This window comes from Kitasatospora sp. NPDC101235, from assembly GCF_044767505.1.
Lineage (GTDB): Bacteria > Actinomycetota > Actinomycetes > Streptomycetales > Streptomycetaceae > Kitasatospora.
On record NZ_JBIWNZ010000001.1, the window covers coordinates 412,864 to 468,302 of the forward strand.

The window sequence follows — 55,439 nt, forward strand, 5'->3', positions numbered from 1 at the left end:
TGTCGATCTGCCCGCAGGCGATCCGGTGCGGGCGGCCGTCCAGCGACAGTGACTTGGTCAGGCCGGTGACGGCGTGCTTGGTCGCGGTGTAGGCGATCGAGTTCGGGCGCGGGACGTGCGCGGAGATCGAGCCGTTGTTGATGATCCGGCCGCCCTGCGGGTCCTGCGCCTTCATCTGCCGGAACGCGGCCCGGGCGCAGAGGAAGGCGCCGGTCAGGTTGAGGTCGACCACGGCCCGCCAGTCCTCGACCGCCAGTTCCTCCACCGGGACGGCCGGGCCGAAGGTGCCGGCGTTGTTGAACAGCAGGTCCACCCGGCCGTGGTGCTCGGTGGCCGCGGCGAACAGCGCGTCCACCGAGGCCGGGGCGGTGACGTCGGTCGGCACCACGTCGGCCGGGGCGGCACAGAGCCGGGCGGTCTCCCGCAGCGGCCCGGACCGCCGGCCTGCCAGCACCGTCCGCCAGCCGGCCGCGGCCAGTTCGACCGCCACGGCCCGGCCGACGCCGCTCCCGGCTCCGGTGACGACGGCGATCCGCTGGTTCATGGCACCCTCCTCGATGACTGTTCCCGGCCGGCCCTGGGCGTACCTCGTGATCGTCGCGGATCGGCGGGCCGCCGTCACCGGTCAAAACGCCGAAATCCGGACGGCTCGGCGGGAGTCCGGCGGCCACCCCCGCCATCCGGCCCCCGCCGTTCGGGGGGAGCGGTGAAGGCCTTTACCCGATCGCGAACAAACATTGGATTTCCGGCGGTCACCTCGCAACCGGCCCACCCCGGCCCACGTCATAAGATCGCAGGAAGGCGCACCCCCGCGAGGGGCGGCGCGCCATCACTCCGGGGGGCGCTCCAGCGCTGTGCCCCGGGCCTGTCCGGCCCCACCGGGGGGCCGCCGCCCGGTCAGACGGACCGGGCGCGACATCGGTCGGAGAGTCCTCACCGTGCTTAGGCAGTCGTCCCGTTCCCGCGCCGTCCTGTCCGGCGCCGCCGTGCTCGCCCTGGCCGCCTCGCTCGCGGCCTGCGGGAGTTCCGGCGGTGGGAAGGGGGGCGGCGCCACGGCGAACGCCACCCCGGCCGGCAGCAGCAGCTCGGCGGGCAGCCCGAGCGCCACCGGCACCACCCCGGGCGCGACCGTCAGCGCGACCACGGCCGCCGCCGGAAAGGTGCTGATGCCCACCGGGCCCGCCGCCGGCCTCAACAAGGTCCGGGACACCAGTGCCGGCCCGATCATGATGACCAAGGTGACCGGCGCGAAGTCCGGCGTCACCGGCCAGGTCTGGGTCTGGCTGCCGCCCGAGTACAACGACCCCAAGTTCGCCAAGACCGGCTTCCCGGTGCTCACCCTCTTCGCCGGTGGCCAGAGCAACGGCTACAACACCTGGACCGACAACCAGCTGCCGATCCAGGAGGAGAACGAGCGGCTGGTCAAGGAGGGCAAGTCCCATCCGTTCATCATGATCATGCCCGTGCAGAACTTCAACAACGACGAGAAGAACGCGCTGGACTGCTCCGACATCCCGGGTCAGCCCAAGATGGCCACCTGGATGGCCGAGGACATCCCGGACTTCGTCCGCGCCAACTTCCGCACCGTGAAGGGCCGCGACGGCTGGGGCGTGATGGGAGCCTCCACCGGCGGCTTCTGCAGCGCCAAGCTCGCCCTCCAGTACCCGCAGGTCTACAAGGCCGCGGTGCCGATCGACGGCTACTTCATACCGGACTCGCTGCTGTGGAAGGGCCACGAGGCCGAGCGCGAGGCCAACAACCCGGACGTGCTGGTCGCCCAGGGCAAGGCCGACGTGAGCATGCTGGTCACCGCGGGCGGCGCCAACCCGTACGAGACCAAGGTGGTCAAGAACTGGGTGGCCAAGGCGGTGCCGCCGGTGAGCCTCGAGTACCACGAGCAGCCCGGCGGCAAGCACCTGACCTCGGACTTCAAGAAGATGATCCCGGACACCCTGGTGTGGCTCACCGCTCACCTGGCGGGGCCGGCGGCCGACTGAGGCCCCTGCTCCCACCCGCACCGCCGGTGCCAGGACGCGTTCGCGCTCCCGGCACCGGCGGTCCTGTTCTTCCGGCGCCGTTCCGGCGGGCCGCCGGTGATCGCCGCCCAGTTCGGGCGGGCCGCCGGTGGTCTCCGCCCAGTTCCGGCGCCCGTCCGCAGGCCCGTGACCTGCGCGTCAATCGGACATTGATTCGCTTCTGATGAGCTGCGAGCACCTTGGCTGGGGCGGTCCTCACCGGCCGCCGCCACCCGCCGTGCCCCAAGCCTTGAAGAGAGTCCCATGTCGATCCACCTGGTGCCCCCGTCCACCCTCACCGTGCCCGCGCAGGCCCGGCCCGGAGCCGACTCGCTGGGCGCGGACGCGTACGGTCGGGCCGCGGACGACGAGCCGGTCACCCCGCGGTTCGCCGGCCTGCGCCTGGTCCACGCCGCGATGCGCCGGGACCTCGCCCGGCTGCCCAACGCGCTGCGGCTGCTCCAGCCCGACGAGGACCACAAGGGCGAGGCGCTGCTGCGGCACTGGAACTTCATGACCGCGATGCTCACCTGCCACCACGAGCAGCAGGACACCCGGCTCTGGCCGATCGTGCGCCGCTTCGCGCCCGAGCTGCGGCTGCTGCTCAACTGGCTGGAGGACGACCACCACAACCTGGACCACTCCTTCACCCGGGTCACCACGCTGGTGCGGATCGCCAGCCGGGACACCGGCAGCGCCTGGCCGGTCGCGTACGCGATGGAGGACCTGGCGGCCCGGCTGGAGACCCACCTGCGGATCGAGGAGCGGCAGCTGCTGCCCCGGATGGAGCGGGTGATCGCCGAGGGCTCCCGGCTCGGCGGGCTGGGCGAGCTGCTGGACCTGCTGCGCCTGGCCGACGGCCCGGGCATGGCGGACGCGCTGGCCTGGCTGCTGGAGGGCGTGGAGCCCGCGCTGGTCGAGCGGCTGCTGGCCGAGTGCGACGACGACGTGGCCCGCAACTGGCCGCACTGGCACGCCACTTACCAGCGCTGCACCTCGCCGCTGTGGGGCCCGGCGGACGGTCCGGCCGCCGGCGCCGGAACGGGCCTCGGCTTCGGCGGCCTGGGGAGCATCGCCGACTGACTCCGGGGCGCTTTTGCGGGCCGTGGATCTACGCGCGTGGCATGAGCCTCCGATACGGGCCTCCGGCATATGCCGGATCGCCCGCCGGTTTCAGACGGACAGTCAACTGTTCACATCCCCTAAGGGATTCGACCCATCGCTCTCAGGGTCGGGCCGCCCCGGCCGCTCCGGGCCGTGCCAGGGGAGGCGTCACGCCGGCGGTTGATGACGGGCCGTGCCCGCCGTACTACCGTCGACGGCATGACCACAGAGCGCAGCACCCCCAACCCGCACCGCACCCGCCTCCGGACCCGCTTCCGGCGCGGCCCGGCGTTCCTCACCGCCGGCGCCGTCCTGATACTCGGCGCCGGACTGACCGCTTGTGAGGGCACCGTGGCACTCTGCCTGGACGACCACAAGTGCACCGTCACCGTCACGACCGACGGTGACGACGACTCCAAGACCGTCAAGGTCTTCGGCGGCGACAAATCGGTGAGCATGACCGTCGGCCACATCACCGACAACTCGGCCGAGGTGACCATCGGCGACACCAAGAAGACCGTCACCAAGAACTCCGAGACCTCCGTCGGCAGCGTCAGGGTCACCCTGCGCGAGACGGAGAAGAAGCGCCACTACGTCGAGGCGCACGTCGAGCGGGACTGACCGCCCCCGGCGGCCCCGGCAGTCCCGGCAGTGAGGACGCGCTCCCCGGCGCCTACTCCGTCAGGCGGTTGAGCCACTCCAGCGGGGCGACCCGGATCGCCGTGTGCGGCGATCCGTCCCACTCCGCCGGGAGCCCGACCGCCTCCAGCGCGGCGACCACCACCCGCCCGACCTCCACCGTCCGGCGCTCCGAGACCTCCGCCGCCTCCTCCCCGGCGCGGAACCCTCCGTAGCGCAGCATCAGCCCCCGCCCGGCGGCCGCCGCCTCGGTGTCCTGCTGGTGGAAGAAGACGAAGCCGACCGAATCCTCCCCGGCCTCGCCGCCGATCTCCGCGTAGCCGCAGCCCGCACAGCAGGTGAAGTCCATTGCCGCGACGATGCCCTGGTCCTCCAGCGCGTCGAAGGCGTCCGCCAGCCGGTCCACGTCGGTGGTCTCCGGCCAGGACGCCTGCTCGGCCAGCCGCTCGGTCCACAGCGGAGCGACGATCCGCTCCGCCTCCTCCTGTGTCAGTCCCTGGTCGTCGAGGACCTCGACCAGGGACTCGGCTATCTCGTCCGGCTCCTGGAAGCCGCACCGGATCAACTCGCGGGCCCGCTCCTGGGCTTCGCGCAGCACGTCGGGGGTGAGAACCGTCTCCTCGGTCATGCCCGAATCCTCGCACCCGCCACTGACAGCGAGAGTGACAGCCGTCAGCGGAGGCCAGCCCGCCCGGTGCTACCGTCCGCCGGTGACTTCTCTGCTGCAACCACCGCTGATCACCCGGCTGCTGGCCGCCGAGCGCATCCTGGTCGCCGGGGCCGGCGGCGGCTTCGACGTGTACGCCGGGTTGCCGATCGCCCTCGCCCTGCGGGCCGCGGGCAAGGAGGTGCACCTGGCCAACCTCTCCTTCACCCACCTCTACGGCCTGCCCCTCGAAGTCTGGGCGGAGCCCGACGTGGCCCGGATCGGACCGGACACCGCCGCCCCCGAGGGCTACTTCCCGGAGCGCACCCTGGCCCGCTGGCTGAACCGGCACGGGATGCCCGACACCGTGTGGGCCTTCCCGACGGTCGGCGTGCAGCCGCTGCGCGAGGCCTACCGCGCGCTGGTCGGCCGCCTGGGCGTGGACGCGATCCTGCTGGTGGACGGCGGCACCGACATCCTGATGCGCGGCGACGAGGCCGGGCTCGGCACCCCGGAGGAGGACATGGCGAGCCTGGCCGCGGTGGCCGGCCTGTCCGACGTGCCCGAGCGGCTGGTCGCCTGCCTCGGCTTCGGCATCGACGCCCACCACGGCGTCAACCACTCCCTGGTGCTGGAGAACCTCGCCGCGCTCGACCGGGCCGGAGGCTACCTCGGGGCCTTCTCCATCCCGCGCGACAGCCGGGAGGGGGTGCTGTACCTGGACGCCGTCGAGCACGCCCGGGCCGCCTTCCCGGAACACCCCAGCATCGTGAACGGCTCGGTGGCGGCGGCGCTGCGCGGCGAGTTCGGTGACGTCCGCTTCACCGAGCGGACCAAGGGCGAGCAGCTCTTCGTCAATCCGCTGATGACGCTCTACTTCGGCGTCACAGTCGATGCGCTGGTCGCCGAGCACCGGTACCTGGACCGGCTGGAGCAGACCGTGCTGACCCGCCAGATCGCCACCGTCGTCGCGGAGTTCCAGGACGAGCTGCCCCGTCAGCGGCCGCCCCGGCAGTTCCCGCACTGACCCGGGGCACGGCACCCGGGCCGGGCGGCGGCGGGTCCGGTCAGAACGCGGCGAGCCGGAACTCCAGGTTCCCGAACCGCACCTGGTCGCCCGGCCGGACCCGTACGCCGCCCGCTATCCGGCGCCCGTTCACGTGCGTGCCGTTGGTCGAGCCGAGGTCGTACAGCACCCAGCCGCCCTGCTCGTGCCGCAGTTCGGCGTGGTGCCGGGACACCGAGGCGTCGTGCAGCCGCAGCCCCGAGCCGGGGAGCCGGCCGATCGTCAACTGCCCGGCCCCGGCCTGCGGCAGGCTCAGCCCTGGCAGCCGCTCGGTGCGCCAGGCCCGGCCCAGCCGGTCGCCGAAGGCGGAGACCCGGCCGACCGTGCGCAGCATGAAGCGCTCGACCGGCCCGCCGGTCGGCAGCCCGGCCACCGCCGCGTCCAACTCGCCGCGGCTGGTGGCGTGCAGGACGATGTCCATCCGTCCGAGGAAGGTGTCGTGCGAGAGCCTCCCGCTGCCCGCGCCGTCCCGCAGCGCCCCGAGCGCCTGCTCCCGTTCGGCGTCGGAGGGCCGGACCGCGCCGGTCGGCCCGGCCGCGCCGGTGGGGAGCTCAGGAGGCGTCATGGCCAAATTGTCGGCGCGGCCGACTCCGGCTGTCCAGATCACGCCGTGCGCGGGGTTCGTACGTCACGGCAGTCCAGACGCCCTTACCGGCCGGGCGGTTCCGCGCGTTCCGGTCGTGCGGCCAGGCCCGCTCCGGGGTGCCGTCCGGCCGGTCCAGGGGGCCGCCCGGCCCGTGCCGGAGTGCGGTACGGGCCGTCAGACCTTGCGGGCGGCCGCCAGGATCTTCTCCGTGGTGTGCAGGAACCGGGAGGTGACCGCGCCCCGGTAGGCCTTGCCGAACATCTCCTTGGTGACCCACTTGCCGTCCTGGAGGTGGATCACGACGTACGCCGCCCCCGGACCGGCGCCGAGCACCTCGACGTCGCCCTTCGGCGAGCGGTGGGGGAAGGCCAGCCCGGCAGGCAGCGGCTCGGAGAGGAAGGCGACGACGAGCCGGACGTCCGGCGTCACCTCGACGCCCCGGAACGGTTCGGCGGCGAGCAGGTCGGCCACCTCGTCCACCGTGCGCAGCAGCACCGGCACCGGGTACCCGAGCGACTGCTCCAGGTGCTCCTCGATCCGCCGGGTCAGCGCCGCGCGGTCCGGCTCGTCGGTGGTGAAGAAGACGTTGCCGGTCTGGATGTAGGAGCGGACGTTCCCCAGCCCGAGCTCGGCGAAGAGCGCCCGCAGCCGCTCCATCCTCACCGTCCGGCCGCCGACGTTGATGGCCCGCAGGAAGGCGATGTACGTGGTCGTGGTGGTCACCCCGCCAGTGTGGCACCGGCCACCGACAGCGGTCCGGTGCTCCTCGTCCGCCCGTCCCGTGCGTCCTGCCCCGTCCGCCCCGTTCGCGTACGGCGGTTGTCGGTGCCGGGTGCCAGACTGGCGCCATGGCTACCTGGCAGGATTTCGAGCACGAGGCCCCCGATCTGGCGCCCCTGGTCCGGGCCCGGTTCGAGGCGAACAAGCACCACGTCCTGGCGACGCTGCGCAAGGACGGAGCGCCCCGGGTGAGCGGGACGGAGGTCGACTTCGTCGGCGCCGACCTCTGGATCGGGTCGATGTACGGCGCGGTCAAGGCACGTGACCTCCAGCGCGACGCCCGCTTCGCCCTGCACGCGCACCCGGGGGACGAGACCATGGCCGGCGGGGACTCGAAGGTCTCCGGCCGGGCGGTGGAGATCACCGACGAGACCGAACTCGACGCCTTCGCCGCCGATCTGCCCGAGCCGCCGCCCACCCCGTTCCACGCGTTCCGGCTGGAGCTCGACCAGGTGGTGCACACCGCCCTGGAGGGCGACCACCTGGTCGTCCACAACTGGCACCCGGGCCGGCCGGTGGAGAAGATCCGGCTCCACTGACCGGCCCGAGCGGCCCGCCGGCCCTACGGCAGAACGGACTTGAGGGCCTCGGGGGTGCGGGCCACGACGGCGTGCCCGTCGTCCGCGGTGATGATCGGGCGCTGGATCAGGATCGGGTGCTCGGCCATCGCCGCGATCCAGCGCTCCCGCTCACCCGCCTCCCGGGGCCAGTCCTTCATCCCCAGGTCCTTCGCGGCCTGCTCGTCGGTGCGGGTGATGTCCCACGGCTCCAGGCCCAGGCGCTCCAGCACCTTGCTCAGCTCGGCCGCGGTCGGCGGCTCCTCCAGGTAGCGCCGCACGGTGTACTCGACGCCGGCGTCGTCCAGCTCGCCGAGCGCGGTCCGGCACTTGCTGCACCGCGGGTTGATCCAGATCTCCATGCCGGCAACCCTATCGAGCCGTCCCCGCCCGCCCCGGGACCCGCCGCGCCCGATTCGGCCGGACCCGCCCCGCCCGGCAGCCGGCGCCGCCCCGGCACGCGATTCGATCCGCCCGGGAACTCCGCCGCGCCCACCGGTGGTTGACCGAGCAGGAAGCGTGATCTCGGGAGGGGAGTGCCGGATGGACGGCGCGGCGATCATCGAACAGCTGATGACCACGGAGGTCAGGACCGATCCGTACCCGCTGTACGCCAGGGCCCGCGAGCTGGGCCCGGTGGCCCCGGCCGGAGAGGGCATGTTCGTGGTGAGCGGCTACGCGGCGGTCAACAAGGTGCTGCGCACGCCCGCCTTCGGCGTCGCGACCGCCGAGATGATGGCCGGCCTGGCCCCCGAGTACGCGGTGCACTCCTCGCTGGCCCTGTTCGGCCGCTCGATCCTCCAGCGCAACGCCCCCGACCAGCCCCGGGTCCGCTCGCTGATCGCCTCGGTGTTCACCGCCCGCCGGGTCGCCGCGCTGCGCCCGGCCGTGGAGACGGCGGTCGCCCGGCTGCTGGACGGGATGGCCGAGCAGGGCGCCGACGGATCGCCGGTGGACTTCATGGACGCCTTCGCCTTCCGGCTGCCGGTCGGGGTGATCTGCGAGCTGCTCGGCGTCCCCGAGCAGGACCGCTACCGCTTCCGCGACCTCGCCTCGGACCTGACCGTCGCGCTGGAGATCATCCAGGACCTGGACGAGCTGACCGCCGCCGACGAGGCCGCCGACGAGCTGGCCCGGTACTTCACCGAGCTGGCCGCCGAGCGCCTGGCCCGTCCGCAGGACGACCTGGTCAGCGACCTGGCCCGGATCGCCGCCGCGGACGACGAGCGGCTCTCCGCCCAGGAGCTGCTGGCCAACCTGGTGCTGCTGCTGGTGGCCGGCTTCGAGACCACCACCAACCTGCTCGGCAACGGCCTGTCCCTGCTGTTCCGCCACCCCGAGGCGGCCGCCGGGCTGCGCAGCGGAGCGGTCACCCCGGCCGGGTTCACCGACGAGGTGCTGCGCTTCGACTCCCCGGTCCAGGCCACCGGGCGGGTCGCGCTGGAGGAGGGCCTGGCCATCGAGGGCCTGCCGATCCCGCCCGGCAACGCGGTGACCCTGCTGATCGGCTCGGCCAACCACGACCCGGCCCGGTACGAGCGCCCCGAGGTGTTCGACCCGACCCGCACCGACAGCCAGCCGCTCAGCTTCGGCGGCGGCACGCACTTCTGCCTGGGCTCCCAGCTGGCCCGGCTGGAGGCCGAGGTCGCGGTGCCCGCCCTGCTGGACCGCTTCCCCCGGCTCGCCCCCGGTGGCGTCCCCACCCGGCGCGACCACCTGGTGCTGCGTGGCTACGAGACCCTGCCGGTGACCGTCCGCTGACGCTCCGTTCCCGGGGCCGGGGACCGGCTCCTCCGGCCCCGTGGACCAGGACGTTCGGCTGTTCGTGACCGGGCCGTCCGTGCGGGAACATGGAGGGATGAAACCGGCCATTCCGGGTCGATCACCCGGAACGGCCGCCTGCCAGGAGGTCCCGCCGTGCCCACAGCACCCCATCCGTCGCGCCCCGCGGCGCTGGAGCCCAAGGTGCCGCGGTGGGTGCCCTGGCTCCCGGTGCTCCTGCTGGTGCTGGACCTGGTCGCCGAGGCCGTCGTCCCGCACGCCGTCGCCGCCGGCTTCCTGCTGACCGCGCTGCCCGTGGTGGCCGCGTTCAGCTACGGCCCGGTGCTGACCGCCGTCACCACGGCCGGCTCCCTGGCGCTCCAGTTCGCCCTGGCGCTGCGCGCGGGCCACGTGGACGAGCAGCACCACGTCTGGGTCTACATCGCCACCCTGCTCTCCGGCGTCATGGGCACCGCGCTGTCCTGGCAGCGCACCCGGCAGAACCGCAACCTGCTCCAGGCCCGTACGGTCGCCGAGACCCTGCAGCGCACCGTGCTGCGCCCGGTGCCCGAGCGGGTCGGCGGGCTGCGGGTGGCCGGCCTCTACCGCCCGGCCCGGGCCGACGTCCTGGTCGGCGGCGACCTGTACGAGGTGTGCGACACCCGCTTCGGCGTGCGGGTGCTGCTCGGCGACGTCCGGGGCAAGGGCCTGGGCGCGGTCCGCACCGTCGCCGACGTCCTCGGCGCGTTCCGGGCGGCCGCGCACGACACCCCCGGGCTGGTCGAACTCGCCGACCAGCTGGACCGCGCGGTGCTGCGCGACGCCGCCGACCGCGGCGACGACGAGCTGTTCGTCACCGCCGTCCTGCTCCAGTACCGGACCGGCTCGGACTGCGTGGAGATCGTCAACCGCGGCCACACCACCCCGCTGCTCCTCGGCGGCGGCGGCATAGCCCCGGTGTCCTGCGCCGACGAGCTCCCGCTCGGCCTCGGCCACCTCGGCCCCGCCGACGAGCGCAGCAAGGCGACCGCCGTCGCGCTGCCCCCGGGCCACACCGTCCTGCTCTACACCGACGGCGTCAGCGAGGCCCGCGACACCACCGGCGCCTTCTACCCGCTGGCCCCCCGGCTCGCCGGCCTCGGGACCACCGTCCCCGACCGGGTGGTCTCCTTCCTGGCCCAGGACGTCCACCGGTACGCCGGCCTGCTCGCCGACGACCTCGCCGTCCTCGCCCTCACGCCGGACGCCCCGTAGCCCCGCCCCACTCCGTAGAGGAACTGCCAGTCGTACACGGCGGGGTAGCCCACCATCACCGGCCGGTACCGCTGCCCGCCCGGCCCGCTCCGCGCCCGCTCCACCCAGCGGCCGAACTCCCGCATCGCCGCCCCGGGATCGGTCCCGCCGGCCTCCAGCGCCGCCCGGTCCAGTCCCGACACCGCCAGCGCCTGCGGGTCGTACTCCGCGCTGATCGGCCGCAGCTCCCGGTAGAACGCCGCCGCACCCGCGCCCGCCCGCCGGAACCCCTCCCCGTCGTGCCACCCGGCCACCACCGCGGTCGGCGTGACCTTCACCTTGTGTGCCATGCACCCATCCGACCCGGCCCGGCAACCGCTCTTCCCCGGGTCACCCGCCACCCGGACGGCCCCGTCGGAATGCCGTCGGGTGCGGAAGTGCGCAGGCTGCTGGCAACGACACCGGGCCCGGCCGGGCCCCGAGGGCGTGGTGCGGGAGGACGAGATCGACGGAACACGGACGTCGGGCACCGACGGGGGAGCCGGAGCGCGGCTGCTCGCGCGCTGCGCCCTGGCGGCGGCGGTGGGGGGCGTGGGGGTGCTGTTGTTCGCGCTGGGGGAGGGCGGGCTGCTGGTGCTCGCGTCGGGGCTGCTCGGACTGGTCGTCTCGGCCGTCGGCGTCTGGTGGTTCCTGGCCTACCGGGGCGCGGTCCGGGTGTTCGGGCTGCTCGTCGCGATCGCGGCGCCGGCCGCGGTGCTGGTGCTCTTCGCCCGCCACAGGCTGTGGCTGACGGCCCTGGCCCTCGTCCTGGTCTGGGGCGCCGCGTTGGCGCTCGCCCGCGCTGCGCTGCGCCGGGGCCGCCCGGAGCCGCCGATGCGGGCGACTGCCGTGCCCCGGCGGCAGCGGCCGGTCCTGATCATGAACCCGAAGTCCGGTGGCGGGAAGGTCGGCCGCTTCGGGCTGGTCGAGCGGGCGGAGGAGCTCGGCGCCCGGGTCGTCCTGCTCGACCCGTCCGTCCCCACCGATGTCGCCGAGCTGGCACGCACAGCGGTGGCCGAGGGCGCGGACCTGCTCGGCGTGGCGGGCGGCGACGGCACCCAGGCGCTGGTCGCGGCCGTCGCCGCCGAGCACGACCTGCCGTTCCTGGTGGTTTCCGCCGGCACCCGCAACCACTTCGCCGCGGACCTCGGCCTCGACCGCGCCGACCCCTCCCGCTGCCTGGACGCGCTGACCGACGGCGAGGAACTGCGGGTCGACCTCGGCGAGGTCGCGGGCCGGGCCTTCGTCAACACCGTCTCCTTCGGGGTGTACGCCGACGTCGTGCAGCGCCCCGAGTACCGCGACGCCAAGGCCGGCACCGCGCTGAACCTGCTTCCGGACCTGCTGGTCGGCGAGAGCGCGCGGCGCGTCGACGCCCGGGTCGACGCCACCGCGCTCACCGCTCAGCAGGCGCTGCTGGTCAGCAACAACCCGTACGGCTCGGCCGACGACCTCGGCATGGCCGGCCGCCGCCCCCGGCTCGACGGCGGCCGGCTCGGCGTGCTGGGTGTCCGGATGGAGGGTGCGGCGCAGGCTGCGGACCTGGCCGTGCGCGGCGCGCAGTCCACTGGGGTGACGGCGCTGACCGCGCGGCGGGTGGAGGTGAGCGCGGACGAGGACGAGATCCCGGTGGCGGTCGACGGCGAGGCGCTGCGGATACCGGTACCGGTGGTGTGCACGCTGCGCCCGCGGGCCCTGCGGGTCCTGGTGCCGCGAGACCGCCCCGGCGTTCCCGCCCCTGCGCCGCCGGTGACCTGGCGCCGGCTGGCCGCCCTCGCGTTCGGCCGCACCGACCGGACCGGCCGGACCGCCGGCCGCAGCTCCGACCCGACCGCCGAGGGGCCGACCCGTGACTGACCCGCACCACGACGTCGCCCCGCCCGTCCCGCCGGCCCCGCCCTCGGCCGTCGAAGCCGTGCTCACCGACCTGCGGGCGATCGACGGGGCCGTCTACGCGGCCGTCGCCGCCACCCCCACCCCGGCCCTGGACTCCGCGCTGCGCCGGCTCTCCCGGGCCGCCGACCGCTCGAAGATCTCGCTGTCCGTCGCCGTGCTCCTCGCCCTGCAGCCCGGCCGCCCCCGGCGGGCGGCGGTGGCCGGGGCCGGTGCGGTGGCGCTGGCCTCGGTGGCGGCGAACCTGGTCGGCAAGCAGCTGGTCCACCGGCCCCGGCCCGACCGGGTGGAGGCCAGGGTGGTCGTCGGCCGGCAGGTGCCGATGCCGGAATCGGCCTCCTTCCCCTCCGGGCACACGGCCTCGGCGACGGCCTTCGCCACCGCGGTCGGCGTGCTGCTGCCGCCGCTGGCGGTGCCGCTCGGCGCGCTGGCGGTGGCGGTCGGCTACTCCCGGGTCCACACCGGGGTGCACTACCCGGGCGACGTCGCGGCCGGCGCGCTGCTCGGCTTCGCGGCCGCGGTGGCCTCCCTGGCCGTCGTCCGGACCGTGCCGCCGGGCCTCCTGGAGTGAGCGGGCCGCGCACCGGCCCGTCCGGGATCGCCCGGTACCCCGCGCGCGGCGGCTCCCCACAACCCGGCAGGGACCGGCGCCACCCGGCACCGGTCCCTGCCCGTTCCCGCAGGCAGCGGGGTTTCTAGAGGTCGTAGTAGAGCTCGAACTCGTGCGGGTGGGGGCGGAGGGCGATCGGGGCGATCTCGTTGGTGCGCTTGTAGTCGATCCAGGTCTCGATGAGGTCCGAGGTGAAGACGTTGCCGGCGAGGAGGTACTCGTGGTCGGCTTCCAGGGCCTCCAGGACGGCGGGGAGGGAGGAGGGCACCTGGGGGACGTTGGCGTGTTCCTCGGGGGCCAGCTCGTAGAGGTCCTTGTCGACCGGCTCCAGCGGCTCGATCTTGTTGCGGATGCCGTCGAGGCCGGCCATCAGCATGGCCGAGAAGGCCAGGTAGGGGTTGGAGGCCGGGTCGGGGGCGCGGAACTCGATGCGCTTGGCCTTGGCGTTGGAGCCGGTGATCGGGATGCGGATCGCGGCGGAGCGGTTGCGCTGCGAGTAGACCAGGTTGACCGGCGCCTCGAAGCCCGGCACCAGGCGGTGGTAGGAGTTCACCGAGGGGTTGGTGAAGGCCAGCAGCGAGGGGGCGTGCCGCAGCAGGCCGCCGATGTAGTAGCGGGCGGTGTCGGAGAGCCCGGCGTAGCCCTGCTCGTCGTAGAAGAGCGGCGTGCCCTCGCTCCACAGGGACTGGTGGACGTGCATGCCCGAGCCGTTGTCGCCGAAGATCGGCTTGGGCATGAAGGTGGCGGTCTTGCCGTTGCGCCAGGCGACGTTCTTGATGATGTACTTGAACAGCATCAGGTCGTCGGCGGCGTGCAGCAGGGTGTTGAACTTGTAGTTGATCTCGGCCTGGCCGGCGGTGCCGACCTCGTGGTGCTGGCGCTCGACCTCCAGCCCGGCCTTGGCGAGCTCCAGCGACATCTCGGCGCGCAGGTCGGCGAAGTGGTCGACCGGCGGGACGGGGAAGTACCCGCCCTTGTACTTGACCTTGTAGCCGCGCACGTCGCCCTCGGCGGCGCCGGTGTTCCAGGCGCCGGCCTCCGAGTCGATGTGGTAGAAGGACGCGTTGGCGCTGGTCTCGAAGCGGACCGAGTCGAAGACGTAGAACTCGGCCTCGGGCCCGAAGAACGCGGTGTCGGCGATGCCGGAGGAGGCCAGGTAGGCCTCGGCCTTCCTGGCGACGTTGCGCGGGTCGCGGCTGTACGCCTCGCCGGTGACCGGGTCCTGGATGAAGAAGTTGATGTTGAGGTGCTTCTCGGCCCGGAACGGGTCGAGGCGGGCCGTGGCAAGGTCCGGCACGAGGGCCATGTCGGACTCGTGGATGGCCTGGAAGCCGCGGATCGACGAGCCGTCGAACATCAGGATCTCGGACGGATCGAAGGTCGCCGCAGGTACGGAGAAGTGCTGCAAGACGCCCGGCAGGTCGCAGAAACGGACGTCGACGAACTTCACGTCGTTGTCCTGGATGAACTGCTTCACTTCGGCGGCGTTGTTGAACATCCATCCTCCTCGGCGTGCGAATTGGGCTCACCATAGGAATGGGTCGTTTCCAGTCGGTGACCCGCTCGTTTCCTAGATGTTAACCACGACCGCCGGACGGGTGGCAAAGACGTACTGGACGGTACAAATCGCCCCGCCGAGCTGGGCGCCCTCCCGCAAGTGGTCTGGACCACTTGGAAAGCCCCCGGAACGACGATTCACCCGGCCGGGGGCGATGCCCCGGCCGGAGGGGAGCCGGTGGCAGTGCACGCCGTCGGCCCGGTTAGTGTGGATTCGTGGACACCAGAGAAGCGTTGGGATCGTGGATCGACGGCCCCCGGGCGGCCGCCGAGAAGATGGGCGCCGACTTCGGCCACCGCGGCGAGCGCCTCGGGCTGCCCAAGGACGGCCCCGGCTCGATCGCCGGCCCCGGCCGCCGGATCGGCGCCCTGTTCGTGGACGGCTGGCTCGTCGCCCTGATCTCGTACGGGCTGATCGCCCGCGGCGACCAGGCCGAGGCCAACCTGTGGACCAGCCCGCTGTACTTCGTCGTCGCGGCCCTGCTGCTGTCCACCACCGGTACGACGGTCGGCAAGCGGCTGTTCGGCCTCCGGGTGGTCCGCCTGGACGGCCGCCGCGCGACCATCCCGCAGGTCCTGCTGCGCACCCTGCTGCTCTGCCTGGTGGTGCCGCCGCTGGTCTGGGACCGCGACACCCGCGGTCTGCACGACAAGGCGGTCGGTACCGTCGAGGTCCGGATCTAGCGCCGGTCCCGAGACGCCGAACGGCCCCGCCGCGGAGCTTCCGCGGCGGGGCCGTTCTCGTGTCGTCAGGGGAGGGGGATCAGCGGGCCTGGCCGCCCTTGGGCATCCGGGCGCCCTTCGGCATCGGGCCCTTGGGGATCGGCGCCTTGGAGAGCAGGTCGCCCAGCGCGCGCAGGCGGTCGTTGGTCTCGGTGACCTGGGCGGCGGTGATGGCGCGGGGCAGGCGCATCAGGTGGATCTGGAGCTTCTTCAGCGGGATCTCGCCCTCGCCGTTGCCCACCACGATGTCGTGCACCGGCACGTCGCCGACCACGCGGGCCATCTTCTTCTTCTCGGAGGCCAGCAGCTGGCGAACCCGGTTCGGGTTGCCCTCGCCGATCAGCGCGATGCCGGCCCGGCCCACGGCACGGTAGACCGCGTCCTGGTTACGGGTGACCGCGACCGGGGTGGTGTTGGAGCTCCAGCCGCGCCGGATGTTGTTCAGCACCGCCGCGACGGCGCCCGGCTGCCCCTCCATCTGCCCGAACGCGGCGCGCTCGGCCCGGCGCCCGAAGACGATCGCCATGGCCAGCACGGCCACGATGAAGCCCAGGATGCCCAGGTAGACAGGGTGCTCGATCGCGAAGCCGATGGCGAGGAACACGCCGAAGGTCAGCAGGCCGACGCCGGCGATGATCAGGCCGATCTTGGTGTCGACCTTCTTGGTCATGGTGTACGCCAGACGGATCTGCTTCAGCCGTCCGGGGTTCTCGGATGTTTCCCTCGCCATAACGCTCATGGTACGTGGCACGGGTGCGGGATATCCAAGCCCGGGTACCCGTTCGCCCCAACCGTGACCCGTGCGCCCGCACGCCGTCGCGCACAGCGACGCCGGGGCCGTGCGGCCGTCGCGCAGAGCGACGTAGGGGTGCTCACCCCCGTCGTGCGGAGCGGCGCCGACGCCTCATCGCCGTACCGGTCGGCTCACCGCCCCCGCCGCCCCTGCCGTCCCCGCCGCCGCGTCGTCGTGCCGGCGGTCCGCCGCGTACCGGCGGTTCTCGCACACCGCCGCCCACGCGTTGCGACGGGCGTGCTGCTGGCCGGGGGCCAGCAGCACGCTCTCGGCGAACCGCAGGGCCACCCCCATCGACCGGATCCGCATCCGCATGCAGAACAGCTCCTCTCCTGGCTGAGATGGCTGAGAAGAATCGAACGCTCACCAGGCGTCCAGAGTCCCCACTCCGTGTTACCAGCCCGTGACCAGGCAGTCAAAGCATGGTGACGCCAAAGGGCGGAGCCGAAGCTCCGCCCTTCCCATGGCTTGAACCGGTCGGGGGACCGTCAGACGGCGGCCTGCTCGCGCCGCTCCAGCGCCTGCCGGTACAGCCGGCCGGCCCGGTACGAGGACCGCACCAGCGGGCCCGACATGACGCCCGCGAAGCCCAGCTCCTCGGCCTCCTGCTGGAGCTCGACGAACTCCTGCGGCTTCACCCAGCGCTCCACCGGGTGGTGGCGCAGCGAGGGGCGCAGGTACTGGGTGATGGTGATCAGCTCGCAGCCGGCGCCGACCAGGTCGGCCAGCGCCTGGCTGACCTCCTCGCGGGTCTCGCCCATGCCCAGGATCAGATTGGACTTGGTCACCAGCCCGGCCGCGCGGGCCTGGGTGATGACGTCCAGCGAGCGCTCGTAGCGGAACGCCGGGCGGATCCGCTTGAAGATCCGCGGCACCGTCTCGACGTTGTGCGCGAGCACCTCGGGACGGGAGGAGAAGACCTCGGCCAGCTGCTCGGGCACCGCGTTGAAGTCGGGGATGAGCAGCTCGACGCCGGTGCGGCCGGCCTCGCGGCCGGCGGTCATCGCGTGCACCTGGCGCACGGTCTCGGCGTACAGCCAGGCGCCGCCGTCCTCCAGGTCGTCGCGGGCGACGCCGGTGATGGTGGCGTAGTTGAGGTCCATGGTGACGATGGACTCGGCGACCCGGCGCGGTTCGTCGCGGTCGAACTCGGCGGGCTTGCCGGTGTCGATCTGGCAGAAGTCGCAGCGGCGGGTGCACTGGTCACCGCCGATGAGGAAGGTCGCCTCGCGGTCCTCCCAGCACTCGAAGATGTTGGGGCAGCCGGCCTCCTGGCAGACCGTGTGCAGCCCCTCCTTCTTCACCAGCGACTGGAGGGCGTTGTACTCCGGGCCCATCTTCGCGCGGGTCTTGATCCACTCGGGCTTCCGCTCGATGGGGGTCTCGCTGTTGCGGACCTCCAGGCGGAGAAGCTTCCTGCCGTCGGGCGCGACAGCGGACACGTGCGACTCCTAGAACTAGACGGGGTACCCCCAGGGTACGCCTGTGGTTGTACGGCCTTCGCCGGGCCTGTCGCCCGGCAATTGCAGGGCAACACGGCTACCGGCCAGTAGATTCCCAGCGGCCGCCGGGACTTCCGGCGGCCGTCAAGGGTAGGGGGCCGGCGGTGTTCAGCGGCTCGGCGCCGGCTCCGGCAGTTCGGCCAGGACCTCCGCCAGGTGCCGCTCGACCACCGGCGCCGCCTCGGCGACCGGCAGTCCACGCTTCAGCTCGCCGGTGAGCGAGGCGACGCCCGCGTCCCGGATGCCGCACGGGACGATCTTGTCGAACCAGGTCATGTCCGGGTCGCAGTTGAGCGCGAAGCCGTGCATGGTCACCCCGCGGGCGACCCGCACGCCGATCGCGGCGAGCTTGCGGTCGTCCCCGCGCTGACCGGCGTTGGAGGGCGCGTACTCGGGGCCGGCCAGCCGCGGGTCGATGCCCAGGGGCAGGCCCATCCGCAGGGTCAGCTTGCCGATGTCCACCACCTGGGCCGGGTCCACCACGGCGTCCGGGATGGACTCGCCCAGCACCCAGACCCCGCTGCGGCCCTCGACCCGGGTGGACCCGATGCCGAACTCGCCGGCGGTGCGGATCAGCGCCTCCTCCAGCCGGCGAACGTAGGCGATGACGTCGATCGGGTCGGGCAGCTTGACGATCGGGTAGCCGACCAGCTGGCCGGGGCCGTGCCAGGTGATCTCGCCGCCCCGGTTGACCTCGACCACCGGGGTGCCGTCCAGCGGGAGGTCGGCGGGGTTGGTGCGCTTGCCCATGGTGTACACCGACTGGTGCTCCAGGAGCAGGACGGTGTCGGGGATCTCGTCCGCGACCCGCAGCGCGTGCAGCCGCTGCTGTTCCTCCCAGGCCTCCTGGTAGGGCACGGTCCGCTCACCTATGCCCATGCGAACAAAACGCACGTTCTCGCTCACCGTCTTGCGCTCCTTGCCAGGCGTTCGAGACCAACCTCGCCACTGTACGCCCAGCCTGCCCGAACCCCTTCAGCCGCCCGCGAACAGCCGCCCGCGAGCAGCCGTCACCGCCGGCTCGGCTCCCCGCGGACCACTGCCCCGCTCAGCTCCGCGCGAGCAGCTGCAACCGCAGCGCGAGCTGGAGCTCCAGCGACCGCTCCGGCTGGTTCCAGTCCCGTCCGAGCAGCGCCTCGACCCGGTCCAGCCGCTGGACCACGGTGTTCACGTGGACGTGCAGCTCGTCCTTGGCCCGGGTCAGGCTGCCGCCGCAGTCGAAGTAGGCGCGCAGGGTGCGGACCAGCTCGGTGCCGCGCCGGGCGTCGTACGCCAGCAGCGGGCCGAGCGTCGCGCCGACGAAGCCGTCCACGTCGTGGCCGTCGCCGAGCAGCACGCCGAGGAATCCGAGCGCGCGGGCGGAGGCGCCCTCCCCGGCGCGGCCGAGTACCCGCAGCGCCCGGACGCAGCGCAGGCCCTCGCCGTAGGAGGCGGCCAGCGCGGCCGGGCCGGCAGCCGGGCGGCCCGCGCCGACGGTGACCGGGAACCCGGCCAGCCGGGCCAGCCGCTCGGCGGCCTGCCGGGCGGTCCCTTCGGGGTCGTCGGTGCTGCCGGTCTCGACGGGTGCCAGCAGCACCACCGTCTCGGCGTGCTCGGCGCTGACGCCCCGCGAGCCGAACAGGTAGCGCCGGGCCGCGCCGGCCAGCCGGCCCCGGTCCTCGTCCTTCCCGTCGGCCGGTTCCGCGACCAGCACCAGGTGCGGCCGGGCGAGGTCGACGCCGAGCCGGCGGCCGCGCGCGGTGAGCCCGGCCGGGTCGCGTTCGGGGGCGGTCAGCAGGTCGGTGAGCAGTTCGCCGCGGACCCGGTTCTCGGTCTCGGCGACCGAGCGGCGCAGCAGCAGGAGCAGCGCGGTGACCACGCTGGCCCGCTCGAACAGCCGCCGGTCGGCGTCGTCGAGGTCGGGCCGGCCGCGCAGCACCATGGTGCCGAGCGCGTCGTGCCCGGCCAGCACCGCGCAGACCCACTGCTCGCCGTGCCGTACGGACCGGCCCTCGGCGCGGGAGGCGGCGACCGCCTCGGCCAGTTCGGCGGCGGGTGCGGAACGTCCGGCCAGCGGCTCGCCCTCGGCGTCCAGGACCGCTATCTCCCCGCCCAGCAGGGCGGCGACGGCGGCGGCGACGTCCGGGACCTCGGCGCCGCGCAGCACCAGGTCGGTGAGCCGGTCGTGTGCCTGCTCGGCGCGCTGGACGGCGGCGGAGTGGGCCCGGACCAGCTCGTTGGCGGCGTTCAGCTCGGCGAGCGCGGCCCGGGTGTCGGCCAGGGACTTGGCGGTGTCCAGGGCGATCGCGGCGTGCGCGGCCAGCGAGCAGAGCAGCGCGACCTGGTCGGGGGAGAAGGCGCGCGGCGTGCGGTCGGCGGCGAACAGCACGCCGATGACCTGCCCGCCGAGCAGCAGCGGGACCCCGATGATCGCCACCAGGCCCTCGTCCAGCACGCCCGCGTCGATCGTGCCGGTGTGGTGGAAGCGCTCGTCGGTGCGGTAGTCGGGGGTGGCGTAGGGGCGGGCGGTCTGTGCGACCAGCCCGCCCAGGCCGTCACCGAGGCTCAGTCGCAGGGTCTGGAACAGGACGGAGACCGAGCCGTCGGTGACCCGCATGTAGGTGTCGCCGGCGGCCTCGTCCGGCAGGGTCAGGTAGGCGGTGTCGGTGCCGAGCAGCAGCCGGGCCCGGCGGACGATCGCCTGGAGCACGGTGTCCAGGTCCCGGGAGGCGGCGAGGTCCCCGGCGGTGTCGAACAGGGCGGTCAACTCGGCTTCGCGGCGCCGGTGTTGACGCAGGGTGCGATGGACCCGCAGGGCCTGCCAGGTGGCGTCGTCGATCTCGGCGAGGACGGCGGCCGACGCCCCGCGGCGGCGGGCGTCGGCCAGCACGTCGGCGAAGTCCTCGGTGGCGGCGCCGGAGGCGAGCAGGTCGAGCAGCCGCCGCAGCGCGGGCGCGGCGCTTTCGTGAGGGTGGTTCATGGTGCGTGCTGCCAATCGGCGTCGGTTCCGTCGGTTCCGAGAAAGCGCGATCGTATCGGCTGGGTCCTCAGGTGACGGCGGGCTTTCCGGCCGCCGTGGCATCCGCCTCCTGGCCCGCCCCGCCCTCCTGCCCGTCCCCTCCCGCGACCTCCGCGAGGTCCAGGCCCCTGGTCTCCCGGCCGCAGAGCACCGCCAGCACGGTGATCGCCGCCGCGATGGCGACGTACACCGCGATGGGGGTGGCGCTGCCGTAGTCCTTGAGCAGCGCGGTGGCGATCAGCGGCGCCGGGGCACCGGCCGCCACCGAGGAGAACTGGGCCCCGATCGAGGCGCCCGAGTACCGCATCCGGGTCGCGAACAGCTCGGAGAAGAAGGCGGCCTGGGGCGCGTACATGGCGCTGTGGAAGACCAGGCCGACGGTCACGGCGGTGACCAGCGAGCCGAAGGACTTCGTGTCGACCAGGCCGAAGAAGACGAAGGCCCAGGCGCCCACCCCGACGGCGCCCACCAGGTACACCGGCTTGCGCCCGACCCGGTCGGACAGCGCGCCGAACAGCGGGATCAGCGCGAACTGGATCGCGGAGGCGATCAGGACGGCGTTCAGCGCGGTCTGCTTGGAGAAGTGGGCGTGGGTGACGGCGTAGGTCAGGACGAAGGTGGTCATGACGTAGTACGAGATGTTCTCCGCCATCCGCGCGCCCATGGCCACCAGCACCTCCCGCCAGTGGTTGCGCAACACCTCCACCAGCGGCGGCCGTTCGGCCGTCCGCCGCTCCTTCTGCCGCTGCTGCTGCGCCGCCAGCGCCTGCTTGAACAGCGGCGACTCGTCCACCGCGAGCCGGATCCACATCCCGACCACGACCAGCACCGCCGACAGCAGGAACGGCACCCGCCAGCCCCACGCCAGGAACGCCTCGTCCGACTGCACCGCCGTCATCAGCGACAGCACCCCGGCCGCCAGAAGGTTCCCGGCCGGCGCCCCGCCCTGCGGCCAGGACGCCCAGAACCCCCGCCGCCGCTGGTCGCCGTGCTCCGACACCAGGAGCACGGCGCCGCCCCACTCACCGCCGAGCGCGAAGCCCTGCACCAGCCGCAGCACCGTCAGCAGGACCGGTGCCGCGACCCCGATCGAGTCGTACGTCGGCAGCAGCCCGATCGCCGTGGTCGACCCGCCCATCAGCAGCAGGCTCACCACCAGCAGCCTCTTGCGCCCGACCCGGTCCCCGAAGTGGCCGAACACCAGCGCCCCGAGCGGCCGCGCCGCGAACCCGATCGCGTAGGTCAGGAAGGACAGCAGCGTCCCGGTCAGCGGATCACTGTGCGGGAAGAACAGCTTCCCGAACACCAGCGCCGCCGCCGTTCCGTACAGGAAGTAGTCGTACCACTCGATCGTCGTGCCGATCAGGCTCGCGGCCACCACTCTCGGGAGTGAGCTGCTCGTTGCCGTACCTCGCGCAGAGGTGTTCATGGCCACCACTTCCAGAACCAGGGGGAGACGATGTCGCCACAAGGTAGGAAGCGTCCGACCCCGGGACTATGTGGGTGGCCCATACAGTCCCGGGTCGAAAGTGTCTGACTGCCCTATGAGAGGGGTGGCGGGATCGCGGAGCGCTCCCCGCTCAGTGCGCCGTCCAGCCGCCGTCGACGGGAAGGCTGGCGCCGGTGATGTAGGAGGCGGCGGGGGAGCAGAGCCACAGGGCGAGCTGGGCGACCTCGTCGGGTTCGATGAGGCGCTTCACCGCGGTGCGGTCGAGCATGATCCGCTCGACCACCTCGTCCTCGGGTATGCCGTGGGCGAGCGCCTGGCCGGCGATCTGCTTCTCCACCAGCGGAGTCCGGACGTAGCCCGGGTTGATGCAGTTGCTGGTGACGCCGTGCGGCGCGCCCTCCAGGGCGACGGTCTTGCTCAGGCCCTCCAGCGCGTGCTTCGCGGTGACGTACGCGGACTTGAAGGCGCTGGCGCGCAGACCGTGGACGGAGGAGATGTTGACGACCCGCCCCCACTCCTGTGCGTACATGTGCGGCAGGGTGCGGCGCAGGATGCGGAACGGGGCCTCGACCATGACGCGCTGGATGAGCGTGAAGCGGTCGGGCGGGAACTCGTGCACGGGCGCGACGTGCTGGAGGCCGGCGTTGTTGACGACGATGTCGGCGTCGTCCGGCAGGGCGTCCACGGCCCCGGGGTCGCCGAGGTCGGCGACGATCGCGCGGCCGCCGATCCGCTCGGCGAGCTCCTCGGCCGGGCCGGCCGCGAGGTCGACGACGTAGACCCGGGCGCCGGCCCCGGCGAAGGCCTCGGCGCAGGCCCGGCCGATGCCCGAGGCGGCCCCGGTGACCATGGCCGTGCGGCCGGCGAGCGGGCGGGCAGTAGAGGTGTCCATGGCCGAGAACGGTAGGAATCCGACGGCCCCACTCCCATGTGGTGGGCCGCCACAGCATCCTGGCGATCTGTGGTGCTGTCCGCCATGACGCCGGAGCGAGGCCCGAACGGCGGATCGACCCTCGGAGAGGCCCTCGGAGCGGCCCTCGGAGAGGCCCCCGGAACGGCCGACGGTTCGGCCCCGGAGGACCAAACCCAACCCGAGTCCGCTTCCCCACAATGGGCGCGGTTGCTTCACCCGTTCGGTGGATTGCTCGGTCAGATCCACCCATAGCGCCCGAATGCTCGCTACATTCACGCCGATTCCCGACAGGGGGCGCCGCCCCAGGCCGCCGAAGTGCTGGTGAAGCCCGGTGCGACGTCCGAGAGGTGTTGACAGACATGCCCCAACGGCCTGCAACCGACAGCCCGGCGTACGGACCGCTCGACCCGCTCGGCCAGCACCGAGGGCCGGTCGGCCGGACCCTTCCGGACGCCCCCGACGCCCTGACCGCCGACACGCTGGCCGCCGACGCCCCGGACGCCGACGACCTGCGGCTGCCGGTGCAGGCCACACCCGACCGGCACGAGAACCCCGTCGCGCCCGCGCCCACCCCGGCCCGCAGCGGCCACTCCGGCCCGGCCCCGCAGAACGGCCAGCTCGCGGCGCTGATCGAGGAGGCCGGCTTCTCGCACGCGGGCCTCGCCCGCCGGGTCGACCAGCTCGGCCTGGAACACGGCCTCGACCTGCGCTACGACAAGACCTCGGTCACCCGCTGGCTGCGCGGCCAGCAGCCGCGCGGGGCCACCCCGGCGCTGATCGCGGAGGTCTTCACCCGCCGGCTCGGCCGCCGTCTCACCGCCCAGGACCTCGGTCTGGACGCCTGCGCCCCGGTCTACGCCGGCCTGGAGTTCGCCGAGACGCCGCAGGAGGCGGTGGACATCGTGGCGAGCATGTGGCGCAAGGACAACGGCCCGCAGTCCGAGCTGCGGCGGATCGCCTTCACCCCGGCCGGCCTGGTCGTCCCCAGCCGGGACTGGCTGATCGGCCGCACCGACGAGCGGGTCGCCCGGGACGGCTCCACCCTGTCCCGGCCGGACGCCACCACCGGCCCGCCGTCCGGCAGCGCCACCTCCGCGGCCATCACCGGTGCCCCGGCGCCGGGCGCGCCGGGCGCGTCCCCCGGGAGCCCGGCGCGCGGGCCGGCCCCCGGCGCTCCCACCGCCCGCAGCACCGCCGGGACCACCGGCACCGCCCCCACCATCGGCCGGGTGCCGATCCAGAGCCGCCGGCCGCCGGTCGCCGTCGAGCCGCCGTACACCGACCCGGCCCGCGAGTCCCGCCCCACCCTGCGGGTCGGCCGCGGCGACATCGCCGCCATCCGCGCCGTCGGCGACCTCTTCCGCGCGCTGGACCACGCCTACGGCGGCGGCCACGCCCGCCAGGCGCTGGTCCGCTACCTGGAGAGCGAGGCCGAGCCGATGCTGCGCGGCCGCTACGGCGAGCAGATCGGCCGGGCCCTGTTCGGCGCGGTCGCCGACCTCACCAGGCTGGCCGGCTGGACGTCCTTCGACATCGCCGCCCACGGCCTCGCCCAGCGCTACTTCGTCCAGGCGCTGCGCCTGTCCCAGGCCGCCGGGGACCGGGCGCTCGGCGGCTACGTGCTGGTGACGATGAGCCAGCAGGCCGTCCACCTGGGCCACGGCCGGGAGGCGGTCCAGCTCGCCCGGGTCGCCCAGCAGGGCGTGGGTACCGCCGTGCCGCCGGTCGTCCAGTCACTGATGCACGCCGCCGAGGCGCGCGGGCACGGCCTGCTGGGCGACGTACGGTCCTGCACCACCGCCCTGGTGCGCGCCGAGCGCTCCCTGACGGCGGCCCGGACGGGCGACGAACTTCCCTCCTGGGCGCGGTACTTCGACGAGGCCCAGCTCTCCGACGAGTTCGCCCACTGCTACCGCGACCTCCAGCAGTGGCGGACCGCGGCGCAGCACGCCGAGAAGTCGCTGCGGCTGCGCTCGCCCGCCTACGCCCGCAGCCGGATCTTCTGCCGCCTGGTGCTGGCCACGGCCCGGCTCGGCATGGGGGACCTCGACGAGGCCTGCACCATGGCCACCGACGCGCTGCGGGCGGCGGGGGAGATGCGCTCGGCCCGCTCGCTGGAGTACGTCCGGGACTTCCACCGCCGCCTCACCCCCTACCGCGGCAGCCCGGTGGCCCGCGCCTTCGAGGAGACGGCCCGGCAGGCGGGAGTGATCTGACCCGGCGGGTGGGTGGGGAGCGGGCCCGCGGGCCCGGCGTGCGGAGGTCCGGGCCTGCCGGCTCTCGGCGGCCCGGACCCGCGCCTGCTCCGCGTCGGCCGCCACCGGGCGCCCGCGCCGAACCCCACGGACACCGGGACCGGCCACGCGGCGGCCCGCCCGTTGCGGCGGGCCGCCGCGCAGCTTGCCGAAGCCGATCCCACAGCCGGCCGGGAACAGGATCCGATGACCGGTCAGGACAGGTGCCCCCGCACCCTGGCACGCCGTCGGTCTGTCACCCCGGCAGACCGCTGGTGCGTCCGGGCGCCTCGAACGGCCCGGCAGTGGGCCCGGGCCGTCAGGCCGCCACCTCGGCCTCCCGGGCGTCGGCCGGAAGGCCGAGGTCGCTCAGCACCGCCCGCGCCGCCCGCCGCCCGGAGACCAGCGCGCCCTGCACGGTGCTGGTGTCCCGGTGGTCCCCGGCGACGTACAGCCCGGCCAGCAGCCGCACCGGGCGGCGGGGGTTGTGCGGCGGCGGCATCGCGGGCAGCGCGTCCGGGACGTGCCGCACGCCGAGGAACTGCCAGCCCGACGTCGAGCTGCCGTACAGCTCGGCCAGCCGGGCCCGTACGGCTGGCTCCAGCCCGGCCGGGCCGCCCACGTCGAAGGCGCGGCGCCCGAGCACGGTGGTGGCGATCAGCGCCTGGCCGGCCGGGGCGTAGGACGGGTGCAGCTCGCTGAGCACCAGCGAGTGCGAGACCAGCGGCGGGTGCCCGTTCGGCCGGTCGCCGTCGAGCAGCAGGACGGCCTCGGCCAGCGGGGCGGCGTCGGCCGCGTGGTAGAAGGTCGTGACGGGGTGGAAGTCCGGCAGCCGCAGCCCGGGCAGTAGTTCGGCGGCGGAGCGGGCGTCGGTCGCGACGATGACGGCCTGGGCGCCGATCCGCCCGTGCGCGAGGGTCTCCACGCCGTCCGCGGCGATCGAGGTGACCTGCACCCGGGTGCGGACGGTGCCGGCGGGCAGGGCGGCGGCCAGCTGGGCCGGTACCGCCGTGATCCCGTCGGCGGGCAGACAGGGCCGCCCGCGCGCGTACGAGCGCAGCACCAGGTCGGCGACCCGGCTGCTGGTGCCGAGTGCCGGATCGGAGAGCAGCGCGCTGAGCAGCGGGCGAAGGAAGCCGTCCACGGTGCGCTGGGCGAGGCCGTGCCCGGCCAGCGCGCGGGCGGTGGTGGTCTCCGGTCGGGCCTGGAGCCGGCCGACCGGGGTGGTGGCGAGCCGGCCGAGCCAGCCGGCCAGCCGGGCCTTGTCCAGCGGGCTGCCGAGCGGGGCACGGGTGGCGGCCTGCCGGGCGACGGCCAGCTGGGGGTCCCCGGCGCGGTAGCGGCGGCCGGCACTGTGCACCAGTACGCCGGGCGCGAGCGGGCGCAGGTCGAGGCGGTCGAGGTCGAGCGCGCGGCGCAGCTCGGGGAAGGCGGTGTTCAGCAGGTGGCTGCCGTCGTCGAGCCGGAATCCGTCCTGCTCGCGGGTGGCCATCCGGCCGCCGATCCGGTCGGTGCTCTCCAGGATCTGAACGGCGAGGCCGTGGCCGGTGAGCGCGCGGGCGGCGGCCAGGCCCGCGAGTCCGGCGCCGACCACGACGACGTCCGGGTCGGACGGCCGGCGGGCGCGGCGGGTGAAGTCGTACGTGGGCACTGGCGTGCTCCCTCCCTGGTCCCGGGGCTCCGGCCGACGCAGGCAGCGGGGTGCCGGGACACGGTCCGTGGAGGGTGATGCCCAGTCAGTGTGAGCATCAGACAAGCCCATCGGACCGGATCCGGGGTCGGGGAGGGTTGTGCGGCGCCAGGCGGGGGCGTGGTCACGGACAGTGCGCCGCGGCGGCCGGGTTCGGGGGTCGGCGGGCGCGTACGGTCACCGGGGGCGTGCGACGCGCCCGCCATGTGCTCCCGTGCGCCCCCTCCTCGGGCCCCCTCGGACCCCGCCCGGCATATGCCCCTGGCCAGGGCGGATGCCGTAGTCGGAGTACGTGCCGGCTCCGTGCGACTTGCGCGCACGCCCACCCGCCCGGCGCACGCGGCCGCCTCGTGCGCCCCGCCGCCCGGCACCCGCCCCGGCCGGCGCACCCGTCACATGGCCGCGAGCACCGCCGAGTACACGTCCGGGTGGGTGAAGCGGAAGCCCGCGTCCAGCAGCCGCCGCGGCAGCACCCGGTGGCTGCCGACCACCTCGATCGCCAGCTCGCCCAGCACCGCCTTGAGCACCGCCTCCGGCACCGGGAACGGCGTCGGCCGCCTCAGCGCCCGGCCGAGCGCGGTGGTCAGTTCGGCGTTGGTCACCGGGTTCGGCGCGGTGAGGTTGAAGGCGCCGGAGAGGTCGTCGTGGTCGATCAGGAACCGCAGCGCGGCCACCTCGTCGTGCAGCGAGATGAAGCTCCAGTACTGCCGCCCGCCGCCGAGCCGACCGCCCAGGCCCAGCTTGAACAGCGGGAACAGTCGCGCGCCCGCCCCGCCGGCCGCGGACAGCACCAGCCCGGTGCGGGGATGGACGACCCGGATCCCGGCCCGCTCGGCCGGCCGGGCGGCGTCCTCCCACTCCCGGCAGACCTCGGCCAGGAAGTCGTCGCCGGCGGGGGAGTCCTCGTCGACCACCCGGTCACCGGTCTGCCCGTACCAGCCGACCGCGGAGGCGCTCACGAGGACCTGCGGCGGCTCCTTGAGCCCGGCCAGGGCGACGGCCAGCGTCTCGGTGCCGTACACCCGGCTCTCCCGGATCTCCCGCTTGTAGGAGTCCGTCCAGCGGTGGTCGCCGACCCCGGCGCCGGCCAGGTGCACCACGGCCTGGACCCCGGCCAGCCCGTCCCGCTCGACCTCGCCGAGCAGCGGGTTCCAGCCGATCGCGGTGCTGCCGTCCGGCCGTGGGCCGGTCTTCGACCGGTGCCGGACCAGCCGGACCACCTCGTGGCCGTCCGCCAGCAGGGAGCGGACGAGCGCCGAACCGATCAAACCCGTGGAACCCGTGACAGCGATGCGCATGCGCCCATCCTCGCAGCTCCCGCGTGCTCCCGCGGCGTTCCCCGACCGCCTGTCACGTTCGCATGCACGCCGTTAGCATGGCCCGCATGCCTGACGACGATCTGATCATCCGTACGGCGCGGAGCGAGGACGAGCGCGAGCTCGCCGTCCTCAACCACGCGTCCTGGTCATTCCTGTCCGACGTCTCCCCGGAACCGCCCGCAGAGGACTCGGTCTTCGACGAGCGGCACACCCCCGAGCAGTTCCTGTTGGCCGTGCTGGAGGGCCGGATCGTCGGCTACATCCGTCAGGTCCCGTCCACCCCGTTGGCGAGCAACCGGCACGTGCGGCAGATCCAGGGCCTGGCCGTCGACGGCACCGTCCGCGGCCGGGGCATCGGCCGCCGACTGGTCGAGGCGGCCTGCGCGGCGGCCCGGGCCGAGGGCGCCCGCAAGATGAGCCTGCGGGTGCTCGGCTGGAACGCCCCGGCCCGCCGGCTCTACGAGAGCTGCGGGTTCGTCGTCGAGGGCTCGCTGGCCGAGGAGTTCCTGATCGACGGCCGGTACGTGGACGACATCTGGATGGCCCGCCCACTGGCCGACTGAACCCCGCCGGTCACCCGACCGGGCCCACCGGACCCACCGGACCCACCGGACCCGCCGGACCCACCGAGCCCACCCGTCAACCACCCGTCGACGGTCCGAACAGGCCTGCCGGAAGCGGTGGTTGACCGCCTGCCGGGTGGTGCAGAGTCGTGACGGTCCCGCCCTGTCCGGACCGCCTGCGCGCCGGGTACCGTACGCCCGTGAGCAACTCGACGCCTCCCGGGTGGTACCCGGTCCCGGGTGCGGACGGCACCCCCGGTCACGAGCGCTGGTGGGACGGCAACGCCTGGACCAACGAGGTCCGGCCGCTCCAGGGCGGCGTCGCGGGCGGGCTCGCCGACGCACCCACCCAGACCTGGCAGCCGTCCGACCAGCGGCCCGGCTACGGCTATCCCGGCGGCCCCGCGGCCCCGGCCTACGGCTACCCGGGCCAGGACGGCTCCCCGGCACCCGGATACGGCTACCTCGGCCAGGACGCCTACAAGGGCCAGGCCCAGGGCGGCTACCCGGCCCAGGGCCCCGGTTACGGCTACCCGGGCTACCCGCCGGCCCCGGCAGCCAAGCCGAAGACCGGCCTGATCATCGGCATCGCGGTCGCGGTGCTGGCCGTGGGCGGGATCGTCGCCGGGATCGCGTTCAGCGGCGGCGACGACCCGAGGGCGGAGCCGACCCCGAACCCCACGGTCACCGTGACCCAGAGCAGCAGCCCCAAACCGAGCCCCAGCCCGACGGTGCCCACCAGCAGCCCCACGGTGCCCAAGCCCCTGCCGGCGGTCAAGAGCACCGTCCCCGACGCGCAGCACGCGATCACCGTGCCGGTCCTCGAAGGCTGGGAGGTGTCGAGCAACCCGCCGCACTCGACGGTCTACCTCGGCACCGGCCGCTACACCTGTCCGGACGGCAGCTCCTGCATCCGTGGCCAGTTCTCGGTCGAGAAGGACACCATCCAGGGCTCCTCGCCCAAGGCGGCCGCCGACGCCCGGATGCCCGTCTACGCCGGGCAGATCTTCTCCGGGGTCAGCTCGCACACCGACTCCGGCTCCGGGTACGTCAGCGTGGCCGGGGTGCTCGGCTACGCCACCCGCTGGCACATCCGCACCACCGACGGCACCCAGGGCTACGTCCTGCTGGCCGCCCTCCCGGCCAAGGGCGGCGGCTACGTGGTCATGGAGGGCGGTGTGGACGACAACCCGGCCGCGCCGGACGTCTCGGTGCTGGACCAGATCCTCAGGGGCATCAAGCAGGACAGCTCCTCCGGCAGCAGCACCTGAGATTCCTCAGTCCCCGTACCGCTCCCAGAGCTTGGGGAACCGCTTCGCCATGACGTCCGGGTCGTCGAAGTCCAGGGCCGGTCCGGACGGCCGCCCGGCCTGCCGCCCGCCCACCTCGGACAGCGGCAGCCCGGTCAGCTGCTCGTACGCCTCGTCGGCGGCGTAGCCGAGGTCCTCGGCCTCGCCGTCCTCCTCCTCGTCGAACTCGGGCAGCAGGTCCGCCAGGTCGTCCGGTTCGGCCAGCCCGCCCTCGAAGACCTCCCGGCCCTGCCCGATCAGCCAGTACCGGAAGTAGTCGAAGGTGTCGTCGGAGGCGCCGTCGAGCAGCAGGTAGGCCGCGCCCCACAGGTCGTAGCGGTGGGCGCGCTGGAACCGCGCCTGGAACAGCCGGGCGAAGTCGATCACGTCGTCCGGGGTCAGCTGGAGGAGCCGTTCCACCAGCAGGTCGGCCTGCTCGTCGGGGTCGCCGTCCGCGGCGTCCCGGGTCTCGTCGATGATCTGCCAGAAGTCCGTCTCGTCCATCACCGCTCCAGCATCCCCGTTCGGCCGCGTCCGCGCATGCCGCGACTCGGTGCGGGCCCACGACCCGGTGCGGCCGGGGGCCGGGAACGGCGGAACCCCGCGCCGTCCGGGGACGACGCGGGGTTCCGTACGCGGGGTTCCGCGGGGACCTGGTGGGGTCAGAGGCCGAGCTCGACCTCGAACTCGCCGGCCTCCAGGATCTCCTTGACCGAGACCAGGTAGCGGGCGGCGTCGGCGCCGTCCACCAGGCGGTGGTCGTAGGAGAGCGACAGGTAGACCATGTCGCGGATGCCGATGGCGGTGCCGCCGTCGGACTCGATGACCACCGGGCGCTTGACGGTGGCGCCGATGCCCAGGATGGCGACCTGGTTCGGCGGCACGATCACGGTGTCGAACAGCGCACCGCGCGAGCCGGTGTTGCTGATCGTGAAGGTGGCGCCGGACAGCTCGTCCGGGGTGATCTTGCTGTCGCGGACCTTGGTGGCCAGCTCGGCGGTCTTCTTCGAGATGCCGGCGATGTTGAGGTCGCCCGCACCCTTGATGACCGGGGTCATCAGACCCTTCTCGGAGTCCACCGCGATACCGATGTTCTCGGTGTCGAAGTAGGTGACCGTGCCCTCGGCGTCGTTGATCCGGGCGTTGACGACCGCGTGGACCTTCAGCGCCTGGGCGGCGGCCTTGACGAAGAACGGCATCGGGGAGAGCTTGACGCCCTCGCGGGCCAGGAAGCCCTCCTTGGCCCTGGCGCGCAGCGACATGATCCTGGTGACGTCCACCTCGACCACGCTCGTCAGCTGCGCCTGCTCGTGCAGCGCCTTCAGCATGTTGTCGCCGATGACCTTGCGCATGCGGGTCATCTTGACGGTCTGGCCGCGCAGGGCGGACGGCGCGGCGGCGGCCTTCGGCGCGGCGGCCGGGGCGGCAGCGGCGACCGGGGCCGGAGCGGCCTTGGCGGCCTCCGCGGCGGCGATGACGTCCTGCTTGCGGATGCGGCCGCCGACGCCGGTGCCGGCGACGGAGGACAGCGCGACGCCCTGCTCGGCGGCGAGCTTGCGCACCAGCGGGGTGACGTAGGCGTCACCGCTGTCGGCCACCGGGGCGGCCGGGGCGACCGGGGCCGGGGCGGCGACCGGGGCCGGGGCGGCCGGGGCGACCGGGGCCGGGGCGGCGACCGGGGCCGGAGCGGCGACCGGAGCCGGGGCAGCCGGAGCAGCGGGGGCCGGGGCAGCGACCGGGGCCGGGGCGGCGGCAACGGCACCGGCGGCGCCGATCAGCGCGAGCTGGGCGCCGACCTCGGCGGTCTCGTCCTCACCGACCAGGATCTTCACCAGGGTGCCGGCGACCGGCGACGGGATCTCGGTGTCGACCTTGTCGGTGGAGACCTCGAGCAGCGGCTCGTCGACCTCGACGGTCTCACCCTCGGCCTTCAGCCAGCGGGTGACGGTGCCCTCGGTGACCGACTCGCCCAGCGCGGGCAGCAGCACCGGGGTGGCGTCGCCGGCCGGGGCGGCCGGGGCGGCAGCCGGGGCCGGGGCAGCCGGAGCGGCGGCCGGGGCCTCGGCGACGGGGGCGGCCGGAGCCGGAGCGGCGGCGGGCGCGGCCTCGGCGGCCGGGGCCGGAGCAGCGGCCGGGGCACCCGAGCCGTCGTCGATGATCGCCAGCTCGGCGCCGACCTCGACGGTCTCGTCCTCGCCGACCTTGATCGAGGAGAGGATGCCGGAGGCAGGGGCCGGGATCTCGGTGTCGACCTTGTCGGTCGACACCTCCAGCAGCGGCTCGTCGACCTCGACACGCTCACCCTCGGCCTTCAGCCAGCGGGTGACGGTGCCCTCGGAAACGCTCTCGCCCAGCGCGGGCAGTGTTACTGAGACCGCCATGGTTTCAGCGACTCCTATCAAGTCTTGCGTACGGGAAGTACCGGGAAAGGGGGTGGGGCGTGATCAGTCGTGCGCGTGCAGCGGCTTGCCGGCCAGCGCCAGGTGCGCCTCGCCCAGGGCCTCGGACTGGGTCGGGTGCGCGTGGATGAGCTGCGCGACCTCGGCCGGCAGAGCCTCCCAGTTGTAGATCAGCTGGGCTTCGCCGACCTGCTCGCCCATGCGGGCGCCGACCATGTGGACGCCGACCACGGCGCCGTCCTTGACCTGGACGAGCTTGATCTCGCCGGCGGTCTTCAGGATCTTGCTCTTGCCGTTGCCGGCCAGGTTGTACTTCAGGGTGACGACCTTCTCCTTGCCGTACAGCTCGACGGCCTTGGCCTCGGAGATGCCGACGGAGGCCACCTCGGGGTTGGAGTAGGTCACGCGCGGGACGCCGTCGTAGTCGATCGGCATCGGCTTGAGGCCGGCCAGGCGCTCGGCGACCAGGATGCCCTCGGCGAAGCCGACGTGGGCCAGCTGGAGGGTCGGGGCGAGGTCGCCGACGGCGGAGATGGTGGGCACGTTGGTGCGCATGTACTCGTCGACCAGGACGTAGCCGCGGTCCATCGCGACGCCGTTCTCCTCGTAGCCGAGGCCGGCCGAGACCGGGCCACGGCCGATGGCGACGAGCAGCAGGTCGGCGTCGATCTGCTTGCCGTTCTCGGTGGAGACGCGGACACCGGTCTCGGTGTACTCGACGCCCGAGAAGCGGGCCTTCAGCTCGAACTTGATGCCGCGCTTGCGGAACGCGCGCTCCAGCAGCTTGGAGGAGTTCTCGTCCTCCAGCGGGACGAGGTGCGGCAGCGCCTCGACGATGGTGACCTCGACGCCGAAGGACTTCCAGACCGAGGCGAACTCGACGCCGATCACACCGCCGCCGAGGATGACGGCCGACTTCGGGATGCGGTCGAGCTTGAGGGCGTGGTCCGAGGAGATCACGCGGTTGCCGTCGATCTCCAGGCCCGGGATCGAGCGCGGCACGGAGCCGGTGGCCAGAACGATGTGGCGGCCTTCGATGCGCTGGCCGTTGACGTCCACCGAGGTCTGCGAGGAGAGCTTGCCCTCGCCCTGGATGAAGGTGACCTTGCGGGACGCCACCAGGCCCTGGAGGCCCTTGTACAGGCCGGCGATGACGTCGTCCTTGTACTTGTGGACGCCGTTGATGTCGATGCCCTGGAAGGTGGCCAGCACGCCGAACTCGGCGGCCTCCTTCGTCTCGTCCGCGATCTCCGCGGCGTGCAGCAGCGCCTTGGTCGGGATGCAGCCGCGGTGCAGGCAGGTGCCGCCCAGCTCACCCTTCTCGACCAGGGCAACGCTCAGGCCCAGCTGAGCGGCGCGGAGCGCCGCGGCGTAACCGCCGCTTCCGCCTCCGAGAATGACTACGTCGAAAACGGTGCTGGCGTCGTTCGCCACGTCACGTCCTCCATGCATGGGGTGGGTCGCCGGGCCGGTCGCGGTCCGGTGGGTCGGAAGCCTTTGTGAGGCGCCCAGTCGTGCCGGAAATACATCTTCGCACTTGTTCACGGTGGCTGATGTCCGGGTCCGCCCCGGGGGTGGCCCGCAGCGTGGTCACCGGGGCGGGAATGCCCCCAACGGAAGGGCATCATCGCAGCTCAGCGCGGTGTTGACAGCCGCCGGGCGGGCGCCGCCCGCGCCGCCCGCCGCGGCTTCTTCCGCAGTGTGGAACAAAGTTTCGCCCGCAGCGAACAGGGGCGCGCCGCGGCGCCCCGACCTACCCGCAGGTAACCCGGCCGGAACGCCGACGGGGCCCGGCGCACGCGCGCCGGGCCCCGTCGCAGCGGGTCCTGGATCAGGAGTCCTGGATCGGAGCGTCCTCGATCAGGGGTGGCTGGGTCAGGCCTTGTCGTTCGCCTTCTGCTCGGCGAAGCGGACCAGGGTGCGCACCGCGCTCGCGGTGCCGCCCTTCGGGGTGTAGCCGTACGGCGCGCCCTCGTGGAACGCCGGACCGGCGATGTCCAGGTGCGCCCAGTCGGTGCCCTCGGCCACGAACTCCTTCAGGAACAGACCGGCCACCAGGCCGCCGCCCATCCGCTCGCCCATGTTGGCCATGTCGGCGATGGTCGACTCGGTGAAGCCCTTGCGCAGCTCGGCCGGCAGCGGCATCGGCCAGGACTGCTCGCCCACCTCGCCGGCCAGGGCGTGCAGGTTGTCGCGCAGCTCGTCGTCGTTGGCCATCACGCCGAAGGTGCGGGTGCCCAGGGCCAGCACCATGGCGCCGGTCAGGGTCGCCACGTCGACGATGACGTCCGGGTTCTCCTCGCCGGCCCGCACGATCGCGTCGGCCAGGACCAGACGGCCCTCGGCGTCCGTGTTCAGGACCTCGACGGTCTTGCCGCCGTACATCTTCAGCACGTCGCCCGGGCGGGTGGCGGAGCCGGACGGCATGTTCTCGGCCAGCGCCAGCCAGGCGGTCACGTTGACGACCAGGCCCAGGCGCTTGGCGGCCACCACGGCGGCGAACACGGCGGCGGCGCCGGCCATGTCGCACTTCATGGTCTCGTTGTGGCCGGCCGGCTTCAGCGAGATGCCGCCCGAGTCGTAGGTGATGCCCTTGCCGACGAACGCCACGGTGGCCTTGGCCTTCGGGTGGGTGTAGGCCACCTTCACCAGGCGGGGCGGGTTCGCCGAGCCGCCGCCGACGCCCAGCAGGCCGCCGAAGCCGCCCTTGGTCAGCGCCTTCTCGTCCAGCACCTCGACCTTGAGGCCGTGCTCCTTGCCGGCCGCCTGGGCGATCGCGGCGAAGCTCTTCGGGTTCAGGTCGTTCGGCGCGGTGTTGACCAGGTCGCGGGCCCGGTTCATCTCCTCGCCGATCGCGGTGGCGCGCTCCACGGCGGCCTTGGCGTCCTTGCTGCCCTTGCGGGCGGCCAGCAGGACCAGCTCGCCGACCGGCTCCTTGCCGTTGCCGTTGGCCTTGTACGTGCCGAAGGCGTACGAGCCGAGCAGACCGCCCAGCGCGACCGCCTCGATGTCCTCCGGGGACTCGGCGGGCAGCGCCAGCGCGGCCTTCTTGGCACCGGCCAGGGTGCGGGCGGCGACACCGGCGGCGCGGCGCAGCGCCTCCGGCTCGTAGCCGTCCTCGGCGGCCTCGCCCAGGCCGACCGCGAGCACGAACGCGGCCTTCAGGCCGGCGGGGGAGGGGACCTTGACGGCCTCGCCCTCGGCGCCGGTCGCGCCCAGGGTGGTGAGGACCTCGGCCAGCTTGCCCTCGAACGCCTCGTTCACGGCCTCGGTGCCGGGGGCCAGCACGATGCCCTTCGGGCCCTTCGCGACACCGACCACCAGGGCGTCCGCGCGCAGGGAGGCGGCGGAGGAGGTGCTCACAGACAATGCAGTCACGTAATGCGTCCTGTTCTTTCGCGGTCCACGGCCGGCCACGGCGAGGCTGCCGCACCGGCGCAGCCCGCCGTCGCAGGCCGTCCGCCGGCGGGCCTCCGGGTCCGGGCCCCCTGGCGCGCGCGTCCGCCGGAAGCGGCCGCGCGCGCCAGAGGCCCCGGCTCCTCGGTACGCGCCGGGCGGGCAGGACCTGCGGCGGTGCAGGGCTGCGGTGCTTCACGCATGGTAGTCCGCATGCTGGGATCACGCGCCGCCCGGTGTCAGCCGAGCAACGCCAGGGCGAACAGCGAGGCGGTCGCGGCGGTCTCGGCCATCGCCCCGAGCACGTCCCCGGTGATCCCGCCGAACCTGCGGACACACCGTCCGAGCAGGAGTCGGGCGAAGCCGGTGCCGAGCACAACGGCCAGCGGGAGACGGAGGACTGACCATCCGTCGAACAGTCCGGCCGCGGCCAGGGCGAGCGCCGCGGCGGCCGTCCCGGCGGCGGCCCCGGCGGGAGGTACGGTGCTCGCCACCATCGCCCCCAGCCCGCCCGGCCGGGCGGCCGGCACCGACCGCAGACAGCCCCAGGCGAGCGCGCACCGGGCGGCCGTCGCCGAGGCGAGCACCGCGAGTGCGCCGCGCAGCGGCGAGTGACCGAACTGTCCGGCCAGCGCGGCGGCTTGGGCGAGCAGGACGAGGACCAGGGTCAGTACGCCGAACGGACCGATGTCGGACTGCTTCATGATGCGCAGCGCGTCCTCGGCCGGCTTCCCGCTGCCCAGCCCGTCGGCGACGTCCGCCAGGCCGTCCAGGTGCAGCCCCCGGGTCAGCCCGGCGAGCACCCCCAGCGCGGCCACCGCGCCGAGCAGCCCGCCCGCCCGCCAGGCGACCAGCGCCCCGGCCGCGGCCGCCATCGCCCCCAGCACCAGCCCGACCACCGGGGCCGTGACCATCGCCCGGGCCGCCGCGGCCCGGTCCCACCGCTCCACCCGCACCCGCAGCACGGACAGCGTCCCGAACCCGAACCGCAGGCCGTCGGCCCAGGTGGCCCGATCGCTGCCGCCGGCCATGACCACGTTCCTCTCAAAGCAAGAACGCCCCGGCAGGGGCGTTCTTCGGATTGTCGGGCCTTCGCCCGGGAGCGCGGGGAACCGCGCGAGGCGGAAGGGCCGGGCCCGAAACGACATCAGCGACGGTCGGTCGCCGGTGTTCCGGAAGCTGGTGGCAGCCGGTTGCCGGCGCCCCGCTACAGCTTCCGCAGCAGGTCCGCCGCGGAGGGAAGCTTCGGCTGCTCCTTCGGCCCGCTCGGCGGCTCCGGCACGAACGGCTTCGGCGCCTCGTCCGCGAGCACGTCCCCCGCGGCCTGGAGCAGCGGCAGCGCCAGCAGCGCGCCGACGCCCTCGCCCATGGTGATGCCCTGGTCCTGCAGCGGCGTCAGGGTCAGCCGGTCGTACGCCTTCGCCTGGGCCGGCTCGCCGCTGGACTGCCCGGCCCGCCACCACTCCGGCGCCCGGAAGGCGATCCGCTGCGCGACCAGCGCGCAGGCCGCCGAGACCACGCCGTCCAGCACCACCGGCAGCCGCCGTACGGCCGCCTGGAGCAGGAAGCCGGTGATCGCCGCGAAGTCGGCCCCGCCGGTGGCGCCGAGCAGCGCCAGCTGGTCGCCGAGCACCGGCCGGGCCCGCCGCAGCGAGTCCCGGATGGTGGCGCACTTGACCATCCACACCCGGTCGTCGATCCCGGAGCCGCGCCCGGTCACCGCCGCCGCGTCGGTCCCGCAGAGCGCGCCGACCAGAACGCCGGCCACCGTGGTGGAGCCGACCCCGAGGTCGCCGAGCAGCACCAGGTCGGTGCCGGCGTCGGCCTCCTCGTCGGCGACGGCCATGCCGGCCCGGAACGCCCGGACGGTCTCCTGCGCGGTGAGCGCGTCCTCGACGTCGATCCGCCCGGAGCCGCGCCGGACCCGGTGGGCGACCACCTCGTCCGGGAAGTCGGCCGGGTCGGCGTCCACCGCGACGTCGACGACCCGCACCCGGGCGCCGTAGCGCGCGGCCAGCCGGGACACCGGCGCGCTGCCGTCGAGCACGGCCCGCACCCGGGCCGCGGTGCCGCCCGCGGCGGGCATCCGGGAGACCCCGAGCGCCGCCACGCCGTGGTCGGCGGCGAACAGCAGCACCTTGGGAGCGGAGACCGGCAGCACCGGGGAGCGCCCCTGCACCGAGGCCAGCCAGCTGCCCAGCTCCTCCAGCCTGCCGAGCCCGCCGCGCGGCCGGTCGGCCGTCTGCCAGCGCTCCTCGGCGGCCCGCCGGGCGCTCTCGTCGGGGCGCTCGACGAGCGAGGAGAACGTATCGAGATCCACGGTCGTGTCCATCGTCCGGAAGGCTACACGCCGCACGTGTTCAGTCCGAGGCTGGCGTGACGTCCGGCTTGATGGTGAGCGCCTGCCCGGCCACCACCAGCAGGACCCACTCCGAGGCATCCGCCACGGCCATGTTGAGCCGACCGAGAGTGTCTCGGAACCGGCGGCCGGAGGTGGTGCCCGGGACGACACCCATGCCGACCTCGTTGCTCACCGCGACGACCGTCCGCCCGGTGGCCGCCCAGGCCCGCGCCAGCGCCTCGCAGCGGCGCTGCACGGCGGCCTCGCCGCCGTCCGCCCAGACCTCGTCGTCCCAGGCGCCGCACTCGTCCATCACGGCGGTCAGCCACAGGGCGAGGCAGTCGATCAGCACCGGCGCCGGGTCGGCGGGGTCGGCCAGCACGGCCTCCAGGTCGCAGGTCTCGGCGGTGCGCCAGCCCGCCGGCCGTCGGTCCCGGTGCAGTGCGACCCGCTGGGCCCACTCGGCGTCGCCGTCCCGGGTGCCGCCGGTTGCCACGTACAGGACGTCCGGGTGGTCGGCGAGCAGCTGTTCGGCGCGGGTGGACTTGCCGGAGCGGGCGCCGCCGAGCAGCAGCGTGCGGGGCAGCGCGGTACGGGTGGGCCGGGATGGGGTCGCCATGGCGACCATCCTGCCGGACCAGGCATACGGAAGATCGGGCCGGGCAGGCTATGGTGCGCAGCAACACAGGCAGCGTGGTCAGTGGGAGGAGCCGGCATGGTCTGGACGTGGCGGTACGAGAAGGCGGACGGCAGCGCGGTGACGCCCGGCGGCGGCCAGGAGGAGTTCGCCGGCCAGGGGGACGCCGAGACCTGGATCGGGGAGACCTGGAAGCAGCTCGCGGACGACGGTGTGGACACCGCGGTGCTGCTGGAGGACGACCGGGTCGTCTACGCGATGAGCCTGAGCGAGGAGTAGACCCGACGGGGTGGAGCGGCCGCGGAGCGGCTACTTCGCCCCGATCACGTGCAGGAGCGCGGCGACCTGCCGGTACGGGTCGGTGCGGCCGGCCCGGTCCTCGGCTTCCAGGAGCTGGGCCAGCTGCCGCCCGTCCACCGGCGGGGCCGCGTCGTCCGGGGCGTTGTCGGTGAAGACCCGCACGCCGTACCAGTGGCGCAGCGGCACCGACACCTCGGAGAGGGTGACGGTGAGGTCGGCGAGCCGGTCGGCCCGCGCGGCCAGTCCGAGCCGGTTGTAGTACCGGTCGCTCTCGAAGGCGTGCAGGGCGGCCCGCCAGTCCCCGGCGGCGGCGTGCCGCAGGGCGAGCGCGTCGCGGTTGCGGACCAGCAGCGAGAGCAGCCCGCCGGGCGCCAGCAGCCGGGCCAGCGAGGCGATCATCGGGTCCGGGTCGGGCAGGTACATCAGCACGCCGTGGCAGACCACCACGTCGAAGCTGCGCGGGCCGAACCAGCGCCCGCACTGGTGGCCGTCGCCGCTGAGCAGTTGCATCCGGCCGCGGACCTCCGGCGGCTCCTCGGCGAGCGCCCCCTGGGCGACGCCGAGCGCGACCGGGTCCGAGTCGATCCCGGTGACGTAGTGGCCGGCCCGGGCCAGGCGCAGCGCCTGGGTGCCCTGGCCGCAGCCGATGTCGAGGACGCGCTGCGCGCTGCGCCCGGACAGCTGTTCGGCGAGCTGGCGGGCGACGAGCTCCTGGCGGACGAAGTTGCGCAGCCCGCCGAGCCGGTCCAGCCAGGCGCCGGTGCCGCCCGCGAAGGACCCGCTGCGCGAGGGCAGCCGGCGCTCCTGGGCCAGCCGGTCGTGGCCGCCGACCCCCTGCCCCGGAAGCGCGCCCCCCTGTCCGGGAAGTGCGTAGAGGCCGGGCCCCTCCCAGGAGGGCGGGGCCCAGCCGGAGTCGACCGGTTCGGCGGTCAGGGCTTCTCCCCGCGCCGCACCTGCGGCTTGGGCAGGCGCAGCCGGCGCATCTGGAGGGTGCGCATGATGCCGTACGCGACGGCGCCGCGGGTGTTCTGCCCGGCGAAGCGCTCGGCCAGCTGCTTGCGCAGCCCCAGGCCGAGGCGGACGAAGTCCAGGATCACGAACACGAAGAACAGCAGGAACAGCAGGGTGGAGAGCAGCTGGAGCATCGGCACCTTGATGATGCTGAGCACCAGGATGACCACGGCGGCCGGCAGGAAGAACTCGGCGAGCGACCAGCGGGAGTCCACGTAGTCGCGGGCGAACCTGCGCACCGGGCCCTTGTCGCGGGCCGGCAGGTGGCGCTCGTCGCCGTTCATCAGGGCCTGGCGCTGCTTCTCGCGCTCGACGCGCATGCGCTCGCGCCCCTGGCGGGCGGCCTCCTTGCGGTCCTTGGGCACGGTCACCCGGGTGCGCCGGTTGGCCTCGGCCTCACTGCGCTTGGGGGTGGGGCGGCCCTTCTTGGCCTGCGGGTCGCGGGCCTGGGTCGTCTCGTCCTGCTTCTCCAGCACGGTGGCGGAGGCGGCGGCATCATCTGAACGGCGTCGGAACACACCACCAGCGTACGGGGTGCGACGAGGCTTCCACGGGTGCCCTCGGACCCAAACGCATATCGATACCACCAGGTCGCCGTCCGAACCGGGTTTCCCGGGGCCTTCCCGTAGGGGATCAGTCGGATGGACGATGGGGGGGATGAGGGGCGGATCCACCCGGGGGAGGAGGAAACGCCACTGGTCGCTGTAGCAGTCTTGTTGCAGGCAGGTGCACTGCGGCGACGGGCTCGCTGCACATACACTCGTCGTGTCTGGTAACGAGATAGAGACCGCAGGCCGGAGAAGGGGGCACCCGAGGCCCATGAGCGACGGAATCATGAAGCGTATGGGGCTGATCTTCCGCTCCAAGGCGAACAAGGCCTTGGATCGGGCGGAGGATCCGCGTGAGACGCTGGACTACTCCTACCAGAAGCAGCTCGAACTGCTGCAGAAGGTACGGCGTGGTGTCGCGGACGTCGCGACCTCGCGCAAGCGGCTCGAACTCCAGCTGACCCAGCTCCAGCAGCAGTCGGCGAAGTACGAGGACCAGGGCCGCAAGGCACTGTCGCTCGGCCGCGAGGACCTCGCCCGCGAGGCGCTGACCCGCAAGGCCAACATGCAGTCGCAGATCAACGACCTGGAGACGCAGTACCAGCAGCTCCAGGCCGAGGAGGAGAAGCTCACGCTCGCCTCCCAGCGACTTCAGGCCAAGGTGGACGCCTTCCGCACCAAGAAGGAGACCATCAAGGCGACGTACACGGCCGCCCAGGCGCAGACCCGCATCGCCGAGTCCTTCTCCGGCATCTCGGAGGAGATGGGCGACGTCGGCCTGGCGATCCAGCGTGCCGAGGACAAGACCGCCCAGATGCAGGCCCGTGCCGGTGCCATCGACGAGCTGCTCGCCTCCGGCGCGCTCGACGACGCGAGCGGTCTCGGCCGCAAGGACGACATCGAGGCCGAGCTGGAGCGCGTGGCCGGCGGTTCCGACGTCGAGCTCGAGCTGGCCCGGATGAAGGCCGAGCTGTCCGGTCCCTCCACCGCCGGCCCCGCCGCGATCGAGCAGGGCAAGCCGCAGGACGTCCAGCCGCAGCCGCAGCAGGACACCCCGCGCATCAACTACAACAAGTGATCTGAGCTCGACCCCCACGAACCAGGGAGACGCACGGCATGATCATGAGGGTCATGGGTGAGGGGCAGTTCGAGGTGGGCGAGGACCACCTGAACCTGCTCAACGAGTTCGACGCCGAGCTCGTCACCGCAGTGGATTCGGGGGACGAAGAGCTCTTCCGCCGGGCCTACGGCAAGCTACTGGAGGCGGTGAAGCAGTACGGCACCCCGGTGCCGCTGGACTCGCTGGAGCCGTCGGAGCTGATCCTGCCGAGTGCCGACGCGACGATCGCCGAGGTCCGCGAGCTGCTGATGGCCGACGGCGAGGGCGTGATCCCGGGCTTCCCCGAGTAGCGTTTGCGGCTGCTGCCAGACGAAAGGGCGGGCCCCCTCCGGTGGGAGGGGGCCCGCCCTTTCGTCGTGCGTACGGCGCGGGCTACGGCAGGGCCAGCATCCGGTCCAGTGCCGCCTTGGCGTGCTTCTCGGTCTCCGGGTCGACGGTGATCACGTTCGGCACCCGGCCCTCGACCAGCGACTCCAGCGCCCAGACCAGGTGCGGCAGGTCGATCCGGTTCATGGTCGAGCAGAAGCAGACCGTGCGGTCCAGGAAGACGATCTCCTTGTCCGGGTGCGCCTTGGCCAGGCGGCGGACCAGGTTCAGCTCGGTGCCGATGGCCCACTTGGAGCCGGGCTCGGCGGCGTCCAGTGCATTGATGATGTACTCGGTCGAGCCCACCATGTCGGCGGCCGCGACGACCTCGTGCTTGCACTCGGGGTGCACCAGGACGGTCACGCCGGGGACCCGCTCGCGGACGTCGTTCACCGAGTCCAGGCTGAACCGGCCGTGCACCGAGCAGTGGCCGCGCCAGAGGATCATCTTCGCGTCCCGCAGCTGCTCGGCGGTCAGGCCGCCGTTCGGCTTGTGCGGGTTGTAGAGCACGCAGTCGTCCAGCGAGAAGCCCATGTCCCGCACCGCGGTGTTGCGGCCGAGGTGCTGGTCGGGCAGGAAGAGCACCTTCTGTCCCTGCTCGAACGCCCACTCCAGCGCGCGCTTGGCGTTGGAGGAGGTGCAGATGAGGCCGCCGTGCCGGCCGGTGAAGGCCTTGATGTCGGCGGAGGAGTTCATGTACGAGACCGGGACGGTCACGTCGGCTACGCCGGCGTCGGCCAGCACGTCCCAGCACTCGGCGACCTGCTCGGCGGTGGCCATGTCGGCCATCGAGCAGCCGGCCGCGAGGTCCGGCAGGACGACCTGCTGCCGCTCGCTGGTGAGGATGTCCGCGGACTCGGCCATGAAGTGCACGCCGCAGAAGACGATGTACTCGGCCTCGGGGCGGGCCGCCGCGTCGCGGGCGAGCTTGAAGGAGTCGCCGGTGACGTCGGCGAACTCGATCACCTCGTCGCGCTGGTAGTGGTGGCCGAGGATGAAGACGCGGTCGCCGAGCGCGGCCTTGGCCGCGCGGGCGCGCTCGACGAGGTTCGGGTCGGAGGCCGGGGGGAGGTCACCGGGGCATTCGACGCCGCGCTCGCTGTTCGGGTCGGCCTCGCGGCCGAGCAGCAGCAGAGCGAGCGGCGTCGGAGTGGGGTCGACGCCGTGGGTCTCGGTGATGGTGGTGGTCACGGGCGGGTGCCCTTCTGTGCGGCCGAGCTAGCGGTGGGGCCTTTTCGTCTATCTGACGCTATCTATTCTAACCGCTTAGCGTCAGAGTGACGATGGCCATCCTGTCGATGTGACGAGAACCGCTCGCCGGAATGGACCCTGGCGGAGCCGGATCGCCGATCGGGGGCAGTCCGGCGTGGCCGAATCGATATCTCGAAGCCCGCGGGTATGGCTGAGCCCATGAAGGCAATCGCGATCAACCGCTACGGCGGCCCCGAGGTGGTCGAGTACACCGACCTGCCCGATCCCAAGGTCGGGCCCGACTCCGTCCTGGTCGAGGCCCGGGCCGTCGGGGTGAACCCGGTGGACTGGAAGATCCGGGACGGCGCCCTGGACGGCATCCTCGACGCACACTTCCCGCTGGTCATGGGCTGGGACCTGGCCGGCGTGGTCCGCGCGGTCGGCGGCGGGGTCACCGAGTTCGCCCCGGGCGACGAGGTGTACGGCTACGTCCGCAAGGACACCGTCGAGCACGGCACCTACGCCGAGCTGGTCTCCGCCCCGGTCCGCACCCTGGCCCGCAAGCCGGCCGCGCTGGACTGGGCGCAGTCCGGCGGCCTGCCGCTGGCCGGGCTGACCGCCCTGCAGGGCCTGCGGGCACTGCGCCTCGCCGAGGGCGAGACCGTCCTGGTGCACGCCGCCGCGGGCGGGGTCGGCCATCTGGCGGTGCAGCTGGCCCGGGCCTCCGGCGCCCGGGTGATCGGCACCGCGGCCGAGCGCAACCACGACTTCCTGCGCGGCCTCGGCGCCGAGCCGGTGCTGTACGGCGAGGGCCTGGCCGACCGGGTCCGCGGCCTCGCCCCCGACGGGGTGGACGCGGCCCTCGACCTGGTCGGCCACGGCGCCGTCCAGGTCTCGGCCGGCCTGGTGGCGGACCCGGGCCGGATCGCCTCGGTCGCCGACTTCGGGGTCAAGGCGCTCGGCGGCCGGTACGTCTGGGTCCGTCCGGACGCCGGCGACCTCGCCGAGCTGGCCGCGCTCGCCGACGACGGCCGGCTGACCGTCACCGTCGCCTCCACCTTCCCGCTGGCCCAGGCCGCCTCCGCCCAGGCGCTCAGCGCCGAGGGCCGCACCCGGGGGAAGATCGTGCTGCTCGTCCCGTGACGGCCCCCCGCCGGTCATCCGTCTGCGGTGAACTCGTCCAGGTCATCCGCCAGAATGGTGACGAACCGTTTTCGGCAGTGGCAGCCCGCCGCCGGAGCGCCCCGCCGAACCCCGTACGACCCGTGGAGCCCCGCACCCATGACCAGCCAGCGAGCGCACGAGGTGGTCGGGGCCGACCTGGACGAGACCGACCGGCTCCTGCTCGCCCGGCTCGGCAGCGACGGCCGCGCCTCGTACGCCGAGATCGGCCTGCAGGTGAACCTCTCCGCCACCGCCGTGCGCCGGCGGATCGACCGGCTGCGGGCGCGCGGCGTGGTGCGGGGCTTCACCGTGGTGCTCGACCCGGCCGTGCTGGGCTGGCAGACCGAGGCCTTCGTCGAGGTCTACTGCCGCGAGCGCACCGCCCCCGAGGAGATCCTCGCCAGCCTGCGGCAGTTCCCCGAGGTGGTCGCCGCCTGGACGGTCACCGGCGACCCGGACGCCCTGGTCCACCTGCGGGCCGCCGACATGCGCCACCTGGAGGCCGTCATCGAGCGCATCCGGCGCGAGCCCGGTGTGCAGCGCAGCCGCTCCTCGGTGGTCCTCTCCCAGCTCATCGGCTGACCCCGTCGGGCGGTACGCAGGAATCCTGCGCGGACCGGCCCGAAGACGCTCGAAACCTGCCTGACCAGCCGCGTTCCGACGCGCGGTGAGGCACCCGCGCTGCCTACGCTGATCACGTCCGGTCGTCGCGGTGAGGCGTCCTGCCGACCGGACGCCCCCCGACACCCCACGCCGAGAGGGACACCCGTGTCCGCAGCACCCGACCGCATGCACCGGCCCGACAACGAACTGGTCGACCTGGTTTTCGACTACATGCGGGAGCGGCTGCAGTACGACCCCGTCCCGCTCGACCACCCCGGTGACGGCGAGCACCTGCGCGCCCAGCTGTCCGGCCTGCTGAACCAGGACGGCAACAACCCGGTCGACGTGCTCAAGCTGTACGACCACGAGCTGTCCCGGGCGGTCATCTCCGCCGACAGCCCGCGCTACCTGTCCTTCATCCCGTGCGCCCCGACCAAGGCCGCGCTGCTGTTCGACATGGTCGTCTCCTGCGCCTCCCTGCAGGGCATCTCCTGGCTGGAGGCGGCCGGCGCGATCGCCGCCGAGAACCAGGTGCTGCGCCTGATCGCCGACCGCGCGGGCCTGCCCCAGTCGGCCGGCGGCACCTTCGTCTCCGGCGGTTCGGCGGGCAACCTCTCCGCCCTCGTGGTCGCCCGCGACACCGCCCGCCGCCGGCTCGCCGGTGAGGGTCGTCCGGAGGCGCGGCTGCGGATAGCCGTCGCCGACCAGGTGCACTCCTCGGTCAAGAACACCTTCAACATCATCGGCGTCGAGGCCTTCAAGGTTCCGACCGTCAACCGGCGCTTCACCGGCGAGGCGCTGCGCGCCGCCCTGGCCGCCGACCCCGACCCCGAGACGGTGATCGCCGTCGTCGGCACCGCCGGCACCACCAACGAGGGCATCGTCGACGACCTCAAGGGCCTGGCCGAGGTCGCCCGCGAGCGCGACCTGTGGTTCCACGTGGACGGCGCCTACGGCGGCGCGGGCCTGTTCGCCCCCTCGGTGCGCGAGCGCTACGAGGGCATCGAGCACGCAGACTCCTTCGTGGTCGACCCGCACAAGTGGCTGTTCGCCCCCTTCGACTGCGCCGCGCTGATCTACCGCAACCCGCAGCTCGCCCGCGCCGTGCACACCCAGGACGCCTCCTACCTGGACGTCCTGCACACCGAGGGCGACGAGTGGAACCCCACCGACTACGCCTACCACCTGACCCGGCGCGCCCGCGGCCTGCCGCTCTGGTTCTCGCTGGCCGTGCACGGCGTCCAGGCCTACACCGACGCCATCGAGGCCGGCCTCACCCTGGCCCGGGAGACGGCCCAGCTGATCCGGGAGTCCGAGCACCTGGAGCTGCTGTTCGACCCGCAGCTCTCGGCGGTCTGCTTCAAGCGCAAGGGCTGGACCAACGACGACTACTACCGCTGGTCGCAGCAGCTGCTCGCGGACCAGATCGGCTTCGTCACCCCCACCGGCTGGGACGGCGAGACGGTCGCCCGCTTCGCCTTCCTGCACCCGGGCACCACCATGGAGATGGTCAAGGAGATCCTGGACACCATGGTCTGAGCCTCCGACGTCCTGACGTCCTGACGTACGGCCCCCACCGGCATTCGGCGGGGGCCGTACGCATGCCTACAGGAACGCCCCGCTCGGCAGGTACGGCATCGGCGGACGCATCCCGCGCACCCCGACGAAACCGCCGGCCCGCGGCGTCAGCCCGACCTCCAGCCCGACGTCCAGCGCCCACTCCTGCTCCGCGGTCAGGTGCTCCACCCGCGCCTCGACCCCGTCCGGCACCCGGGCCAGCGCCTCGCGCAGCAGCCGGGCGGCGATCCGCTTGCTGGTGGCCGCGAGCAGCCGCACCACGCCGCCGTCCCGGTAGCAGTAGCCGCTGCCGGCCAGCGCGTCGGCGATCAGCAGCTCCTCGAAATGGCCCAGCATCAGCTCGTGGTCCGGCCCGTGCGCGGACCCGCGCAGCCGCCGGTCCACCGAGTCCAGCAGGTGCAGGTGGCCGGCGTTGCCTCGGTGCACCGGGATGTCCCCGGGGTCGAGCAGGCCGTCCCGGTCCACCCGCCCGGTCAGCCGCATCGTCGGGTGCAGGGTGAACCCGGCCAGCCGGTAGCGGCGGGCCGCCGCCGGGGAGTCCGCGGAGCAGACCATCCCGCGCAGGCAGCCCCGGGAGTGCGCCGCCGCCCGTTCCAGCAGCAGCCGTCCGACGCCCTGGCCCTGCGCGGACGGCCGGACGGCGTACAGGGAGGGCGCCCACAGGCCCTCCCGGCGGATCGACAGCACCGCCCCGACCGGCTCGCCGGCGATCGAAGCCAGCCAGCAGCCCCCGGGGTCGGTGCGCGCCAGGTGTCTGGTCCGGGCCAGCCGCAAGGGCGTCGGCTCCGGAGCCGCCCCGGCCGGGGAGGCGTCGGCGAACGCGGCGTCGGCGAGCTCCCGGACGACCTCCGCGTCCGCGGTGGTGTCCCTGACCGGGCGAATGATCACGAGGACCATCCTGGCGTCCGGCGGGCCGCCGCGGGGCCGTTTCACCCGGATCCGCGCTCAGGACCTGCCCGGCGGATCCGGTCGGATCGGGCCTCGGGCGGTGACCTGTCCTCCGAGGGTGTGCGAGCATGGGGAGCGTAGGGGACGCGGGTGGCACACCCGGCCCACGGATATCCAGCCGCGAACAGGCCGCAGAAATCCATCGCCGCCCGGGAAATGAAACCGGACGGCCGTTGGTTGGCACTGGCGGCAGACCGTCGTCAAGACCGGGAGAAAGCAGATGACCGTCCAGGACGAGACCACCGTCGAGAGTGGCATCCTCCTCACCGATGCCGCCGCGGCCAAGGTCAAGGCCCTGCTGGAGCAGGAAGGCCGCGACGACCTCGCGCTGCGCGTCGCCGTCCAGCCCGGTGGCTGCTCCGGCCTGCGTTACCAGCTGTTCTTCGACGAGCGCTCGCTCGACGGCGACGTGATCAAGGACTTCAACGGTGTCAAGGTCGTCACCGACCGGATGAGCGCCCCGTACCTGGGCGGCGCCACCGTCGACTTCGTCGACACCATCGAGAAGCAGGGCTTCACCATCGACAACCCGAACGCCACCGGCTCCTGCGCCTGCGGCGACTCGTTCAGCTAAGCCCGCTGCGGAAGGCGGCCCCGGGGATCACCCCGGGGCCGCCTTCTCGTTTTCCGCAGGCAGGGCGCCTACTGCCCGGCGATGTCCGGGGTGACCGGGTCCGGCCCGATGTGCGGGTCGCCCTCCAGCGGCAGCTCCTGGCCGCTCGTCCTGTCGACCACGGTCCGCCCGGCCAGCGGCGAGCGCAGGTCGGCCGCCACCGACTGCCGCTTGGCCAGCGCGTTGCACACCTGCCCCGGCTGGACCGTGGGCGGGCCAGGTACGACCAGCACGTCCACCCGGCCCGGCTGCGACTCGTCCGCCTTCAGCGCGTACTTGGTGCAGACCCCGCCGAAGAAGTAGACGGTCAGCTTGGTGGTGCCGTCCACCCGGTAGGCGACCGGCGGGCGGACGGGCGAGCCCGAACCGTTCGGGTCCGGCTCGCCCACCGCGATCCCGTTGCCCGGGGGAGTGGCCGGGGCCGGCTGCCCGGGCGCCGGCGAGGCCGGGGTGGGCGTGAAGCCGGTCGGCGGCGTCCGGGCCGGCTGCCCGGCACCGGAGGAACTCCCCGTCGGCGCAGCCGAGGACGGGCTCGCGGCGTCAGCCGGGGCCTGCGGGGAGGCACTCGCCGAGGCGGCCGCGCCGCTCGCCGCCGAGTCCGAGGCGGGCTTGCCGCCCCCGTCGCAGCCGGCCACCGTCACCACCGCGGCCAGCGCCAGACCCGCCAGGGCCGCCGCCCGCCGACCGCGCCGGGGCATCGTCTCCAGATCCATCTGCACATCCTCCCGAGGACTCAGCGGTGCCGCCTCCTCGGCTGCTCCGCGCGGATGTGACGTGCTCCGGTCGGATCCGGTTCCGCACCGTTGCGCCACGGGCCTCAGAAGTTGTACTCGGCCATCCCGGCGACCACCCGTTGCGCCTCGGAGGGGACCCGGAAACCGTCCGGCGAGGGGGCGGTGGGCTCCGGGCCGGCCGCGAGCTGCGGCCAGAACCGGCGCAGCCGCCGGGAGGAGTCCACCAGGGCGTCGAGCGTCTCGCCGTCCTCGCACCGCAGGGCGGGCGGGGCGGATTGGTCGGTCATCATCGGGCATCGCTCCGATCCAGGGCCGTGGCCACGCTGCCACGGTCGACGACGGGGCCCGCCCGCACGGCGGGCCTCCACGGGGCGCGTCAGACGGCACGCCCTCAAGGCCGACCCTAGGCAGCGGCCCGGCCGCCCACCAGTGCTACCGGGAGGTAGTACACGTCGGAGGGCAACGGGTGCCACCATGGCGGTGCGGGCGGCAACTTGCGGCACTCTTGCCTGGGCGCTCCCCGGGGCCGGGTACCGTAGGTGGGTTCATCCCCGACTGCCCGCTGGCCCCGCAGCCACCCTGAGGAGACCTTCCGTGCGTATCGCCGTCGCCGGCTCGATCGCCACCGACCACCTGATGACGTTCCCCGGCCGGTTCGCCGACCAGCTCGTCGCCGAGCAGCTGCACACCGTGTCGCTGTCCTTCCTGGTCGACGCCCTGGACATCCGCCGCGGCGGCGTCGCGCCGAACATCGCCTTCGGCATGGGCGTCCTCGGCCTGCGCCCGGTCCTGGTCGGCGCCGCGGGTGCGGACTTCGCCGAGTACCGCAGCTGGCTGGAGCGCAACAACGTGGACTGCGACTCCGTCCACATCTCCGAGACCCGGCACACCGCGCGCTTCATGTGCACCACGGACGAGGACCACAACCAGATCGCCTCGTTCTACACCGGCGCCATGGCCGAGGCCCGCAACATCGAGCTGAAGCCGATCGCCGACCGCGTCGGCGGTCTGGACCTCGTCCTGATCGGCGCCGACGACCCGCAGGGCATGGTCCGCCACACCCAGGAGTGCCGCACCCGCGGCTACGCCTTCGCCGCCGACCCCTCCCAGCAGCTGGCCCGCCTGGAGGGCGACGACATCCGCGAGATCGTGGACGGCGCCGCGTACCTCTTCACCAACGAGTACGAGGCCGCGCTGATCGAGAGCAAGACCGGCTGGGACGCCGACGAGCTGCTCACCCGCGTCGGCACCCGGGTCACCACCCTGGGCAGCAAGGGCGTGCGGATCGAGCGCAAGGGCGAGGCGCCGATCCTGGTCGGCTGCGCCAAGGAGGAGGCCAAGGTCGACCCGACCGGCGTCGGCGACGCGTTCCGCGCGGGCTTCCTGTCCGGCCTGTCCTGGGACCTCGACCTGGAGCGCTCCGCCCAGCTCGGCTGCATGCTCGCCACCCTGGTGATCGAGACCGTCGGCACCCAGGAGTACACGCTGCGCCCGGCCGCCTTCCTGAAGCGTTTCGAGGAGGCCTACGGCGCCGAGGCGGCCACCGAGATCAGCGCGCACCTGGTCAAGTAGTCCGCCGGACGACGAGGTAGGCCGAGCCCCGGTCGCCGCCGTACTCGGCGGCCGGGACCTCGCCCGCGTACTCCTGGCCGCGCATCTCGCACCAGGCGGGGATGTCCAGCCGGGCCGCCTCGTCGTCCGACAGCACGGCCACCGTGCCGCCCTGCGGCACCTCGCCGATCCGCTTCGCCAGTTCGATCACCGGCAGCGGGCAGCGCTTGCCCAGGGCGTCGATGACCAGCAGCGACTCCCCGGCGGCCGGCTTCGGCGCCGGCAGGTCCAGTCCGAGCGGCGCCCGGACGCCCGCCACCAGGTCGGGCAGCACCGCGAGGAAGCGCTCCACGTCGGCCTCGGCCGTGCCGTACGGCAGCGAGACCCGGACGTTCCCCTCGGTGAGCACCCCCATCGCCGCCAGCACGTGGCTGGGCGTCAGGGTGGACGAGGTGCAGGAGGAACCGGAGGAGACCGCGAAGCCCGCCCGGTCCAGCTCGGTCAGCAGCACCTCCCCGTCCACGTACAGACAGGAGAAGGTGACGATGTGCGGCAGCCGCCGCACCGGGTCGCCGACCACCTCGACCTCGGGCACCAGCTGCGGCACCCGGGTGCGGATCCGTTCCACCAGCGCGTGCAGCCGGGCGTTCTCCTGCTCGGCCTCGGCCCGCACGGCGCGCAGCGAGGCGGCCGCGGCCACGATCGCCGGGACGTTGACGTAGCCGGGCACCCGGCCGCCCTCGCGCTCGTCGGCGGGCAGCGGCGAGGCGTACCGGACGCCCTTGCGCACCGCCAGCACCCCGACCCCGGGCGGGCCGCCCCACTTGTGGGCGCTCGCGGTCAGCAGCGACCAGCCCGCCGGGACGTCCACCCGCCCGGCGCTCTGCGCCGCGTCCACCAGCAGCGGGACGCCGGCCTCCGCGCACAGCGCGGCGACCTCGCCGACCGGCTGCACCGTCCCGACCTCGTGGTTGGCGCTCTGCACCGCGGCCAGCGCGGTGTCCGGGCGCAGCAGCGCGCCGAAGGCCGCCGGGTCGACCCTCCCGCCCCGGTCCACCGGAGCCACCGACACCTCGCCCCCGCCGCCCGCGTGGCGCTCGGCGACGTGCAGCACGCTGGAGTGCTCCACCGCGGAGTGCACGAAGTGGCTGCCGCGCCGCCGGTTCCCGGCCAGGGCTCCCAGCAGGCCGAGCTGGACGGCCTGGGTGCCGCTCGCGGTGAAGGCGATCTCGTCCGCCCGCGCGCCCAGCACCGCGGCCACCGTCTCGCGGGCGGCGTCCAGCAGCATCCGGGCCTGCCGGCCGGAGCGGTAGAGCCGGGCCGGGTCGGCCCAGCCCTCGTCCAGGGCGGCGGTCAGTGCCTGCCGGGCGACGGGGTGCAGAGGGGCCGTCGAGGCCACGTCGAAGTACACGGTCACATTTAACGACACACCCGGCCCGCGGCCCGGTCCGGCCGTGCGGCTCACCCACCGTCAGTCGATCATCCCGAATGTCCGCTTCGTCCGCGTCCGACGGACCGTCACGGGCGTCGTCCGAGGTCATCCCCCGATCGGGCGTACGGACCTCGAATGCGTACGATGACCTGCGGCGCAGCCCCTGCCGGGCCTGATCGGGCTAGCAGGCGGCGCGTTACCGGGGGCTGCCCGTCAGGAGCGCATAAGGCTGGAGTAGGGTTTGGCCCGCATAAGCATTCAAACCGTGCCCGTGGACGGGTCGCCGGGGAGGCTCACACTCCTCCCCGGGGCGACGCGAAGGCGGGCGAGACTTCGGGAAGGCGCTACGTGAGTCCCAACGGCTCCGACCGCTCGCCGCGGCGCACGATGCGGCGGAAGCTGCCTCAGGCGCTGGCACTGGGCCTCGTCATCGCGACCGCCACCGGCTGCTCGGCCAACGACCTCCCCAGGCTTGGCCTCCCGAGCCCCGTCACCAAGGAAGGACCCATGGTCCTCCAGATGTGGCAGGGCTCCTGGATCGCGGCGCTGGTGGTCGGCGTACTGATGTGGGGTCTGATCATCTGGAGCGTGATCTTCCACCGGCGCAAGCGCACCGGTGTGGAGATCCCCCCGCAGACCCGGTACAACGTGCCCATCGAGGCGCTCTACACCGCGGTCCCCATCATCATCGTCTCGGTCCTCTTCTACTTCGTCGCCCGCGACGAAGCGAAGCTGACGCAGGTCTCCGAGAAGCCGCAGCACTACGTCAACGTGGTCGGCTTCCAGTGGAGCTGGGCGTTCAACTACGAGAACACCGAGACCCCCGACCCGGCCAACAAGGACGCCGCGTACGAAGTCGGTACGCCCAAGGACGCTCCGACGCTCTGGCTGCCGGTCAACGAGACGGTGCAGTTCCGTCTCACCTCGCGTGACGTCATCCACGACTTCTGGCCCGTCAACTTCATGATGAAGATGGACGTCGTGCCGGGCGTGGTGAACAAGTTCGAGGTCACGCCGACCGTCAAGGGCGAGTACATGGGCAAGTGCGCCGAGCTCTGCGGCGTCGACCACTCGCGCATGCTGTTCAACGTCAAGGTCGTCGACCGCGCCGACTACGACAAGCACCTGGCCGAGCTTCGCGCCAAGGGCCAGAACGGTGCGGTGCCCTCCGGCCTGATCACCATGGGAAGTGAAGAGAAGTGACAATCCTCAACGAGCCCGCCGCGGCCGGCGGGGGCGCCGAGGCCGTCACGGTCGGGGCGCAGCGGACCCGGAAGCCGGGTTCGACCATCATCAAGTGGCTGACCACCACTGACCACAAGACGATCGGCACGCTGTACCTGGCCACGTCGTTCGCCTTCTTCCTGATCGGCGGCATCCTCGCCCTGGTCATGCGTGCCGAGCTGGCTCGTCCCGGGACCCAGATCCTGTCGAACGAGCAGTTCAACCAGGCGTTCACGATGCACGGCACGATCATGCTGCTGATGTTCGCGACGCCGCTCTTCTCCGGCTTCGCGAACTGGATCATGCCGCTCCAGATCGGTGCCCCGGACGTGGCGTTCCCGCGTCTGAACATGTTCGCGTACTGGCTGTACCTCTTCGGTTCGACCATCGCGGTGGGGGGCTTCCTGACCCCGAACGGCGCCGCCGACTTCGGTTGGTTCGCCTACTCCCCGCTGTCGGACGCGGTGCACTCGCCCGGCGTCGGCGGCGACATGTGGATCATGGGTCTGGCCTTCTCCGGCTTCGGCACGATCCTCGGTGCGGTCAACTTCATCACCACGATCATCTGCATGCGCGCTCCGGGCATGACGATGTTCCGGATGTCGATCTTCGTCTGGAACGTCCTGCTGACCTCGGTGCTGATCCTGCTGGCCTTCCCGGTGCTGGCCGCCGCGCTGTTCGCCCTGGAGGCGGACCGCAAGTTCGGTGCCCACGTCTTCGACCCGGCCAACGGCGGGGCGATGCTCTGGCAGCACCTGTTCTGGTTCTTCGGTCACCCCGAGGTGTACATCATCGCGCTGCCGTTCTTCGGCATCGTGTCGGAGATCATCCCGGTCTTCAGCCGCAAGCCGATGTTCGGTTACTCCGGTCTGATCGCGGCCACCATCGCGATCGCCGGTCTGTCCGTGACGGTGTGGGCGCACCACATGTACGTCACCGGACAAGTGCTGCTGCCGTTCTTCTCGTTCATGACCTTCCTGATCGCGGTCCCGACCGGTGTGAAGTTCTTCAACTGGGTCGGCACCATGTGGAAGGGCTCGCTGAGCTTCGAGACCCCGATGCTCTGGACGGTAGGCTTCCTGGTCACCTTCCTCTTCGGTGGTCTGACCGGTGTTCTGCTGGCCTCCCCGCCGATCGACTTCCACGTCTCGGACTCGTACTTCGTCGTCGCCCACTTCCACTACGTGGTCTTCGGCACCGTCGTGTTCGCGATGTTCGCCGGCTTCCACTTCTGGTGGCCGAAGATGACCGGCAAGATGCTGGACGAGCGCCTCGGCAAGATCACCTTCTGGACGCTGTTCTTCGGCTTCCACACCACCTTCCTGGTGCAGCACTGGCTCGGCGCGGAGGGCATGCCCCGCCGCTACGCCGACTACCTGGCCTCGGACGGCTTCACCGCCCTGAACACCGTCTCGACCATCGGCTCCTTCGTGCTCGGCCTGTCGATGCTGCCGTTCCTCTACAACGTGTGGAAGACCGCCAAGTACGGCGAGAAGGTCACCGTGGACGACCCGTGGGGCTTCGGCCGCTCGCTGGAGTGGGCGACCTCCTGCCCGCCGCCGCGGCACAACTTCCTCACCCTCCCGCGGATCCGCTCCGAATCCCCGGCCTTCGACCTCCACCACCCGGAGATCGCCGCGCTGGACTACCTGGAGAACCACGGTGAGCCGGCCAAGCACCTCGCCGGTGTGACCCCGGCGAAGTACGACGCCCCGAAGCTGGGCAAGGGCAAGAGCGAGGGTGACGCCTGATGAAGGAACAGGGAAAGATCTTCCTCGGCCTGTCGGTCTTCGTCCTGGCGATGGCCGTCACCTACGGCCTGTGGACGAACGGCTCGGACAAGGGCATCGAGGCCGCCGGCACCACGGCGCTGTTCCTGGCCTTCGGGCTCTGCGCCTTCATCGGGTACTACCTCGCCTTCACCGCCCGCCGGGTGGACAGCGGCGCGGGTGACAACCCTGAGGCCGAGGTGGCGGACGACTCCGGCGAGCTGGGCTTCTTCGCCCCGCACAGCTGGCAGCCGCTCTCGCTGGCGCTCGGTGGCGCGCTCGCCTTCATGGGCGTGATCTTCGGCTGGTGGCTGATGTTCTGGGCCGCCCCGATCATCGCGATCGGCATCTTCGGATGGGTCTTCGAGTTCTACCGGGGCGAGAACCAGAACCAGTAGGGTTCCCGCTGCCGACACCAGGGCCGGTCCTCCCGCACGGGGGGACCGGCCCTGCTGCGTCTCCGGGGTGACGGCCTCACTCCGGCGGGTGAACGGCGGGTCCCTCGGATGTCGCTCCGCCAGCATGCGTTCCTACGATCTGATCAATCGTGCGAC

The 55,439-nt window shown here is 73.2% G+C and carries 52 protein-coding genes and 1 pseudogene (1 of these 53 running past the window's edge); 24 read left to right on the forward strand and 29 right to left on the reverse strand.

Going from position 1 to position 55,439, the window contains the following annotated elements; translation table 11 throughout:
* Positions 1 to 544, reverse strand: the 5' portion of a protein-coding gene (locus tag ACIRRH_RS01950; RefSeq protein ID WP_403060319.1) for an SDR family oxidoreductase. 200 nt of this gene lie to the left of the window's left edge; 544 of the gene's 744 nt are visible here — the first part of the coding sequence; it begins with the start codon at positions 542 to 544; its stop codon lies off the left edge, out of view.
* A 394-nt stretch (positions 545 to 938) separates the two neighbouring features.
* Here ACIRRH_RS01950 and ACIRRH_RS01955 point away from each other — a divergent pair, with 394 nt between their 5' ends.
* The 3 genes from ACIRRH_RS01955 to ACIRRH_RS01965 all read left to right on the forward strand — a co-directional run bounded on the left by ACIRRH_RS01955 (position 939) and on the right by ACIRRH_RS01965 (position 3,740).
* The gene (locus ACIRRH_RS01955; RefSeq protein WP_403060322.1) at positions 939 to 1,997 is read left to right on the forward strand and encodes an alpha/beta hydrolase; all 1,059 of its coding nucleotides are present in this window, start codon (positions 939 to 941) and stop codon (positions 1,995 to 1,997) included.
* 282 nt (positions 1,998 to 2,279) lie between these two features.
* Entirely contained in the window at positions 2,280 to 3,098 is an 819-nt protein-coding gene (locus ACIRRH_RS01960) for a hemerythrin domain-containing protein (RefSeq protein WP_403060325.1), read from the forward strand.
* Positions 3,099 to 3,338: 240 nt separating this feature from the next.
* On the forward strand, positions 3,339 to 3,740 hold the full coding sequence (locus ACIRRH_RS01965; RefSeq protein ID WP_403060328.1) for a hypothetical protein: 402 nt from the start codon (positions 3,339 to 3,341) through the stop codon (positions 3,738 to 3,740).
* A gap of 52 nt (positions 3,741 to 3,792) precedes the next feature.
* Here ACIRRH_RS01965 and ACIRRH_RS01970 read toward each other — a convergent pair whose 3' ends face one another.
* Positions 3,793 to 4,386, reverse strand: coding sequence for a DUF6891 domain-containing protein (locus ACIRRH_RS01970; protein ID WP_403060331.1), 594 nt, complete (start codon positions 4,384 to 4,386; stop codon positions 3,793 to 3,795).
* A gap of 82 nt (positions 4,387 to 4,468) precedes the next feature.
* On the opposite strand from ACIRRH_RS01970, the gene ACIRRH_RS01975 reads away from it, so the two are divergent.
* A complete protein-coding gene (locus ACIRRH_RS01975; protein WP_403060334.1) occupies positions 4,469 to 5,431 on the forward strand; it encodes a DUF1152 domain-containing protein in 963 nt (320 codons plus the stop codon).
* Between the two features lie 40 nt (positions 5,432 to 5,471).
* On the opposite strand, the gene ACIRRH_RS01980 is transcribed toward ACIRRH_RS01975, so the two are convergent.
* Together ACIRRH_RS01980 and ACIRRH_RS01985 are read right to left on the reverse strand one after the other, a co-directional pair.
* Positions 5,472 to 6,035 carry an FHA domain-containing protein gene (locus ACIRRH_RS01980; protein ID WP_403060337.1) on the reverse strand — a complete coding sequence of 188 codons (564 nt, stop codon included), beginning with the start codon at positions 6,033 to 6,035 and terminating at the stop codon, positions 5,472 to 5,474.
* A gap of 195 nt (positions 6,036 to 6,230) precedes the next feature.
* Positions 6,231 to 6,779 (reverse strand): DUF1697 domain-containing protein, encoded by a 549-nt coding sequence (locus tag ACIRRH_RS01985; RefSeq protein WP_403060340.1) that lies wholly within the window; start codon positions 6,777 to 6,779, stop codon positions 6,231 to 6,233.
* A gap of 125 nt (positions 6,780 to 6,904) precedes the next feature.
* Here ACIRRH_RS01985 and ACIRRH_RS01990 point away from each other — a divergent pair, with 125 nt between their 5' ends.
* Positions 6,905 to 7,375, forward strand: a complete 471-nt coding sequence (locus ACIRRH_RS01990) for a pyridoxamine 5'-phosphate oxidase family protein (RefSeq protein WP_403060343.1) — start codon at positions 6,905 to 6,907, stop codon at positions 7,373 to 7,375.
* 23 nt (positions 7,376 to 7,398) lie between these two features.
* Here ACIRRH_RS01990 and ACIRRH_RS01995 read toward each other — a convergent pair whose 3' ends face one another.
* Complete coding sequence (locus tag ACIRRH_RS01995; RefSeq protein WP_403060346.1) at positions 7,399 to 7,755, reverse strand: arsenate reductase family protein; 357 nt, start codon at positions 7,753 to 7,755, stop codon at positions 7,399 to 7,401.
* A 181-nt stretch (positions 7,756 to 7,936) separates the two neighbouring features.
* Between ACIRRH_RS01995 and ACIRRH_RS02000 the strand changes: the two genes are divergently transcribed.
* From ACIRRH_RS02000 to ACIRRH_RS02015, 4 genes are all read left to right on the forward strand, one after another.
* Positions 7,937 to 9,154, forward strand: coding sequence for a cytochrome P450 (locus ACIRRH_RS02000; RefSeq protein ID WP_403060348.1), 1,218 nt, complete (start codon positions 7,937 to 7,939; stop codon positions 9,152 to 9,154).
* A gap of 156 nt (positions 9,155 to 9,310) precedes the next feature.
* Positions 9,311 to 10,408, forward strand: coding sequence for a PP2C family protein-serine/threonine phosphatase (locus ACIRRH_RS02005; RefSeq protein WP_403060351.1), 1,098 nt, complete (start codon positions 9,311 to 9,313; stop codon positions 10,406 to 10,408).
* Positions 10,409 to 10,891: 483 nt separating this feature from the next.
* The gene (locus tag ACIRRH_RS02010; RefSeq protein WP_403061072.1) at positions 10,892 to 12,283 is read left to right on the forward strand and encodes a diacylglycerol/lipid kinase family protein; all 1,392 of its coding nucleotides are present in this window, start codon (positions 10,892 to 10,894) and stop codon (positions 12,281 to 12,283) included.
* Complete coding sequence (locus ACIRRH_RS02015) at positions 12,276 to 12,890, forward strand: phosphatase PAP2 family protein (protein ID WP_403060354.1); 615 nt, start codon at positions 12,276 to 12,278, stop codon at positions 12,888 to 12,890. The genes ACIRRH_RS02010 and ACIRRH_RS02015 overlap by 8 nt, the downstream gene beginning before the upstream one ends.
* Before the next feature lie 124 nt (positions 12,891 to 13,014).
* Here the strand turns inward: ACIRRH_RS02015 and glnA are convergent, their stop codons facing one another.
* A complete protein-coding gene (gene glnA, locus ACIRRH_RS02020; protein ID WP_224283945.1) occupies positions 13,015 to 14,427 on the reverse strand; it encodes a type I glutamate--ammonia ligase in 1,413 nt (470 codons plus the stop codon).
* A 275-nt stretch (positions 14,428 to 14,702) separates the two neighbouring features.
* Here glnA and ACIRRH_RS02025 point away from each other — a divergent pair, with 275 nt between their 5' ends.
* Positions 14,703 to 15,170 (forward strand): RDD family protein, encoded by a 468-nt coding sequence (locus ACIRRH_RS02025; RefSeq protein WP_403060357.1) that lies wholly within the window; start codon positions 14,703 to 14,705, stop codon positions 15,168 to 15,170.
* Positions 15,171 to 15,249: 79 nt separating this feature from the next.
* Here the strand turns inward: ACIRRH_RS02025 and ACIRRH_RS02030 are convergent, their stop codons facing one another.
* The 7 genes from ACIRRH_RS02030 to ACIRRH_RS02060 all read right to left on the reverse strand — a co-directional run bounded on the left by ACIRRH_RS02030 (position 15,250) and on the right by ACIRRH_RS02060 (position 22,844).
* Positions 15,250 to 15,948: a DUF4191 domain-containing protein gene (locus tag ACIRRH_RS02030; protein WP_403061075.1), complete on the reverse strand. Its 699-nt coding sequence runs from the start codon at positions 15,946 to 15,948 to the stop codon at positions 15,250 to 15,252.
* A gap of 165 nt (positions 15,949 to 16,113) precedes the next feature.
* Positions 16,114 to 16,317: a hypothetical protein gene (locus tag ACIRRH_RS02035; RefSeq protein ID WP_403060359.1), complete on the reverse strand. Its 204-nt coding sequence runs from the start codon at positions 16,315 to 16,317 to the stop codon at positions 16,114 to 16,116.
* A gap of 173 nt (positions 16,318 to 16,490) precedes the next feature.
* Positions 16,491 to 17,444: a lipoyl synthase gene (gene lipA / locus ACIRRH_RS02040; protein ID WP_224283948.1), complete on the reverse strand. Its 954-nt coding sequence runs from the start codon at positions 17,442 to 17,444 to the stop codon at positions 16,491 to 16,493.
* Positions 17,445 to 17,612: 168 nt separating this feature from the next.
* A complete protein-coding gene (gene lipB, locus ACIRRH_RS02045; RefSeq protein ID WP_374120090.1) occupies positions 17,613 to 18,383 on the reverse strand; it encodes a lipoyl(octanoyl) transferase LipB in 771 nt (256 codons plus the stop codon).
* 169 nt (positions 18,384 to 18,552) lie between these two features.
* A complete protein-coding gene (locus ACIRRH_RS02050; RefSeq protein ID WP_403060362.1) occupies positions 18,553 to 20,463 on the reverse strand; it encodes a helix-turn-helix domain-containing protein in 1,911 nt (636 codons plus the stop codon).
* Positions 20,464 to 20,530: 67 nt separating this feature from the next.
* Positions 20,531 to 21,931, reverse strand: coding sequence for an MFS transporter (locus ACIRRH_RS02055; RefSeq protein ID WP_403060365.1), 1,401 nt, complete (start codon positions 21,929 to 21,931; stop codon positions 20,531 to 20,533).
* Positions 21,932 to 22,082: 151 nt separating this feature from the next.
* A complete protein-coding gene (locus tag ACIRRH_RS02060) occupies positions 22,083 to 22,844 on the reverse strand; it encodes a 3-hydroxybutyrate dehydrogenase (protein WP_363381637.1) in 762 nt (253 codons plus the stop codon).
* Positions 22,845 to 23,224: 380 nt separating this feature from the next.
* Here ACIRRH_RS02060 and ACIRRH_RS02065 point away from each other — a divergent pair, with 380 nt between their 5' ends.
* Entirely contained in the window at positions 23,225 to 25,081 is a 1,857-nt protein-coding gene (locus ACIRRH_RS02065; RefSeq protein ID WP_403060368.1) for a regulator, read from the forward strand.
* A 337-nt stretch (positions 25,082 to 25,418) separates the two neighbouring features.
* On the opposite strand, the gene ACIRRH_RS02070 is transcribed toward ACIRRH_RS02065, so the two are convergent.
* Both ACIRRH_RS02070 and ACIRRH_RS02075 read right to left on the reverse strand, forming a co-directional pair.
* Complete coding sequence (locus tag ACIRRH_RS02070; protein ID WP_403060371.1) at positions 25,419 to 26,750, reverse strand: FAD-dependent oxidoreductase; 1,332 nt, start codon at positions 26,748 to 26,750, stop codon at positions 25,419 to 25,421.
* A gap of 431 nt (positions 26,751 to 27,181) precedes the next feature.
* Positions 27,182 to 28,087, reverse strand: coding sequence for a TIGR01777 family oxidoreductase (locus ACIRRH_RS02075; RefSeq protein ID WP_403060374.1), 906 nt, complete (start codon positions 28,085 to 28,087; stop codon positions 27,182 to 27,184).
* A gap of 77 nt (positions 28,088 to 28,164) precedes the next feature.
* Here ACIRRH_RS02075 and ACIRRH_RS02080 point away from each other — a divergent pair, with 77 nt between their 5' ends.
* Both ACIRRH_RS02080 and ACIRRH_RS02085 read left to right on the forward strand, forming a co-directional pair.
* Positions 28,165 to 28,671 (forward strand): GNAT family N-acetyltransferase, encoded by a 507-nt coding sequence (locus ACIRRH_RS02080; protein WP_403060377.1) that lies wholly within the window; start codon positions 28,165 to 28,167, stop codon positions 28,669 to 28,671.
* Between the two features lie 200 nt (positions 28,672 to 28,871).
* A complete protein-coding gene (locus ACIRRH_RS02085; protein WP_403060380.1) occupies positions 28,872 to 29,942 on the forward strand; it encodes a DUF2510 domain-containing protein in 1,071 nt (356 codons plus the stop codon).
* A gap of 6 nt (positions 29,943 to 29,948) precedes the next feature.
* Here the strand turns inward: ACIRRH_RS02085 and ACIRRH_RS02090 are convergent, their stop codons facing one another.
* The 7 genes and pseudogenes from ACIRRH_RS02090 to cobU form a co-directional block, all read right to left on the reverse strand.
* Positions 29,949 to 30,464 carry a DUF4240 domain-containing protein gene (locus ACIRRH_RS02090; protein ID WP_403060383.1) on the reverse strand — a complete coding sequence of 172 codons (516 nt, stop codon included), beginning with the start codon at positions 30,462 to 30,464 and terminating at the stop codon, positions 29,949 to 29,951.
* Between the two features lie 158 nt (positions 30,465 to 30,622).
* Positions 30,623 to 32,341, reverse strand: coding sequence for a 2-oxoglutarate dehydrogenase, E2 component, dihydrolipoamide succinyltransferase (gene sucB / locus ACIRRH_RS02095; protein WP_403060386.1), 1,719 nt, complete (start codon positions 32,339 to 32,341; stop codon positions 30,623 to 30,625).
* 63 nt (positions 32,342 to 32,404) lie between these two features.
* Entirely contained in the window at positions 32,405 to 33,811 is a 1,407-nt protein-coding gene (gene lpdA / locus ACIRRH_RS02100; protein ID WP_263455757.1) for a dihydrolipoyl dehydrogenase, read from the reverse strand.
* Positions 33,812 to 34,234: 423 nt separating this feature from the next.
* Positions 34,235 to 35,737 carry a leucyl aminopeptidase gene (locus tag ACIRRH_RS02105; protein WP_403060389.1) on the reverse strand — a complete coding sequence of 501 codons (1,503 nt, stop codon included), beginning with the start codon at positions 35,735 to 35,737 and terminating at the stop codon, positions 34,235 to 34,237.
* A 257-nt stretch (positions 35,738 to 35,994) separates the two neighbouring features.
* Positions 35,995 to 36,786, reverse strand: coding sequence for an adenosylcobinamide-GDP ribazoletransferase (locus tag ACIRRH_RS02110; protein WP_403060392.1), 792 nt, complete (start codon positions 36,784 to 36,786; stop codon positions 35,995 to 35,997).
* Positions 36,787 to 36,962: 176 nt separating this feature from the next.
* Positions 36,963 to 38,087, reverse strand: a complete 1,125-nt coding sequence (locus tag ACIRRH_RS02115) for a nicotinate-nucleotide--dimethylbenzimidazole phosphoribosyltransferase (protein ID WP_403060395.1) — start codon at positions 38,085 to 38,087, stop codon at positions 36,963 to 36,965.
* Positions 38,088 to 38,115: 28 nt separating this feature from the next.
* Positions 38,116 to 38,676 (reverse strand): annotated as a pseudogene (cobU, locus tag ACIRRH_RS02120) (bifunctional adenosylcobinamide kinase/adenosylcobinamide-phosphate guanylyltransferase); the annotation flags it as partial.
* A 135-nt stretch (positions 38,677 to 38,811) separates the two neighbouring features.
* On the opposite strand from cobU, the gene ACIRRH_RS02125 reads away from it, so the two are divergent.
* On the forward strand, positions 38,812 to 39,012 hold the full coding sequence (locus tag ACIRRH_RS02125) for a hypothetical protein (RefSeq protein ID WP_224282296.1): 201 nt from the start codon (positions 38,812 to 38,814) through the stop codon (positions 39,010 to 39,012).
* Positions 39,013 to 39,042: 30 nt separating this feature from the next.
* Here the strand turns inward: ACIRRH_RS02125 and ACIRRH_RS02130 are convergent, their stop codons facing one another.
* Both ACIRRH_RS02130 and ACIRRH_RS02135 read right to left on the reverse strand, forming a co-directional pair.
* On the reverse strand, positions 39,043 to 39,783 hold the full coding sequence (locus ACIRRH_RS02130) for a class I SAM-dependent methyltransferase (protein ID WP_224282298.1): 741 nt from the start codon (positions 39,781 to 39,783) through the stop codon (positions 39,043 to 39,045).
* Between the two features lie 179 nt (positions 39,784 to 39,962).
* Positions 39,963 to 40,562, reverse strand: a complete 600-nt coding sequence (locus ACIRRH_RS02135; protein ID WP_403060398.1) for a DUF3043 domain-containing protein — start codon at positions 40,560 to 40,562, stop codon at positions 39,963 to 39,965.
* A 301-nt stretch (positions 40,563 to 40,863) separates the two neighbouring features.
* Here ACIRRH_RS02135 and ACIRRH_RS02140 point away from each other — a divergent pair, with 301 nt between their 5' ends.
* Positions 40,864 to 41,670 carry a PspA/IM30 family protein gene (locus ACIRRH_RS02140; protein WP_224282294.1) on the forward strand — a complete coding sequence of 269 codons (807 nt, stop codon included), beginning with the start codon at positions 40,864 to 40,866 and terminating at the stop codon, positions 41,668 to 41,670.
* A gap of 38 nt (positions 41,671 to 41,708) precedes the next feature.
* Positions 41,709 to 42,002: a hypothetical protein gene (locus ACIRRH_RS02145; protein WP_403060401.1), complete on the forward strand. Its 294-nt coding sequence runs from the start codon at positions 41,709 to 41,711 to the stop codon at positions 42,000 to 42,002.
* 82 nt (positions 42,003 to 42,084) lie between these two features.
* Here ACIRRH_RS02145 and nadA read toward each other — a convergent pair whose 3' ends face one another.
* Positions 42,085 to 43,269, reverse strand: a complete 1,185-nt coding sequence (gene nadA / locus ACIRRH_RS02150; RefSeq protein ID WP_403060404.1) for a quinolinate synthase NadA — start codon at positions 43,267 to 43,269, stop codon at positions 42,085 to 42,087.
* Positions 43,270 to 43,488: 219 nt separating this feature from the next.
* Between nadA and ACIRRH_RS02155 the strand changes: the two genes are divergently transcribed.
* The 3 genes from ACIRRH_RS02155 to ACIRRH_RS02165 all read left to right on the forward strand — a co-directional run bounded on the left by ACIRRH_RS02155 (position 43,489) and on the right by ACIRRH_RS02165 (position 46,575).
* Entirely contained in the window at positions 43,489 to 44,412 is a 924-nt protein-coding gene (locus ACIRRH_RS02155; protein ID WP_380771095.1) for an NADP-dependent oxidoreductase, read from the forward strand.
* Between the two features lie 138 nt (positions 44,413 to 44,550).
* On the forward strand, positions 44,551 to 45,015 hold the full coding sequence (locus tag ACIRRH_RS02160; protein ID WP_224282290.1) for an Lrp/AsnC family transcriptional regulator: 465 nt from the start codon (positions 44,551 to 44,553) through the stop codon (positions 45,013 to 45,015).
* A gap of 186 nt (positions 45,016 to 45,201) precedes the next feature.
* Entirely contained in the window at positions 45,202 to 46,575 is a 1,374-nt protein-coding gene (locus tag ACIRRH_RS02165; RefSeq protein ID WP_403060408.1) for a pyridoxal phosphate-dependent decarboxylase family protein, read from the forward strand.
* Between the two features lie 66 nt (positions 46,576 to 46,641).
* Here ACIRRH_RS02165 and ACIRRH_RS02170 read toward each other — a convergent pair whose 3' ends face one another.
* On the reverse strand, positions 46,642 to 47,502 hold the full coding sequence (locus ACIRRH_RS02170) for a GNAT family N-acetyltransferase (RefSeq protein ID WP_403060411.1): 861 nt from the start codon (positions 47,500 to 47,502) through the stop codon (positions 46,642 to 46,644).
* A 280-nt stretch (positions 47,503 to 47,782) separates the two neighbouring features.
* Here ACIRRH_RS02170 and erpA point away from each other — a divergent pair, with 280 nt between their 5' ends.
* Entirely contained in the window at positions 47,783 to 48,136 is a 354-nt protein-coding gene (erpA, locus tag ACIRRH_RS02175; protein WP_153460426.1) for an iron-sulfur cluster insertion protein ErpA, read from the forward strand.
* Positions 48,137 to 48,204: 68 nt separating this feature from the next.
* Here the strand turns inward: erpA and ACIRRH_RS02180 are convergent, their stop codons facing one another.
* Together ACIRRH_RS02180 and ACIRRH_RS02185 are read right to left on the reverse strand one after the other, a co-directional pair.
* A complete protein-coding gene (locus tag ACIRRH_RS02180) occupies positions 48,205 to 48,888 on the reverse strand; it encodes a hypothetical protein (protein WP_403060416.1) in 684 nt (227 codons plus the stop codon).
* A gap of 104 nt (positions 48,889 to 48,992) precedes the next feature.
* A complete protein-coding gene (locus tag ACIRRH_RS02185; RefSeq protein ID WP_403060419.1) occupies positions 48,993 to 49,199 on the reverse strand; it encodes a hypothetical protein in 207 nt (68 codons plus the stop codon).
* A gap of 304 nt (positions 49,200 to 49,503) precedes the next feature.
* Here ACIRRH_RS02185 and ACIRRH_RS02190 point away from each other — a divergent pair, with 304 nt between their 5' ends.
* Positions 49,504 to 50,481 carry a carbohydrate kinase family protein gene (locus ACIRRH_RS02190; protein WP_403060422.1) on the forward strand — a complete coding sequence of 326 codons (978 nt, stop codon included), beginning with the start codon at positions 49,504 to 49,506 and terminating at the stop codon, positions 50,479 to 50,481.
* On the opposite strand, the gene ACIRRH_RS02195 is transcribed toward ACIRRH_RS02190, so the two are convergent.
* Positions 50,474 to 51,871, reverse strand: coding sequence for a cysteine desulfurase/sulfurtransferase TusA family protein (locus tag ACIRRH_RS02195; protein ID WP_403060425.1), 1,398 nt, complete (start codon positions 51,869 to 51,871; stop codon positions 50,474 to 50,476). The genes ACIRRH_RS02190 and ACIRRH_RS02195 overlap by 8 nt on opposite strands.
* Positions 51,872 to 52,240: 369 nt before the next feature.
* Here ACIRRH_RS02195 and coxB point away from each other — a divergent pair, with 369 nt between their 5' ends.
* Genes coxB through ACIRRH_RS02210 form a run of 3 tightly spaced genes read left to right on the forward strand, consistent with a single transcriptional unit; the run spans position 52,241 to position 55,283 of the window.
* Positions 52,241 to 53,095 (forward strand): cytochrome c oxidase subunit II, encoded by an 855-nt coding sequence (coxB, locus tag ACIRRH_RS02200; RefSeq protein WP_363381675.1) that lies wholly within the window; start codon positions 52,241 to 52,243, stop codon positions 53,093 to 53,095.
* Entirely contained in the window at positions 53,092 to 54,867 is a 1,776-nt protein-coding gene (ctaD, locus tag ACIRRH_RS02205; protein WP_224278312.1) for a cytochrome c oxidase subunit I, read from the forward strand. Before coxB ends, ctaD begins: the two co-directional genes overlap by 4 nt.
* A complete protein-coding gene (locus ACIRRH_RS02210) occupies positions 54,867 to 55,283 on the forward strand; it encodes a cytochrome c oxidase subunit 4 (RefSeq protein WP_403060429.1) in 417 nt (138 codons plus the stop codon). Before ctaD ends, ACIRRH_RS02210 begins: the two co-directional genes overlap by 1 nt.
* Positions 55,284 to 55,439: the final 156 nt, after the last annotated feature.

What these genes read in the sequence shown, in the direction of transcription:
- ACIRRH_RS02080 (WP_403060377.1), top strand. Translation starts at nt 28,165, where the DNA reads ATGGCCCGCATGCCTGACGACGATCTGATCATCCGTACGGCGCGGAGC.
- ACIRRH_RS02210 (WP_403060429.1), top strand. Translation starts at nt 54,867, where the DNA reads ATGAAGGAACAGGGAAAGATCTTCCTCGGCCTGTCGGTCTTCGTCCTG.
- ACIRRH_RS02180 (WP_403060416.1), bottom strand. Translation starts at nt 48,888, where the DNA reads ATGGATCTGGAGACGATGCCCCGGCGCGGTCGGCGGGCGGCGGCCCTG.
- ACIRRH_RS02115 (WP_403060395.1), bottom strand. Translation starts at nt 38,087, where the DNA reads ATGGACACGACCGTGGATCTCGATACGTTCTCCTCGCTCGTCGAGCGC.
- ACIRRH_RS02110 (WP_403060392.1), bottom strand. Translation starts at nt 36,786, where the DNA reads ATGGCCGGCGGCAGCGATCGGGCCACCTGGGCCGACGGCCTGCGGTTC.
- ACIRRH_RS01960 (WP_403060325.1), top strand. Translation starts at nt 2,280, where the DNA reads ATGTCGATCCACCTGGTGCCCCCGTCCACCCTCACCGTGCCCGCGCAG.
- ACIRRH_RS02140 (WP_224282294.1), top strand. Translation starts at nt 40,864, where the DNA reads ATGAGCGACGGAATCATGAAGCGTATGGGGCTGATCTTCCGCTCCAAG.
- ACIRRH_RS02035 (WP_403060359.1), bottom strand. Translation starts at nt 16,317, where the DNA reads ATGCGGATGCGGATCCGGTCGATGGGGGTGGCCCTGCGGTTCGCCGAG.
- ACIRRH_RS02160 (WP_224282290.1), top strand. Translation starts at nt 44,551, where the DNA reads ATGACCAGCCAGCGAGCGCACGAGGTGGTCGGGGCCGACCTGGACGAG.
- glnA (WP_224283945.1), bottom strand. Translation starts at nt 14,427, where the DNA reads ATGTTCAACAACGCCGCCGAAGTGAAGCAGTTCATCCAGGACAACGAC.
- ACIRRH_RS02000 (WP_403060348.1), top strand. Translation starts at nt 7,937, where the DNA reads ATGGACGGCGCGGCGATCATCGAACAGCTGATGACCACGGAGGTCAGG.
- ACIRRH_RS02050 (WP_403060362.1), bottom strand. Translation starts at nt 20,463, where the DNA reads ATGAACCACCCTCACGAAAGCGCCGCGCCCGCGCTGCGGCGGCTGCTC.
- erpA (WP_153460426.1), top strand. Translation starts at nt 47,783, where the DNA reads ATGACCGTCCAGGACGAGACCACCGTCGAGAGTGGCATCCTCCTCACC.
- ACIRRH_RS02055 (WP_403060365.1), bottom strand. Translation starts at nt 21,931, where the DNA reads ATGAACACCTCTGCGCGAGGTACGGCAACGAGCAGCTCACTCCCGAGA.
- lipB (WP_374120090.1), bottom strand. Translation starts at nt 18,383, where the DNA reads ATGGGCATAGGTGAGCGGACCGTGCCCTACCAGGAGGCCTGGGAGGAA.
- ACIRRH_RS01990 (WP_403060343.1), top strand. Translation starts at nt 6,905, where the DNA reads ATGGCTACCTGGCAGGATTTCGAGCACGAGGCCCCCGATCTGGCGCCC.
- ACIRRH_RS02125 (WP_224282296.1), top strand. Translation starts at nt 38,812, where the DNA reads ATGGTCTGGACGTGGCGGTACGAGAAGGCGGACGGCAGCGCGGTGACG.
- sucB (WP_403060386.1), bottom strand. Translation starts at nt 32,341, where the DNA reads ATGGCGGTCTCAGTAACACTGCCCGCGCTGGGCGAGAGCGTTTCCGAG.
- ACIRRH_RS02155 (WP_380771095.1), top strand. Translation starts at nt 43,489, where the DNA reads ATGAAGGCAATCGCGATCAACCGCTACGGCGGCCCCGAGGTGGTCGAG.
- ACIRRH_RS02030 (WP_403061075.1), bottom strand. Translation starts at nt 15,948, where the DNA reads ATGAGCGTTATGGCGAGGGAAACATCCGAGAACCCCGGACGGCTGAAG.
- ACIRRH_RS01970 (WP_403060331.1), bottom strand. Translation starts at nt 4,386, where the DNA reads ATGACCGAGGAGACGGTTCTCACCCCCGACGTGCTGCGCGAAGCCCAG.
- ACIRRH_RS02075 (WP_403060374.1), bottom strand. Translation starts at nt 28,087, where the DNA reads ATGCGCATCGCTGTCACGGGTTCCACGGGTTTGATCGGTTCGGCGCTC.
- ACIRRH_RS02065 (WP_403060368.1), top strand. Translation starts at nt 23,225, where the DNA reads ATGCCCCAACGGCCTGCAACCGACAGCCCGGCGTACGGACCGCTCGAC.
- ACIRRH_RS01980 (WP_403060337.1), bottom strand. Translation starts at nt 6,035, where the DNA reads ATGACGCCTCCTGAGCTCCCCACCGGCGCGGCCGGGCCGACCGGCGCG.
- lpdA (WP_263455757.1), bottom strand. Translation starts at nt 33,811, where the DNA reads ATGCATGGAGGACGTGACGTGGCGAACGACGCCAGCACCGTTTTCGAC.
- ACIRRH_RS01995 (WP_403060346.1), bottom strand. Translation starts at nt 7,755, where the DNA reads ATGGAGATCTGGATCAACCCGCGGTGCAGCAAGTGCCGGACCGCGCTC.
- ACIRRH_RS01965 (WP_403060328.1), top strand. Translation starts at nt 3,339, where the DNA reads ATGACCACAGAGCGCAGCACCCCCAACCCGCACCGCACCCGCCTCCGG.
- ACIRRH_RS02185 (WP_403060419.1), bottom strand. Translation starts at nt 49,199, where the DNA reads ATGATGACCGACCAATCCGCCCCGCCCGCCCTGCGGTGCGAGGACGGC.
- ACIRRH_RS02145 (WP_403060401.1), top strand. Translation starts at nt 41,709, where the DNA reads ATGATCATGAGGGTCATGGGTGAGGGGCAGTTCGAGGTGGGCGAGGAC.
- ACIRRH_RS02060 (WP_363381637.1), bottom strand. Translation starts at nt 22,844, where the DNA reads ATGGACACCTCTACTGCCCGCCCGCTCGCCGGCCGCACGGCCATGGTC.
- ACIRRH_RS02090 (WP_403060383.1), bottom strand. Translation starts at nt 30,464, where the DNA reads ATGGACGAGACGGACTTCTGGCAGATCATCGACGAGACCCGGGACGCC.